Source organism: Mesorhizobium sp. M0140, assembly GCF_040322475.1.
In the GTDB taxonomy this organism is placed as follows: Bacteria; Pseudomonadota; Alphaproteobacteria; order Rhizobiales; family Rhizobiaceae; genus Mesorhizobium.
In genome coordinates this window covers 53,011-108,877 of the sequence record NZ_JAMYTM010000015.1, presented here as the reverse complement: position 1 = coordinate 108,877, position 55,867 = coordinate 53,011, and the positions used below count along the sequence as shown (strand labels likewise).

The window sequence follows — 55,867 nt, the reverse complement described above, 5'->3', positions numbered from 1 at the left end:
GCCGTCATCGACCAGGATCTTGTGCACGGTCATGCCGAAGCGCTGTGCCACGGCCGCTTCGAGCTCGCCTAGCAGGCGCGCGAAGGCCGATGCCGATGCCGCCTCGTTGAAGAATGGCGCAACGATATCGAGGCTCTGTCGCAACTCAGCCATTCGCGACTCCCGCATTCACCACCTTTTCCCGTGCCTTGGCCCAGAACCACCAGATCAGCGAACCGGCGATGAAAGTGACGGCGACCGGCCGGAACCAGGGGAAGAGGAAATCGTGCACATGGCGCTCGACGCCGCTCAGCCCGGTCACGAACAGCGTCATCGACAGCACCGAGGCGAGGACGCCGCCCCGTTCTTCGCGCCACAACAGGGCGATGGCAAGACCGGCTGGTACCGCGATCATGGCAAAGGTGTTGGGTTCGACGCGCGGGTTGAAGACGCACATGTAGAAGGTGGCCGTCAGGAAGATCGCCAGCGCCGCCTTTCCCTGTTCGAGCCTGCGGTCGAACCAGATGACGGCTGAAAGCGTAAGCAGGGCCATGACCATGCGCACGATCGTTGCGCCGAATTCCGGTATCGGCAGCCCTATCGTGGTGAACGGTGCCGTGAAATCGGTGGACACGAAATGGCTGGTGTTCTCGACGGCCATGGAGGTCAGCATCTGGGCGAAGACACGATACTGATCGTTGAGATAGCCGGCGGGAGCAAAAGCGTAAGGCAGTGCGAGCACGAACAGCACCGCCAGCACCAGCACCGGTATCAACCGGAGCCGAAGGGCTCCTACCAACAACAGCATTATGATCGCGGTCGGCTTGGCGATGATGGCGAGCGAAGCCCAGAAGAACGTCTCCGCCCGTCGTCCTTCCAGCGCCGACAATGTGAGAAGCCAGCAAGCGCCGGTCAAAAGGATCGTCGCCTGGCCGTTGCGGATCGCGCCGAGCGCCATCGGCACAGCGAGGAAGAGGCCGAAAGAAAGCAGCCACATCAACTCGTCACCACCGAGCTTGCGCACCTGCCGCATCGCGGCATAGGTCAGCACCGCAAACCCGAGGGAGTGCCACATCACGCCGCCCAGATGCGGACCGAGCTTGACTATTGGAGTGTAGAGCGCGGCGAAGGCCGGCGCGTAGAGATACCCCATCTCGGATTGGGTATCGTAGAGTGGCAGACCGGCCAGAAGCGCCTCGCTGCCATCTATATAGGCCTTCCATACCGTCCGCGTGTACGGCGACCACAGGACCATGGCAAGAACGACCAGGAACGCTCCGATCCACAGGCCAAACCCTAAACGGTCGAAAACCGGCTTGGAAATCGTCATCAAGGCACCCCACACAATCCCGGAACAGGCTCAGTCCAGCCTGTCCCGGCATTCGATGGCGGCGGCATATCACGGACGCAGCGGCGTGGCATAGGGGGCTTGATGGACGCGGATATCGGCCTGACGGTCCCGCGTCGGCGGATAACCGGCAATCTCTGCCCGCAAAGCCCTCCGAGGCCCCTCGCGTCCAAGCTGCTCGAATCTTTCGAATTGGCCTAAGGCCGGATGAACACCTTGCCGTTCGGCTTGGCCAGTTCCGCTGGCACCCGCGCCATCGCCTCGGCAAGCGGCACCACCGCCGTCACGTCGGTCGACCAGCGCCCATCGGAAAAACGCTTCTGCGCTTCCAGGATCGCCGGGCCGCGGCGATCGCGGAACTGGCGCATCCACTCGCTCAGCCAAAACCCTCCGATATGCTTGTGCTGGAAGATCAGTTGGCCGGGCTCGCGGATAACAGTGGCTTCGGGATCGAGCCGCCCATAGATGATCCAGCGCGAACGCTTCGGCATGACGTCGAAGATGGCGGAAGCCAGCGGCCCGGTCACCGCGTCAAGGAAGATGCGCGGCTGTTCGGCCTTCATCACCTCGCGCAGCGCTGCCTTGAAATCCGGCGCCTTTTCGTTGAGGACGTGCGCCGCGCCGAGCGCTTTCAGCGCCGCGATCTGGTCGTCGCGGCGCACGGTGACGATCGGCCGGAAGCCCTCTCCGCTGGCCAGGCCAATGATCAGCTTGCAGAGCTGGCTGGCGCCGGCGGTCATGACGAAGGCCTTCTCGCCTTCCTCCTTGACGACGTCGAACATGGCGAGCGCGGTGAGCGGGTTGACGATCATCGCCGCCCCATCCTCGTCGCGGACCGTGTCGAGCAGCGGAATGCATGCAGCAGCTTCAGCGACGGCATAGTCGGCCCACGAGCCCCAGTTGGTGGCGCCGGTGGCAAAGGCGACGCGCTTGCCGATCAGGCTTTGGGGATAGGTCTCGTCGCCGCTGGCGACGACGATGCCGACGCCCTCGAAGCCGGCCGGCTGTCCCTTGGCGCGCGGCTGGCCGTACTGGCCCTTGACGAAGGCGATGTCGGAGGGGTTGATCGAGGCGAGGCTGACCTTGATCAGCACCTGCGTCGGTCCGGGTGTCGGCACCGCGATGTTGCCCAGCTCGACATACGGCTCCATCGCCTCCAGCACACTGCCGCTCGGCGTCCTGGTGTAGCCGTCGCCGACCAGCAGCAGCGCCTTCATTTCGGAGGAGACGGCCATTGGAACACTCCGTGCTTGGGTTGTCGGCATCGCCGGATGACGATGCCGACGCTCAGACCTTTTCCTGCGTGTATTTCTTCAGCTCGGTGCGCGCCACCTGCCGGCGATGCACGGCGTCCGGCCCGTCGGCAAGGCGCAAGGTCCGCAGATGCGTCCACGACCGCGCCAGCGGCGTGTCCTGGCTGATGCCTTGCGCGCCGAACATCTGCACCGCCTCGTCGGTGACCTTGAGCGCGACGCGGGGTGCCACCACCTTGATCTGGCTGATCCAGGGGGCTGCGGCGCGGGCGTCGCCCTGGTCGATCATCCACGCCGCCTTGAGGCAGAGCAGCCGGGCCATCTCGATCTCCATGCGGCATTCGGCGATGATGTCGAAATTGGCGCCGAGCTTTGCCAGCTTCTGGCCGAAGGCCTCGCGGCGCAAGGAACGCTGGCACAGCATCTCGAGCGCCATCTCGGCCTGGCCGATGGCGCGCATGCAATGGTGGATGCGGCCGGGACCGAGCCGCCCTTGCGCGATCTCGAACCCCCTGCCCTCGCCGAGGATCAGGTTCGATGTCGGTACCCGCACATTGTCGAAGCGAAGGTGCATGTGGCCGTGCGGCGCGTCGTCATCGCCATAAACCTGCATGGCCCGGACCTTGGTCACACCCCTTGTGCCTGATGGCACCAGGATCATCGAATGACGGCGGTGCTGCGGCTCGTCATCGCCGCCGGTCCTGACCATGACGATGTAGATGGCGCAGCGCGGATCGCCGGCGCCCGAAGCCCACCATTTCTCGCCGTTGAGCACGTAGTCGTCGCCCTGGCGTTCGCAGCGCATGGCAATGTTGGTGGCATCGGACGACGCGACATCCGGCTCGGTCATCAGATAGGCCGAGCGGATCTTGCCCTCGATCAGCGGTTCCAGCCATTCTTTCTTGTGGTCGGCCGAGCCGTACCGTTCCAGCACCTCCATATTGCCGGTGTCGGGCGCCGAACAGTTGAAGGTCTCGGCGCCGAGATGCGCCTTGCCCATCTCCTCGGCCAGATAGGCATATTCGACGGTGGAAAGGCCGTAGCCGCGTTCCGAGCCGGTCAGCCAGAAATTCCACAGGCCGCGCTCCCTTGCGGTTTTCTTCAGCCCTTCGAGGATCTCGCTCTGGCGCGCACTGTAGACCCAGCGGTTGCCTGCCTTGCCCACCTCGCTCAGAAATTCCCTGTCGAGCGGCATGATCTCGTCGCGCACCATGGCCGCGACGCGCGTGTGGATCGGCTTCAGCCGCTCGGTCATGCCGAGATTCATCTCCGTCATCGGTCGCTAACCCTTCATGCATGCCAGGCATTTTGTCAGTGGCAAGGATGACCGTACTTCGGATAGCCTTGTCAACGCGAACTGTTTGCCCGCATGCCGAGCGCGGAGGATTGTGATGAGCTATCTGGACGAGCTGTTTTCGGTGGCCGGCAAGACCGCGCTGGTGACGGGTGCCGCGACCGGCATAGGCCGCATGGCGGCGACCGGGCTGGTCAGGGCCGGCGCCAGCGTGATGATCGCGTCGCGCAAGGGCGAGGATTGCATCCAGGTCGCCGAAGAGTTGAACGAGCTTGGTGCACCGGGCCGGGCCGAGGGCTTCGCCGGGGACGTTTCTAGCGAAGCCGGCATCGCTGCACTCGTCGCCGCGGTCAAGGCGCGGACCGGGAAACTGCATATTCTGGTCAACAATGCCGGCGTCTCCTGGGGCGCGCCGCTGGAAAGCTTCCCCTATTCGGCTTGGGCCAAGGTGTTTGGCGTCAATGTCACCGCGGTCTTCCATCTGACCCGCGAATTGCTGCCACTGCTCGACGCCGCCGCCAGCGACGCCGATCCGGCCAGGGTGATCAATCTCGGTTCGGTGATGGGCACGCAGCCGCTGGCCGACGACGCCTATTCCTACACGGCGTCCAAGGCAGCCGTGCATCATCTGACCCGCACCCTTGCGCTCGAGTTCGCCGGCCGCCGCATCACCGTCAATGCCTTCGCTCCCGGCCCCTTCCAGAGCCGGATGACGGCATTCGCCACGGGCACGGATGAGCAGGCCAGGCACGTCGGCAGCCATGTTCCGATCGGCCGTATCGGCGCACCGGATGACATTGCCGGCGCAACGCTCTATTTGTGCAGCCGTGCAGGCAGCTACATCACCGGCGCCATTCTGCCGATCGACGGCGGACAGTCGGTGCAGCATGGGCTGACCTTGTTCAAGGAATGACATTTTCCGGCCACAGAAGCCGGAGGTGAACTGGAGGACATGAGCGTGGAACCGATCAGTCTCGATGTGCTTCTGGCCAGTGTCGGCAAGGAGGTTGGCGTGTCGCCGTGGCGGGCGGTCACGCAACGCATGATCGATCAGTTCGCCGACGCCACCGACGACCACCAGTTCATCCACTGCGATCCGGAGCGGGCCATGCGCGAAACGCCGTTCGGCGGCACCATCGCGCACGGCTTCCTGTCGCTGTCGCTGTTGTCGGCGATGACCTTCGAGACCATGCCGCCGCTGGAAAACGGCAAGATGGGCGTCAATCACGGCTTCGATTCGCTGCGCTTCCTGGCGCCGGTGAAAACCGGCGCGCGCATCCGCACGCGTTTCGTGCTGGCCGACGTCAAGGTCAGGCCGTCGGGCTGGGTGCAGACCGCGCATGACGTGACGATCGAGATCGAGGGTTCGAAGAAGCCGGCACTGACCGCGCGCTGGTTGACGCTGACCTTGATCGAACGCCAGCCCGAGACGGCATGAGTGATCCCGTTCTCGACCAGGCAGCGCTTGCGCCTTACCTCGAGGCGAACATACCTGGCTTTTCCGGGCTTGCTGCAGTCGAGAAGTTCAAATCCGGCCAATCGAACCCGACCTACCTTTTGACGGCGGCAAGCGGCCGTTACGTGCTGCGCGCCAAGCCGCCGGGACAATTGCTGAAATCGGCGCACCAGGTCGACCGAGAATTCAGGGTGATGAGCGCGCTTGCCGGCACCGCCGTGCCTGTGCCTGCCATGCTGCATCTGTCGGCGGAAGACTCGCCCATCGGCCGCATGTTCTATGTGATGGATTTCCTCGACGGCCGCATCTTCTGGGATCCGGCCCTGCCGGAGGCTCGCGACAACGAAGAACGCGCCGCCATATACGATGCCATGAACGCCACTCTTGCCGCGCTGCACGAGGTCGATGTCGAAACAGTGGGACTCGGCGATTTCGGCCGGCCGGGCAGTTATTTCGAGCGCCAGCTGGCGCGCTGGACGAGCCAGTACCGCGCTTCGGAAACCGGCACCGTCGCCGATATGGATCGGCTGATTGCCTGGTTGGAGACGCATATGCCCGCCGATGACGGCCGCGTCTCGCTGGTGCATGGCGATTACCGGTTGGACAATCTGATCTTCGCGCCGGACCGGCCAAAGGTTCTGGCGGTGCTCGACTGGGAACTGTCGACATCGGGCCACCCCTTCGCCGATATCGCCTATCAGTGCATGCAATGGCGGCTGCCGCATAGCTCGGGCTTTCGCGGCCTGGGCGGTGTCGACCGGTCCGCGATCGGCCTGCCTTCCGAAGAAGACTATGTCGCCAGCTACTGCCGGCGGCGCGGACTCACCAGTATCGGCAACTGGACGTTCTTCCTCGCCTTTTCCTTCTTCCGGCTGGCTGCGATCTGCCAAGGCGTCTTCAAGCGGGCGCTGGACGGCAATGCCTCCAATCCGGAAAAAGCCCGGACCTATGGCGAGGCGGTGAAGCTGCTTTCGCGTCTTGCCGCGAAGCTGATCGACAAGGAGGCGTGATGGCCGCTTTGACGGAGCAACGGTGTTGATCATGGGTGCCGCCAACTTCGACGAGCGTGGGCACGATCCGAAGCATACCGCTTGGGAACTTCCCATGCCCTTGTCCGTTTCCGTACAGCGTATATAATTTAGCCAGCCACCAACCAACCAAAGGCACCAGATCTTGCCGCAGAGCGTCCAGACACGCCGCGAGAAACAAAAGGCCGAACTGCGCTCCGAACTGGTCGAGGCCGCGCACAAGCTCGTCCAGGAAGAAGGCTATGAAGGCCTGACCATCCGCAAGCTGGCCAAGCGGGTCGGCTATGCCCCGATGTCGGTCTACTCCTACTTCGCCGACAAGCAGGACATCCTGTTCGCTCTGGCCGAGGATGCATTCGAGACACTCGCCCGCCGCATCGAGGGGCATCCATCCGATGATCCGATCGAGGCCTTGCAGGCGGTGATGACCGAATATGCCGCTTTCGGACTCGGCAATCCCAACGAATACCGCACCGTGTTCATGACCGAAAAGACCAAGCTGCCGGAAGGCTACAACGAAATGGAAGAGAGCAACCCTGCTATGAAGGTGCTGATCAGCAGGGTCGAGGCCTGCGTCACCGCCGGCAAATTGCAGGGCGATCCGCGCGCCATCGCCACCATGCTGTGGGCGGTCGGACACGGCACGATCTCGCTGCTCATCACCTTTCCTTTTTACCCCTTCGGCGATCCGCAGGCCTTCGTGAAGCGGATGTGCGATTTCACGCTTGCGACGCTCAGCACGCAAAACGTGCCGCCACTGACCGAGACACCGGTCACCTGCTGAACGCCGTTTCCTTTGGTTTGTGTATTCCCCTCCAGACCTGGGGGTTTCTTGGTTAACAAAAAATTTATTGTACGCGTACGGTTTTCCTTGAACTTCGCGATCGACGGGCGTATATGTACAGTGCATCGTACATGTACGAGAGAAATTCACCCGTCGAAAACGGAGACTGACAATGAAAAAGATACTCCTCACCCTCGCCGCCGTGCTGGCACTTTCGGGCTCGGCCTTCGCCGCCAACACCACCCACCCCGTCAAGCATGCGCCGGTGGCGGCCTGCGTTGACACCAAGACCAACGTGAAGCTCGATTGCGCTTCGACCGGTTCGGTCGAGAAGAAGGGCGCCACGGAAAATACCGCTGAAGGCAAAGGTCCGCGCCTCGGCATCGACATCAATCCTTGGATCGTGCCGAGCTCGTTCTGATATTTGCAGGACATCACTTCTGGCCGGCACAAGCCGGTCAGGTGGAAACTTCAGCTGACCGAAACCGGCAGCTTCGCCGCTGAACTCTCGAAGGCCGCGTCAATCAGCTTCTGCATGTCGGCGGCACGCCGGAACGACGGATCGCCATTCCGGCCTGTATCCAGCGCATCGGCAAAGCGTCGCGCATTGCGCTTGACACTGGGCAGCGCCAGCGTTCGCCATTGCTGAAGATCGACATCGCCGCCGAGACAGGCCGACAGGTTAGATGCCTTGCCGTCGGTCTCGACCCTGATGGCGCCCTTGGTGCCGTGCAGGGCCAGCGACAAATCGTTGGCGTGGCCGGTCATGTAGCGGCTCGCCGCGATCGTGGCGAGCGCGCCGGAACTGAGCCGGGCCGTCATCGCCACGCTGTCATTGGCATCCAGCAGATAGTCGCCGATGCGCTCGCCCTCGGCCTTCGGAAACGTCACCAGATCGGCGTGGAGGCTGACGATGTCCTGATCGGCGCCATAGGTGGCGAAGTCCAGGATGTGGATGCCGACGTCGCCCAGCACGCCGGTTGAACCGTGCCGGCTGGACAAGCGCCACAGCCATTTGTCCTCGACCCGCCAGTCGCCCCATGACTGGCTGACCAGCCAGCTTTGCCGGTAGCTCGCCTCGACATGGCGCAGCTCGCCGATCTCGCCGGCCAGCACCATGCGCCGCGCTTCATGAATCGCCGGTGAGTTGCGATAGGTCAGGTTGACCATGTTGACCACCCCTGCAGCCTCGGCCGCTTCGGTCATATCAAGCGCGTCGGCGTGGTTCGGCGCCAGCGGCTTTTCGCAAAACACATGCTTTCCCTGGGCAAGCAGCGCCAGCGTCGTCGCCATATGCGCACCATCCGGCGTCGCGTTGATGGCGGCATCGAACTGACCCCAGGCGATCGCCGCCTCCAGGCTCTCGAAAGATTCGCCGATCTTGCTGACGGCGGCAAACGCTGCGGCGCGGCCGGGCACCTGGTCGACACAGGCGACGATGCTGCAGCCCGGGATCTCGGCAAACTCCTCGACATGATGCCCGGCGATACCGCCGGTGCCGAGCAGAAGAATTCGGTGCATTAGCCCCAAGCCCCAATCAACTCACGCCTTAAGCAATTCAGGCCCCGATCAGCTCAGGCCCGAATCAACTCAGGCCCTTGTCGCCGTCGGCATGCAGGCGCAGCCCCTTCTGCACGATCTTCTCCTTGGCCGCATCCGTCGGCACGTTCGGCGCGTTGGTGATGCCGGACCAGGCCGGCGCCGGGTTGTGCGCCCAATGGACGGCGTTGCGCAGCACCTGCTGCACGCCCTCATTGTGATAGATCGGATAGGTCTCGTGGCCGGGCGAGAAGTAGAAGATCCGTCCTGCACCGCGCTGGTAGGTCAGCCCGGATCGGAACACCTCACCACCCTCGTACCAGGAGACGAACACCGTCTCGAGCGGCTCCGGCACGGCGAACGGCTCGCCATACATTTCCGTCTCGCCGATCTCCAGGCACTCGCCGATGCCTTGCGCGATCGGGTGGCCGCGGTTGATCGCCCAGACGCGCTCGCGCTCGCCCGCCTCGCGCCATTTCAGCGAACAGGGCGTGCCCATCAGCCGCTTGAATATCTTCGAGTAGTGGCCGGAATGGAGCACGATCAGGCCCATCCCTTCCCAGACCCGCTTCTGCACCCGCTCGACGATATCGTCCTTGACCTCGCCATGCGCCGCGTGGCCCCACCACAAAAGCACGTCGGTGGCCGCCAGGCGCTTCTCGCTCAGGCCATGTTCGGGTTCCTGCAAGGTGGCGGTGGTCGCCTCGATGCCCTTGTCCTGGTTGAGGGCGGCGGCAATGGTGCCGTGCATCCCCAAGGGATAGAGGTCGCGCACGGCTTCATTGGTCTGCTCGTGGACGTTCTCGCCCCATACGATCGCTTTTGTCGGCATTTTCATCTCCCAAAGCGCTTTAAATAGCATGTCCAAGGGGATTGAGAAGGCCCGATGAGATCTTGCCCGATGGAAACTACGGCTTGCGCCTCTTGCGCCCGGGCACGGTCTTGGCCTTGCCTGGTTTTGCCGGAGCTCCAGGAATGGCCGTTCCAGTGATGGATATCGGATCGCTGGCCGGGAACGTGTCTTCGAGGCCTTCCTCGAGTTCGTCTTCGGCGCTCGGCGCTTCGTGCCGCTCGTGTTCGAGCGAGCGGACAGCCGATGTCTTTATGACCGGCGACTTCGGCGCGGAATTCGACGGCATCGGCATTCTCCCTCGGCGTGCGGATGCAGAACGAGCGTGCCCTGCAAAACGTTCCGAGTTCAGACCGCCGCGTCGCGCGATCCCTCGGACAGCAAAGTAAAGACATAGTCCGAGAAGGAACGCCAGCATTCGACCCGGAAGGCGTCGTTACCCGTGCGCAGCAGCACGATCTCGGTCTTGCCCAGGATGGTGCGCGACGCTGCTCCCACCGGGAAGGCGTCGAGCGACAGGTCCTGCGGGCAGCCCGCATTGATCGCCGCCGCCGCTCCGGCACCCGTCACTGATATCGCGATGTTGCGATGCGAGACGCCGACCGCCGAATGCAGCGCGGATACTTTGGCGCAATCGGCGAGCGGATCGTTGTCGGCCTCATCGATGACCAGCCATTCGTCGGGGCCGAGCCACAGAGCGGTGCGCCCGCCGTTCGCGGCAGCGGTTTTCGGCTTGTTCGGCAAGGTCACGCCGAGCGCCTTTGAAAGCGCTGCGACCGAAGCCTCCGGCGCCCGTAATGAAACGCGCTCGGCCGGCGGCAGCACCTCGACCTTGACGCTGGCGGCAGTGGTGCTGCGCCCAGCCAGCGCCGGACGGCGTTCGACCGAAGGCGATGCGGCCGGAGCCGTCTTTCTTGCAGCGGCCTTAGCCATTGAGGCGCCCTCCCGTCTCGTCGAAGAACACCATGCCGGTAACCTCCACTTCGATCACCCCGTTCGGCATCGGCACATAGAGGGTCTCGCCCATCCGGTCGCGGCCGCCGGCGACCAGCGCCAGAGCGATCGAGCGGCCGCAATTTTCCGACCAGTAGCTCGAGGTGACATGGCCGATCATCTTCATCGGGATCGCCTGCTTCGGGTCCTCGACGATCTGCGCGCCCTCTTCCAGCACCACCTTGGGATCCCTGGTCTTCAGGCCGACCAATTGCTTGCGGCCCTTGGCGACCAGATCTGGCCGCGTCAGGCCGCGGATGCCGACGAAGTCCGGCTTCTTCTTGCCGACCGCCCAATCGAGGCCGGCGTCGTTCGGCGTTACCGTGCCGTCGGTGTCCTGGCCGACGATGATGTAGCCCTTTTCGGCGCGCAGCACGTGCATCGCCTCGGTGCCATAAGCAGCCGCACCATGCTTCTGGCCTTCGGCCCACAGCGCTTCCCAGACCGCCTGGCCATAGTCGGCCGGCACGTTCACCTCGAAGCCGCGCTCGCCGGTGAACGACATGCGGAACAGCCGCGTCGGCACGCCGCAGATCTTGCCTTCGCGCACCGACATGTGCGGCAGCGCCTCGTCCGACATGTCGATGCCTTCGAGCAGCGGCGCGATGATGTCGCGCGACTTGGGTCCCTGCACCGCGATAACAGCCCATTGCTCGGTGATCGAGGTCAGCCAGACATTGAGATGCGGGAACTCGGTCTGGAGATAGTCCTCCATATGGTTCATGACGCGCGGCGCGCCGCCGGTCGTCGTCGTCACGTGGAAACGGTCGGGGGCCAGCCTGCCGACGACGCCGTCATCATAGATGAACCCGTCCTCGCGCAGCATGATGCCGTAGCGGCAGCGGCCGGGCTGCAGCTTCTCCCATGGGTTGGTGTAGAGCAGTTCCATGAATTTGGCCGCGTCCGGCCCGACCACTTCGATCTTGCCCAGCGTCGAGGCATCGAACAGGCCAGCCGTCTTGCGCACGGCGACGCATTCGCGGTCGACCGCCGCGTGCATGTCCTCGCCCGCCTTGGGGAAATACCAGGCGCGCTTCCACTGGCCGACATCCTCGAACATGGCACCTTGCGCCTCGGCCCAGGGATGGATCGCGGTTCTGCGTGTCGGGTCGAACAGCGGACCTCGCGCATGGCTGACGATCGCGCCGAAGGTGACCGGCGTATAGGGCGCCCGGAACGTGGTCAGGCCGACTTCCGGGATCGGCTTGCCCAGCGTCTCGGCGGCAATCGCCAAGCCGTGCATGTTGGAGGTTTTGCCCTGGTCGGTCGCCATGCCGTTGGTGGTGAAGCGCTTGACGTGCTCGATCGAGCGCATGCCTTCGTGCACCGCCTGGCGGATGTCCTTGGCGGTGACGTCGTTCTGGAAATCGACGAAGGCCTTCACCGTCGTATCCGACCCGGCGCCGGGCGCTGCACCCAGCATGCCGCGCGACCAGCTCTCCGAGGCGTCTACCTTCGGCTTGCTGCCCTTGGCGGTTTTGGCACCCGCATCCCTGGCCGCCTTGGCGCCTGCCGCATAGGCCTCATCGACCGTCGCAGACAGCCCGTCGGTGCCGTTGCAGGCGCCGACCGAGACGCAGTCCTGCGCATAGATGCCCGGCACGAAGCGCTTGGTCTCGTCGTTGAAGGCGACCTTTCCGCGCGACTGCGAGAACAGATGCACCGACGGCGTCCAGCCGGCCGACATCAGTATCGCATCGACCGCGATGGTGCGTTCGCCGCCGCCATTCTTCGGCTGCACGGTCATCGACGAGACCCTGAGCTTGCCGCCGGCGCGGATCACCGCGCGGCCGAAATTGACCTCGATGCCGAGCGCCCTCGCCTCGTCGATCACCGGTCCGGTCGGATTGTCGCGCAGATCGACGATCGCCGCCACGTTGACGCCGGCTTTCTTCAGGTCGATCGCCGCTGCATAGGCGGAATCATTGGCGGTGTAGACGCCGACATTCCTGCCGACGGCGACGCCATAGTGGTTGAGATAGGTGCGCGCGGCACCCGCCAGCATGATGCCGGGCCGGTCATTGTCGGCAAACACCATGTGGCGCTCGATCGCACCGGAGGCCAGCACCACGCGCTTGGCCCGGACCTGCCAAAGCCGCTCGCGCGCCAGATCGTGGCCGGGGGTCCTCAGATGTTCGCTGACACGCTCGACCAGCCCGATAAAATTCTGCGCATAGTAGCCGAACGCCGTCGTGCGCGACAGCACGCGGACATTGTCCATCGCGGCGAGCTTCGCCACGGCAGCTTGCGCCCAGGCAAAACCGTCCTGGCCGTCGATCTTCGCGCCGCTCTCGAAACGCAGGCTGCCGCCGAACTCGGCCTGCTCGTCGGCGAGGATGACGCGCACGCCGGTCTCGGCCGCCGCAAGCGCTGCCGCGATGCCTGCCGCACCGCCGCCCAGCACCAGCACGTCGCAATGCGCATAGCGCGATGAATAATGGTCGGGATCCGGCTGGTCCGGGGAAACGCCAAGACCGGCCGCGGCGCGGATCTTTGGCTCATAGAGCGTCTTCCACGCCGCTTTCGGCCACATGAAGGTCTTGTAGTAGAAGCCGGCCGAAAGCAGCGGCGAGGCGATATCGCTGACCGCACCGAGGTCGAAGGACAGTGACGGCCAGCGGTTCTGCGACTGCGCATCAAGCCCATCATAGAGCTCCTGCACGGTCGCCCGCACGTTCGGCGTCTTGCGTGCCGCGTCGCGCCTGATTTCGACCAGGGCGTTCGGCTCCTCGGCGCCCGCCGACAGGATGCCGCGCGGACGGTGGTACTTGAACGAACGGCCGACGAGATGGACGCCATTGGCGAGCAGCGCCGAGGCCAGCGTGTCGCCCTCGATGCCGGCATAGGACTGGCCATCGAAGCTGAACCGCGCGGTCTTGGCTTGGCTGAAGCGGCCAGCGCAGGGAATGCGGAACGCGCCGCTCATTTGGCAACCACTTCGTTGGAGTTTTTCGGCAGCTTGGTGGGTTTGGGCTCGCCGGCCTTGTAGGTCATGACGAATTTGTCGGTGACGGTGTCGCGTACGGCATTGAAGAAGCGCGCACAGCCATGCATGTGCCGCCAGCGCTCATAAATGATGCCCTTGGGGTTGGAGCGGATGAAGAAGAACTTTTCAAAATCGTCGTCGCTCTCGCCGGCCATATTGGCCGAGCGCGCGATGTGCGCCTCGCCAGCGTTGCGGAACTCGAGTTCCGGACGCTCTTCCTCGCAATAGGGGCAGCGGATGAGAAGCATTGTCCTGGTTCCTACAATTCGCCGTGGCCGACGTGGGCGCCCGCCGGTTGATCGCAAAGCTTCTGTCCCAAGGTCGCGAACGGTGCGACGAGCCGGATGCGCTCTTCCACGCTTGCAGCGGGACGAAACAGATCGCGGGACGCCATGTTGCCGAGGGTGAGCTGCATCGGATCGGTGGTGACGATGACTTGACGCGGCTGGAATGTCTCGGCCTCGTCGAGTCCTTCGGGTCGTCCCTCGAAGAACATCACCACTCTCTGGCCGCCACTCCAGACGCAGGCCAGCGTGCCGTCATCGACCGAAAACGGCCAGACGGTTTCGTTGCCGGTGCGGCTGATCGGCTGCGTGCGCACTTCGTCCGGCGAGGGAAAATGGAACATGCCCCGTTCCCCCGCCAGCACTTGTTCCCCCGCCAGCATCAGCGGCATCGCGACAGCCATCTGCGCCATCATCAGTGCGCCACCGCCGCCGCCGCCGCCTCGTCGATGAGCCGTCCGGTGCGGAAGCGCTCGATGGTGAAGGGCGCGTTGATCGGATGCGGATCGTCCCTGGCGATCGTATGGGCAAAGACATGGCCCGATCCCGGCGTCGCCTTGAAGCCGCCCGTGCCCCAGCCGCAATTGACATAGAGGCCGGGCACCGGCGTCTTGGCCAGGATCGGCGAGCGGTCGGGCGTGACGTCGACGATGCCGCCCCACGAGCGCAGCATCTTCATGCGCGTGAAGATCGGGAACATCTCGCAGATGGCGTCGAGCGTATGCTGCAATATGTGCAAGCCGCCGGTCTGCGAGTAGGAGACATACTGGTCGGTGCCGGCGCCGATCACCAGCTCGCCCTTGTCGGACTGCGAGATATAGGCGTGCACCGTGTTCGACATCACCACGCAGGGAACCACCGGCTTGACCGGTTCCGACACCAGCGCTTGCAGCGGATAGCTTTCCAGCGGCATGCGCACGCCGGCCATGTTCATGATGACGGAGGAATGGCCGGCGGCAACGACGCCCACCTTCTTGGCGCCGATGAAGCCGCGCGTCGTGTCGACGCCCATCACCGCGCCATTGGCCGCCCGCTTGACCCCGGTAACCTCGCAATTCTGGATAATGTGGACGCCGCGCGCCGAGGCGCCGCGCGCATAGCCCCAGGCAACGGCGTCATGACGGGCCGTGCCGCCGCGCCGCTGCAGCGACGCACCGACCACCGGATAGCGCGCCTCCTTGGAGGTGTTGAGCGGTGGGCAGAATTCCTTCGCCTGCTCCGGCGTCAGCCACTCATTGTCGATGCCGTTCAGCCGGTTGGCGTGAACGTGACGCTTCAGCACCTGCACGTCGTGCACATTGTGCGCGAGCATCATGACGCCCCGCGCCGAATACATGACGTTGTAATTGAGCTCCTGGCTGAGCCCGTCCCACAGCTTCAGCGCGTGGTCGTAGATGCCGGCGCTCTCGTCATAGAGATAGTTGGAGCGGATGATGGTGGTGTTGCGGCCGGTGTTGCCGCCGCCGAGCCAGCCCTTTTCCAGCACCGCGACATTGGTGATGCCGTGCACCGTGGCGAGGTAATAGGCGGTGGCCAGGCCATGGCCGCCGGCGCCGACGATGATGACGTCGTATTCTTTCCTGGGCTCAGGCGAGGACCACTGTTCCTCCCAGCCCTTGTGGCCGCGCATGGCTTCCCGGGCGATGGCGAATACCGAATATTTCTTCAACGTCCCAACCTCGCCCCAAAAAGGCTTCGCGAATGGCGGCCGGCGTTCGTTCGGTCCCGGCGCGCGAGGTGTATCACTAGCGAAACAGCGCTTCCACCCTTGCGCTGTTTGCGACGGCGCTTGCCGTTTTGCGCCGTGGTGAAAAAGACGCATCTGGTGCGTCGGCGCTTTCCAGCATCTTGGCACGTATCGGGTGGCTCGCCTTGCCTCGATCTGCGACCAAGCACCCCAACTGCCGGTCAGGCCGGCGCGAAGAAAAGGATGCAGAAATGTTCGCACTCGCAAACAAGATCGCCATCGTCACCGGCGCCAGTTCCGGCATCGGCCGGGCCTCGGCAAAACTCTTTGCCGAGGAAGGCGCCAAGGTCATCGTCGCCGCCCGCCGTCAGGCCGAGCTCGATACGCTCGTCGCCGAGATAGAAGACAATGATGGCGCGGCCATCGCGCTTGCCGGCGATGTCAGGGACGAAGCCTATGCAAAGGCCCTTGTCGATCTGGCGGTCGAAAAGTTCGGCGGGCTCGACATCGCCTTCAACAATGCCGGCGCCGTTGGCCGGATGGGGCCGATTTCGGACCTGCCGCTGGAGGGATGGCGCGAGACGCTCGACACCAACCTCACCAGCGCGTTTCTCGGCGCCAAATACCAGGTGCCGGCAATGATCGAGCGCGGCGGCGGTTCGCTGATCTTCACCTCCACCTTCGTTGGTCACACAGTCGGCATGCCCGGCATGACTAGTTATGCCGCGAGCAAGGCCGGCCTGATCGGACTGACACAGGTGCTGGCCGCCGAATACGGCCCGAAAGGCGTGCGGGTCAACGCGCTGCTGCCCGGCGGCACCGACACACCGGCGGCAACCTTCAAGACCCCGGAATCACGGGTTTTCGTCGAAGGCCTGCATGCTTTGAAGCGTATCGCGATGCCGGAGGAGATCGCCCGCTCGGCACTCTATCTCGCCTCCGACGCCTCGAGCTTCACCACCGGAGCGGCTCTGTTTGCCGATGGCGGCGTGTCGATCAACCGGACGTGAAGATTCCAGCGGCGGGACGCATGTTCATAGCCGCCAGGCAAACGGCCGCTCTTGATTTTTCGCCGCGATTTGGCGATTCCGTTTATGTCCAAAAGCGGGGTCTGGAACCATGATGCTGATCAGAACCTATGTGACTGCGAGTGCGATCGAAGGTGTCGGCGTGTTCGCCGCGGAGCCGATCAGGAAAGGCGCTTCGATCTGGCGGCTCGATCCGGATTTCGACCGGCTGATCCCCATGGACAAATACGAGACGGCACCCCCGCATCTCAGGGAGCTGCTCGACCGCTATGCCTATCCGAGCCCGGACCGGCCAGGTTTCCTGGTCTATGAAGTCGACAATGGCCGCTTCATGAACCATTCCAGCAATCCGAATACGGATTTTTCGCAATATGGCGGGGCCACCGCGACCCGCGACATCGGCGTCGGCGAGGAGATCACCTGCGACTACGGCGAGTTCTTCGAAAATTTCGAGTTGCTGCACCTCGCGACGGCCTAGTCGGCTCCTTATATCAAGGCAAACAGACGGCGGCTGGCCCCGCAAATTCATTTCCGCTGTGGACAGCGCGGCATGATTCTGCTATCAGCCGCCACAATTCGTGGTGTAAACCGCCGCGGAGGCTAGTGGCTATGGCCGCTTGCCTGTTGATATCAAACCCGAAAGACAGGATTGCCCGTGCAGGTACTCGTCCGCGACAATAACGTTGATCAGGCGCTTCGCGCTCTCAAGAAGAAGATGCAGCGCGAAGGCATTTTCCGTGAAATGAAGATGCGCGGTCACTACGAGAAGCCGTCCGAGAAGCGCGCCCGCGAAAAGGCTGAAGCCGTTCGCCGCGCCCGCAAGCTGGCCCGCAAGCGCGCCCAGCGCGAAGGCCTGCTGCCGATGACGCCGCGCCCGGTCGCTGCTGGCGCCGCCGGCGGTGCAGGTGGCGCTCCGCGTCCGCCGCGGTTCTAACGCCAATTTTTCGTCCTTTTCGAAGGATATCAGAGGTGGCGCGATGTGGAATCGCCGCCACCTTTTTGTTTGATGTGACCGGTCCGGAGGGGGAGCCGGACCTGAACGACGCGGCTTGAAGTGAGGACAGGGCAGACATGAACGCAACAAGCGTGGAGCGCGGGACCGCATTGCGTGGTTTCGCCCTGACAGCAGCCCTGCTCTCCGGACTGGCGCTTGCCGGCTGCCAAACGGCAGGCCCGACCGGTGAATTCAACAACATCGACAAGGCGCAAGGGTCGAGCGAGAACATTTCCTCGCTGTCGGGGGTCATCCAGCGCAATCCCCAGGATCCCGAAGGCTACAATGTGCGCGGCTCGGCCTATGGCCGTGGCGGTCAGTACCAGGCGGCGCTCAAGGATTTCAATCAAGCCATCCAGCTCAATCCGAATTTCTTCCAGGCCTATTCGAATCGCGCGCTCATCCAGCGCTTCCTCGGCAACCAGGAAGCCGCGCTGGCGGACTACAACCGTTCGATCCAGATCAACTCGAACTATGACGCCGCCTATATCGGCCGCGGCAATCTCTACCGCAAGGCGGGTCGCACCCAGGACGCCTTCAACGACTTTCAGAAGGCGATCCAGCTCGATACGACCGACGCGCGCGCCTACCACAATCGAGGCCTGATCTATCAGAGCCAGGGCCAGCACAAATTCGCCATCGAGGACTTCTCGACCGCCATCTCGCTGGCGCCGGACGCCGCCGAACCCTACAATGGCCGCGGCCTCTCCTATCTGGCGACCAACGACGAAGACAATGCCTTCTCCGATTTCAACATGGCGATCAAGCTCGACGGCAGGAATGCCGAGGCCTGGTCCAACCAGGCGCTGATCTATGAGCGGCGCGGCGACAAGGCGAAGGCCGCGAAATCCTATAAGGAAGCCGTTCGCCTCGACCCTACCTACCAGCCGGCCAAGGATGGCCTCGCCCGCGTCAGCTGATCTCGGTTTCGGCTTCCCATACAAATCCGCATGACATCCAAGTGCCGCGGGATTCTTTGCGTGTCCGAAAGGACGCACTTCGCAACCGCGCATTAACCCCGGCAGGAGGCTTTCGGCCCCTGCCTTGATCGCGCCAAGTTTTCGGCGGAACGGTCTACCCACCCAAGCCGTTGTTGAAAGTATTTTGCGAAAGGACCCTCCCATGATCAAGAAACTCGCCTGCGCCGCTGCCCTCGCCACGACGATGTTCGCGGTGGCTCCGGCCAGCGCCGGCAAGCTGCAACTCGGCACGCTCGATTGCACCATCGACGGCGGCACCGCTTATATCGTCGCTTCCAACAAGGGCGTGTCCTGTGTCTTCCGGCCTCATCATCACGGGCCGTCCGAGGTTTACACAGGCGTCATTTCCAAGATCGGCCTCGATGTCGGCCAGACGCATCAGGGCCAGCTCGTCTGGGCCGTGCTGGCTGCGACCCGGGACAGTGACGGAGGCGATCTCGCCGGCAGCTACTACGGTGTCAACGCCGAAGCGAGCGTGGTGACCGGCGGCGGCGCCAATCTGCTGGTTGGCGGCCTGGACAGCGCCTTCATGCTGGAGCCGCTCAGCGTCCAGGCGCAGACCGGCGTCAACCTTGCCGTGGCCGTGACCTCGCTCCAGTTGATCCATTCATTCAAGTGATTGCATGGAGCCGTGCGCTCCATGCCCCTCACTCCGCGGCGCGGAACCAGATAGGATGGTTCCGCGCCGTTTGATTTTGGAGGGGAACCATCATGCTGAAGACAGCCATAGCTGCCGCCGTGTTCACCACGCTATCCGGAGCGGTGCAGGCGCAGGACCGAGGCATGGAAGTCGGTACGCTTGACTGCGCCATAGGCGGCGGCACCGGCTTCATCTTCGGCTCGAGCAAGGATCTGAGCTGCACCTTTAACCCCGCCGACAAAAGCTTCGCGCCGGAAGCCTATTTCGGCGCTGTCAACAAATACGGCCTCGACATCGGCACGACGAAGCAGACGGTCATGCAGTGGATCGTGCTGACGCCGCTGAAGAACATCTATGCGCCGGGTGCGCTGGCCGGCGACTACATCGGCGCCAGCGCGGAGGTGACGGCCGCCGTCGGCGCCGGCGCCAATCTGCTGGTCGGCGGCTCCTCTCAGGCCTTCACCTTGCAGCCGCTCAGCTTGCAGACGCAGACCGGCATGAACCTCGCGATCGGCGTCAGCCAATTCCAGCTGCGCAGCACCGAGAACTGATCGCGCAACGAACCCGCAACCGGAAAGGCTGCCGCGCGAACGATCTTCAAAAAAACCGCTTGAGCTCAACCCCGGTTGAGGTTTTACAAGCCTGCCCCGAACGCCACAACGCCTCGATCCGGCGCTGTCGATTCGCATGGTCCTGCCGGAAACCCGTACTGGCTTCTGGCGTGCTGCGCTGGCGTCGAGATATGCAAGACAGGGGTGGAAATGACCGAGATCAGCACGAACAGGGTCGACTGGCGCTTATTGTGGGCAAGCGGCGACCTGGCGCGCTTCTGCTTCATCAGCCTCGGCATCCTGCTGCACGCCACCAACGAGACGATGGTGGCAACGGTGATGCCGGCCATGGTCGGCGAACTGGCGGGCGTACAGCTCGTCGGCTGGTCGCTGGCGATCTACGAACTCGGCGCCATCGTTGCCGGCGCAGCCGCCGGACGACTGGTGAGTTATGTCCCCTTGCGCACCAACATGGTGGTCGCCGCGCTGCTCTACGCAGCAGGCGCGCTGATATGCGCCACCTCGCCTTCCATGCCACTGTTCCTCGCCGGCCGCCTGATCGAAGGACTTGGCGGCGGTGCGCTGGTGTCGCTGGCCTTCGTCTCGGTCGAACGACTGTTCTCGCGCGCCATCTGGCCGCAGCTTTTCGGCATCATGTCGGCGATCTGGGGCGTCGCCGCCTTCAGCGGACCATTGCTCGGCGCGATCATGACCGAGCTGTTGTCATGGCGCTGGGCCTTCGGCATCTTTACTCTCGGCGGCACTGCCATGGCGCTGGCAAGCTTCATCGTGCTCGACACGCCGCAGGCGACGAAACCCAAGACGAGCACGGGCAAGGCGCCGCCCTTCCCGTTCGCGGCCCTTGGCTGCCTTGCCGTCGCCGTGGTGTTGATTGCCTCGGCCGGCGTCGACATCGCCTTGCTGCGCTCTTCGCTGCTGATGGCCTTCGGCCTGATAGGCCTGGTGCTGTTCTTCACCATCGACGCGCTGAAGCCGCGTTCGCGGCTGTTTCCGGCGCGGCTGTTCTCGTGGCGCACGCCGGTCGGCGCCGGCATGACCATGGCTGCCGCCTTTTCGGTGGCGACCTGTTCCTTCGGCGTCTACGGGCCGCTGTTGCTGACCAGTCTTCACGACATTCCGCTGCTGACCACCGGCTACATCATCGCCGCCGAATCGATCGCCTGGTCGATCCTGTCGATCCTGGTCGCCAACGCGCCGCCGCAGCGCGAGCGGCTGATCATCGTCGGCGGCGCGGTGATGATCGCGGCCGGCATCGCAGGCTTTGCGTATGCGATACCGCTGGGCTCCATTCCGCTGATCCTGATCTGCGCCCTGCTGCAAGGCGGCGGCTTCGGCGTGGCCTGGCCCTTCCTCACGCGCGTCATCGTGGCCTCCGCGCCGGAGGGCGAGCAGACCATCGCCTCGGCGGCGGTGCCGACCATGCAGCGCATCGGCTATGCCGTGGGCGCCGCACTCGCCGGCATCGTCGCCAACGCCAGCGGCTTTTCGCAAGGTCTGAACCACGACGCGGCGGCGAATGTCGCGTCGTGGTTGTTTCTTGCCTTCGTGCCGCTCGGCATTGTCGGCTGCCTCGCGGCCTTGCGGGTTTCCAGACCGCTTGGCCAGCCACGGGAAGCTATCGGCTAAAACCTGGCCTGCTCACTCGACCTCGCGCAGGCGGTAGCCGACGCCGGTCTCGGTGGTGATGTAGCGCGGCTGGTCGGGGCTCTTCTCGATCTTCTGCCTGAGCTGCCGCACATAGACCCTGAGATACTGCACGTCGGTCGAGTCGCCCCAGACCTGCTTCAACAGGAAATGATGGGTCAGCACCTTGCCGGCGTGCTGCACCAGCATGCGCAGGATGTCGTATTCCTTCGGCGAGAGCTTTACCTCCTTGCCCTCGACCTTGACGATGCGCCTGACCAGGTCGACGCTGAGATCGCCGGTCTGGAAAATCGGCTTCTCGCCCTGCTGCTGGAACTTGTGGCGAAGCGCCACCCGAATGCGGGCGACCAGCTCGTTCATGCCGAAGGGTTTGGTGACATAGTCGTCGGCGCCGAGTTCCAGGGCCTGGACGATACCGGCCTCGTCGGTCCGGCTGGACAGGATGACCACTGGAATGTCGAGACCATCGTCGCGCCATTTGCGCAGCAGCTCATGGCCGCTCATGCCGGGCAGCCCAAGGTCGAGCAGGACGAGGTCCGGCTTCTCCGCCTCCATCAGCTCGATCGCCACCTTCGCGTTCGGCGCCTCGCTGACCGCATAACCTTGGCTGCCGAGCCCGACGCGCAGCAGCTTGCGGATCGGCGGCTCGTCATCGACGACCAATATTCTGACGTTCGAGTTTGTCATGCCAGGTCACCCACATCGTGGTCGTCGGTATTCGAAGCGTCGAAATTGGGCGGATTTGCCGGCCTGGGCATTTTGATGGTGAACACCGCGCCCGAACCGTCGGTCCGGTTTGCCGCCATGATCGTGCCACCCATCGCTTCGACGAAGCCGCGGCAGATCGACAGGCCGAGCCCCGTACCGGCGCGGATCTGGTCGCCCTTGCGCACTCGATAGAACGTGTCGAAAATCCGTTCCAGATCGCCGGGAGGAATGCCTGGCCCTTCATCCATGATTTGCAGCAGGACGGAGCCATTGTCGGTCCAACCCTGCATGCGAATCGTCGAGCCTGCCGGGGCATATTTCGCCGCATTGTCGAGAAGATTGAACAACGCTTGCTCGAACAGCACCGGGTCGACCTTCAACATCGGCAAATCCTTGGGGATGTCGGTCTCGATCTTGTGCTCGCCAATGATTTTCCTGGCCCTTTGCAAGGCGGAGCCGACGATGTCGCCGACATAGTGAAAGGCGTAGTTCGGCTCCATCGCGCCGGACTCGATCTTGGTCATGTCGAGCAGATTGGCGATGAAGCGGTTCAACCGCTCGGATTCGTCCAGCACCGTCGACAGCAGTTCGGCCCGGTCCGGTTCGGGAAGCGCGACTGAAAAATCCCGCAGCGTGCCAGCCGCGCCCATGATGGCAGCGAGCGGCGTTTTCAGATCATGGGAAATGGAGGTGAGCAGCGCCGAGCGCAGCCTGTCCGCCTCGGCCGCGAGCTTGGCACGGTCGACGTCGGCAACCAATTGAATACGTTCGATGGCGACCGCCGCCTGGTCGGCCAGTGCGTCAAGCAGCCGCTGCTGCTCGGGCGTCAGCAGCGGACCCTGCTTGTCGTTGTCCAGGCCGACGACCCCGATGGCCGTGCGCCCCGTCCGCAAGGGCAAATAGAGGCGCTTGGCGCCTGGAAGCGTGTCGGCGCCGCGACCCGCGGCACGATTGTGCTCCCAGGCCCAGCGGGCGGCGGCGATGTCGGCTTCGGCCAGCGTGTCGTCGGGCGGATAGCCGGCCTTGACGGTGATGGTCCCGTCTTCCGGCAAAAGCAGCACCACCCGCAGCTTCAGCATCGAGGCGATCTGGAAGGCCGTGGCCCAAAGGACGTCGTCGAGCGTGCCGGCGCCGGCGAGCTTCTTTGAAAAGAGGTAGATGTCTTCCGTGGCCCGCGCCCGCGAGCGGGCGGCGACCGCCTGGCGCTGCACGCGCGCCGTCAGATTGCTGGCGATGACCGCAACGACGAGAAAGACGCCAAGCGCGACGATGCTCTCCGGATCCCGGATCGTCAGCGTATAACGAGGCTCCAGGAAGAAATAATTGAAAGCAAGGGCGCTGGCGAAACAAGCGTACAGAGCCGGCCACAGACCGCCGGTTACCGCCGATGCCAGTACGCCGATGAGAAGAATGATCGCCAGGTTGCGAACGTCGAGAAACTGGTCGAGAACGACGGCGAAGGCGAGCGAACCGATGACAAAGGCCGTGGCCTTGAGATAGGGCCAGATCTCGAACTGCCACTGCTCGTCCGCCGCCTTGACACTCCTCGACGTCACCTCGGCGTTGCGTTCGGTTCCTGAAATGACATGGACGCTGATGTCACCGGCGTTGCGGATGAGATCGTAGGTGAGCGAGCCTTCGATCAATTCCCGCCAGCGCGACCGGGTCGGCCTGCCGACCACGATATGGGTGAAATTGTTCGCCGTCGCATGGCGAACAATGTCCTGCGCGATGTTCTGACCGGGAATGGTGGTCACCTCGGCGCCGAGCTGTTCGGCAAGCCGCAGGTTCGTAGCGAGCCGATCCTTGTCCGCTTCGGGCATGCTGGCCGAGCGAGGGCTGTCGACATGCAGCGCCGTCCACGGGGCACGGAGCCGGTCGGCCAACCTGCGCGCGTAGCGAATACGCGCCGCCCCGCCCGGACGCGCGTCGACGCAGACGAGTACCCTTTCCCCCGCAGCCCACGGTCCAGGAATGGCGTGGGCCTGCATATGGATCAGCAACTGGTCGTCGACGCGCTGCGCGGTGCGGCGCAGCGCCAGCTCCCTGAGCGCCGTCAGATTGCCCGGCGAGAAATAGTTCTCGATCGCGCGCTGCGCGGTGTTGGGGAAATAGACCTTGCCTTCCTCGAGCCGCTTGATCAGGTCGTCGGGAGTGAGATCGATGATCTCGACATCGTCGGCCTGGTCGATGATGGAATCGGGAACCGTCTCGCGAACCCTGACCTTGGTGATCTGGGCGACAACGTCGTTCAGGCTTTCGACATGCTGGATGTTGAGCGTCGTGTAGACGTCGATGCCGTGCGTCAGGATTTCCTGGACGTCGAGATAGCGCTTGGGATGGCGGCTGCCGGGCGCATTGGTGTGGGCGAGTTCGTCGACAAGAACCAGCGCCGGGCGCCGGGCGAGGATGGCGTCGATGTCCATCTCGTCGAGGATGCGCCCCTTGTAGTCGACCTTGCGGCGGGCAATGACCTCATAACCCTCGACCAGGGCCAGTGTCTCCTTGCGCCCATGCGTCTCGACGACACCGATCACCACATCCACGCCGTCGGTCAGCCTGGCGCGGCCCGACATCAGCATCTCATAGGTCTTGCCTACGCCGGGAGCGGCACCCAGGAATATCCGCAGCCGGCCGCGACCTTCCCGCTCGGCATGGTCAAGCAGTGCGTCGGGAGAAGGTCTGGCGTCGTTGTTTCTGTCGTCCGGCATCGGGACCGATCATGGATGGCGCCGGAGATACTGTCGATCCCCAGCCCGCACCATTCACTGTTTCGCGGCGTCCAGCGCAAGGTTGAGACCGAGCACATTGACCACCGGTTCGCCCATGAAGCCGAGTTCCCTGCCCTCGACCTGACTGTCGACAAGCGCCTTGACCTTGGCTTCATCGATCCCCCTGGCCTTGGCCACCCTGGCGACCTGGAAGTAGGCTGCTTTGGGACTGATATCGGGATCGAGGCCACTGCCGGACGTCGTCACCAGGTCCATCGGGACGGGCTGGTTCGGATTCTCCGCCTTCAGTCTTTCCGCATCGCCCTTGATGCGGTCGATCAGCTTGGGATTGGTCGGGCCGAGATTGCTGCCGCTCGAAGCGGCGGCGTTGTAGCCGTCGCCGGCGGCCGAGGGGCGGCCATGGAAATACTTGTCGCTGGCAAAGCCCTGGCCGATCAGTTCGGAGCCGATAACCTTGCCATCCTTCTCGATCAGGCTGCCATTGGCCTGGCGCGGGAAGATCGCCTGGGCGATGCCGGTCATGCCGATCGGATAGATCAGGCCGGTCAGGACCGTGAAGAAGACGATCATGATGATCGCGGGTCTTAGCTGGGTGAGCATGGAGATGTTCCTCAAAGCAATTCCAGGAAAAGTGTGAAGCGGTTTTCCGTCCGGAATTGCGTTAAAACAAAGAGTTAAGCGAGGCCAAGCGCGGTGACGATCATGTCGATCGCCTTGATGCCGACGAACGGCACGATGAGGCCGCCGAGGCCGTAGACGAGAAGATTGCGGCTGAGCAGCGCGCCGGCGCCAATGGCGCGGTATTTGACGCCCTTCAGCGACAGCGGGATCAGCGCGATGATGATCAGCGCGTTGAAGATGATGGCCGACAGGATGGCGCTTTGCGGCGTCGCCAGATGCATGACGTTGAGTGCCTGCAGCGGGCCGGTCGTCTGTCCCGGTGCGACGTAGAAGACGGCGAACATCGCCGGAATGATGGCGAAATACTTGGCCACATCGTTGGCGATCGAGAAGGTTGTCAGCGAACCCCGCGTCATCAAGAGCGCCTTGCCGATCTCGACGATCTCGATGAGCTTGGTCGGATCGCTGTCGAGATCGATCATGTTGCCGGCCTCGCGGGCGGCAACCGTGCCGGTGTTCATGGCGACGCCGACATCGGCTTGTGCAAGGGCGGGTGCATCGTTGGTGCCGTCGCCGCACATGGCCACCAGCTTGCCCTTGGCCTGTTCGTCGCGGATCAGCTTCAGCTTGTCCTCCGGTGTGGCCTGAGCGAGGAAGTCGTCGACGCCGGCTTCCGCGGCGATCGCCGCCGCCGTCATCGGATTGTCACCGGTGATCATCACCGTGCGGATGCCCATGCGGCGCAGTTCGGTGAAACGCTCCCTGATGCCGCCCTTGACGATGTCCTTGAGGTGGACGACGCCGAGCAGGCGCCCGTCGCGTTCGACCGCCAGCGGCGTGCCGCCGGACTTGGCGATCTCGTCGGCGATGGACTGGAGATCGCGGATGGATTCGCTGCTTGGGCGCGTGCCATGGGCGGCGGCTGCCGACTGGTTGACATGGGCAAGCACGGAATCGACGGCGCCCTTGCGCACCGATGAACCATCGATGTCGACGCCGCTCATACGGGTCTGCGCTGTGAAGGGCACGAAAGTGGCGTGCAGCGTTGCCATGTCGCGGGCGCGGATGGCGTATTTCTCCTTGGCCAGCACGACGATGGAGCGGCCTTCCGGCGTCTCGTCGGCGAGCGAGGCAAGCTGGGCCGCGTCGGCCAGTTCCTGTTCGGTGACGCCCTTGACCGGGCGAAACTGCGTCGCCTGGCGGTTGCCTAGTGTGATCGTGCCGGTCTTGTCGAGCAGCAGCGTGTCGACGTCGCCTGCGGCTTCCACGGCGCGGCCCGACATGGCCAGCACGTTGAATCGCACCAGACGGTCCATACCGGCGATGCCGATGGCCGAAAGCAGCGCGCCGATCGTGGTCGGGATCAAGGTGACGAACAGCGCCACCAGAACGGTCACCGAGATATAGCCGCCCGAGTAGGAGGCAAAACTCGGGATCGTCGCGGTGGCCAGCACGAAGATCAGCGTCATGCCGACGAGCAGGATGTTGAGCGCGATCTCGTTCGGCGTCTTCTGGCGCTCGGCACCTTCGACCAGTGAGATCATGCGGTCGAGGAAGGTATGGCCGGAGGCGGCGGTGATGCGGACGCGGACCCAGTCGGACAGCACCTGGGTGCCACCGGTGACCGCCGAACGGTCGCCACCGGATTCGCGAATGACCGGCGCGGATTCGCCCGTGATCGCAGCCTCGTTGACCGAAGCAACGCCTTCGATCACTTCGCCGTCGGACGGGATGATGTCGCCGGCCTCGACCAGCACGGCATCGCCGACCTTGAGGCTGGTGCCGGGCACGAGTTTGTATTTGGTGCGGTCTTCACCGGTCAAAAGCTTGGCCTGGGTCTCGGTGCGTGCCTTGCGCAGCGAATCCGCCTGCGCCTTGCCGCGGCCTTCTGCGACCGCTTCGGCGAAGTTGGCGAACAGCACGGTAAACCAAAGCCAGATGATGATCTGCAGCGTGAAGCCGAGATTGCCGCCTCCGGTGACCAGGTCCTTGACGAACAGCACCGTGGTGAGCGCCGAGACGACGGCAACGACGAACATCACCGGGTTCCTGGCCAGCGTGCGCGGATCGAGCTTGCGGAAGGCGCCGCCAATGGCGGGAACCAAGATGCGGGCATCCATGATGCTGGCTGATTTCGAGTTGCTCATTTTGAAGCTCCGGCTTCGGTGTTGTTGGACGGCACCCGATGATTGGATGCCGAAAGGAAATGCGGCGGCCTGTAGGCCAGCAGCCAGAGGACGAGCATGACTGCCGCAAGGCCGAGAAACGTCGACAGGGTCGGGAAAGGAGGAGGTCTCTCCTCCTTTCCGTGATCGTCCCTGTGGCCGACCTTGCGGCGCATGGCATTGAACCAGGACATGACGGTCTCAGAAGGTCTGCCCGTGAGCCATCGCCAGGTGCTCGATGATCGGCCCGACGGCGAGCGCCGGGAAGAAGGTGAGGCCACCGACGATCAGGATGACGCCGACCAGCAGCCCGACGAACAGCGGGCCATCGGTCGGGAAGGTGCCGGCGGAAGCCGGAACCGTTTTCTTCGCCACCAGCGAGCCGGCAATGGCCAGCGCCGGAATGATGACCAGGAAGCGGCCCATCAGCATGCCGATGCCGATCGTGATGTTGTACCAGGGCGTGTTGCCGCTGAGGCCGCCAAAGGCCGAACCGTTGTTGGCCGCCGCCGAAGTGTAGGCATACAGAACCTCGGAGAAGCCGTGCGGGCCGGCATTGCCCATCGACGCCACGCCGGTCGGCAGCACGACGGCGATGGCCGTGAAGATCAGCATCGCCAGCGGCAGGCATAGTATGGCCAACATAGCCATCTTGACCTCCTTGGCCTCGATCTTCTTGCCGAGATATTCGGGCGTGCGGCCGACCATCAGGCCGGCAATGAAGACGGCAACGACGATGTACATCAGGATGCCGTAGAGACCCGCGCCGACACCGCCGACGATGACTTCGCCAAGCTGCATGTTGATGATCGGGATCATGCCGCCGAGCGCGGTGAACGAGCCGTGCATGGCGTTCACCGCGCCGCAGGAAGCGGCCGTGGTGATGACGGCAAACAGCGCCGACAGGGCGGTGCCGAAACGCGTCTCCTTGCCCTCCATGTTGCCGCCGTCGATGCCCAGCGCATGCACCAGCGGGTTGCCGGCGGCTTCCGCCCAATAGCAGATGGCGACACCGGCGATGAACATGACGCCCATGGCCGAGAGGATCGCCCAGCCCTGGCGCTGGTTGCCGATCATGCGGCCGAAGACATTGGTCAAGGCGGCGCCGATGGCGAAGATCGACACCATCTGGATCAGGTTGGAGATCGCGTCGGGGTTCTCGAACGGGTGCGCGGCATTGGCGTTGAAGAAACCACCGCCATTGGTGCCGAGCATCTTGATGGCCACCTGCGAAGCGACCGGGCCGACGGCGATGGTCTGTTGCGCGCCTTCCAGCGTCGTGGCGTTGACGTAGGCGCCGAGCGTCTGCGGCATGCCGAGCCAGACATAGACCAGCGTCAGCACGATGCAGAACGGCAGAAGCAGATAGAGTGTGGAGCGGGTCATATCGACCCAGAAATTGCCGATCGACTTGCCGGAGGCCCGTGCAAAGCCGCGGATCAGCGCGATGGCGATGGCAATGCCGGTGGCCGCCGAAACGAAGTTCTGCACCGTCAGCCCGGCCATCTGCACGAGATAGGACATCGTGCTCTCGCCACCATAGTTCTGCCAGTTGGTGTTGGTCATGAAGCTGGCGGCGGTGTCGAAGGCCAGCCCTGGTTCAACCGCTGTCATGCCGGCAGGATTGTAAGGCAGGCTGCCCTGCAGACGCTGCAGGGCATAAAGCGCCAGGAAGCCGGCGAGGTTGAAGAGCAGCAGGGCGACCGCGTAGGTGGTCCAGTGCTGTTCCTCGCGTTCGCTGGTTCCGCAGATACGATAAAGCCCGCGCTCAAGCGGGCGAAGGACCGGCGAAAGCAGCGTGCGGTCGCCGTTGAAGACGCGGTGCATGTAGCCGCCGAGCGGCTTCACCAGCAATATGACGATCCCGCAATAGACCAGGATCTGTATCCAACCGTTCAGTGTCATGGCTGTGGGCTTTCCGTGCCTTCAGAAGCGTTCTGGACGAACGAGGGCGTATGTCAGGTAGGCGAGCAGGAACAGCGTAACGCCGCCACCGAGAATATAGTCGATGATCATTTTTTCAGCCTCGCTCTAGAGCGCGTCACAAGCTTTGATGTAGGCGAAACAAAAGGCGAAAAACAAAATTCCGATCCCGATAACGGCTATATCCATTGTGTTTATTCCTTTTGTTCTTTTGCACTTTGCGAATTTGACAGGAGAGTTCGCAATATATCGGAAGTGGCCCGTCGCATCTTTGGCGACGGAACCGGTTGTGTTTTCTGAAAGGAATATGGACCCGATCGCCATAAAGGTTCGAGACAGGGCGCAGTGGAAAGAAATAGGAATGTCATAAAGATTTTTGCGCGGGCTCTTCCCAACACTCCACCCAGGCATTGTCGCCCAAGGCACACGGCCAACCACAGGATTGCGATTTCCTTGCGAGCTGCCGGAAACGGGAAAGCCCGGCTGGGGGCCAGCCGGGCTTTCTATGGTGGTATGGCTTCAGCCGCCACGGGGAACATCAATCTTCAGGCGGCGTAGCCGCCATAACCACGCGCAACGGCGTGCACGCCCGCCACCGGCTCGAGGTCCGGCCACAGGATGCCCGCGGCTTGCGCGAATTCGAGCAACGCCCGGCGCGCCTGCTCGACGCTCACATAACCTGGAACGGCCAGATCACATGCCTTCACCGCATTTCGGTAGAGCGGGCCGCGGCGGGAGGTGGTCCAATTGGTGAGGAAATCGTGCATTTCGGCCAGCGAGGCAATCTCGCGCTTGAAGCCGAGGCCGACCGACAGTGCGACCGGTGAATGAAACAGCTTGTCGTGCATGAAGCGGGCTCCTGGTTTTTTCGCGCGCTTGGAGAGATATCCGGGCGGGTCCGCGAACGGGACGCCGTGAAACGCGCGGAGCGGCAGGAGGTTCCAGACTTAGGTCTTGGCGGTTTTTTGTGCCTGGTCGGCGAAATCATCAATTTTACAGCGCAACTGTCGGGTGCCGGACGCTCAATGGCTCCGCGACCCACTTGGCGACGGCAGGCTTTCCGGAATCCCGAAGGAGCCATCGAGATCGCTTGCCGCCTTGAGGCTTACGCCTTCTTCACGAACTCCGTCTTGAGCACCAGGCCTTTCACTTGCTTGGTGTTGCATTCGATCTCGCCGGGATTGCCGTTCAGCCGGATGGCCTTCACCAACGTGCCGCGCTTGATCGTCTCCGAAGTGCCTTTGACTTTGAGGTCTTTGATCAGCGTGACGGAATCGCCGTCATTCAATTGAGCGCCATTGCTGTCGCGCACGAGTACATCGTTCGGCATGCCATCTCCTGTGATTTGGATCCCACTACCAGATCAGGTGAGAATCCCAAAACCGATGACGACCGCCGACAACCTGCTCGATCTCCGCCACCATGCGTGAATCCATCGCCTGCCGCATCTCGGCTTCCGGTCTGCGCCATCTAGCGGATTGGTATTTCGATAGCTACGCCGGCTCGTCGTCCGGATGGCCAAGCTCGCAGAACCACCCGCCCAGATACTTCACCGATGGCGCCTTGGGATCCGGAATCTGCGTCTTCGCCTCGACCGCTGCGCGGAACGGCTCGGCACTATCCTGCGGAGAAAACCCCAGATGGTTGGCGCCGCTGTTGTCGACCGTTTTCACCTTGTTGTCGGAAAGGCCGAAGGAGATCGTATGGCCGACGCGCGGCGCGGTGAGAGCTGCCTCGACCAGACGCACACAGTCGGCGAAGGAGAGGTATGACCATAGCATGCGACGGTCCGCCGGTTCGGGGAAGGATGAAAAGATGCGCAGGCACGCCGTCTCGATGCCGAACTTGTCCCAGTAAAGCCGGCTCAGGCTCTCGACGAAGTTCTTCGACACGCCATAGAGGCTGTCGGGACGGACCGGCACGTCGACGCCGATATGCGCCTCGACCTCGTGATAGCCGACGGCATGTACGGAGGAGGCATAGATGACTCGTTTCACGCCGTGTTTCCGGGCGCCCTCGTAGATGTGATAGGAGCCGCGGATGCTGGAGTCCAGGATGGTTTGCCATTCGCATTCGAGTGGTGCGCCGCCGAAATGCACGATCGCGTCGCAATCCTTGGTGGCGGCAATCGTCGCCTCCATATCGGCGAGGTCGAAGACCGCTTCTTCCTCGTGTGGAGCAAGATCGCCGAACGGTTCGCGGCCTGCCAGGCGGATCGTTTTTGCCAGCGGCACCAGCCCCTTTCGCAGTTCCGAACCGAGGCGGCCGGCCGCGCCGGTGATCAGGATGCGTTCGTAATGCGGCATGATCTACTCCACTTGCGCGACGGCGGCGTTGATGCGCGCGATCGCTTCGGTCAGCACCTCTTCGCCGGTCGCGGTCGAGATGCGGAAATAGGGTGAAAGTCCATAGGCGGCGCCCGGCACCGAGGCCACGCGCCCTTCGTTCAGGAGATAATTCGCCACTGCCGTGTCGTCCTCGAGCACGACGCCTTTTGGGGTCCTGCGGCCGATCAGGCTGGCGCAGCCAATATAGGCATAGAAGGCGCCTTCCGGTGGCGAAAGCGTAAGACCGTTGATTCGCCTGATGCCGTCGACGACAAGGTCGCGGCGCGCCTCGAACGCCTGCCGAAAGCGTGCCACCTCGTCCTGAGGGCCGTTGAGCGCGGCCACCGTCGCCGCTTGCGCGATCGAGCAGACGGACGTGCAGGACTGGCTCTGGATGGTCGCCATCGCCCTGGTGAGCGGCGCCGGCCCGGCGGCATAGCCGACACGCCACCCGGTCATCGCATAGGATTTGGAGACGCCGTTGACGATCAGGGTGCGGTCCCTGAGTTCCGGGCAAGCCTTGCCGAAGGAGACGAAGTCGCGTCTGTCGAACAGGATGTGCTCGTAAATCTCGTCGGAAAGCACCAGCACCTGCGGATGCCTTGCCAAAACCGCTCCGAGTGCCCGCAGGTCCAATTGCGAATATATGGCGCCGGAGGGGTTGCCGGGCATGTTGAGGAACAGCCATTTCGTCCTTGGCGTGATGGCTTTTTCGAGCAACTCCGGCGTCAGCCGGAAGCCCGAAGTTTCCGGGCACTCGATAACGACAGGCGTGCCGCCGAGCAGCTTCACCATCTCGGGATAGGAAACGAAGTAGGGCGCCGGCAGGATCGCTTCGTCACCAGACTCCAGCGTCGCCATCAGCGCGTTGAAGATGATCTGCTTGGCGCCATTGGCCACGACGACGTCGTCCGCCGTGTAGTCCAGTCCGTTTTCGCGGCGGAACTTGCCGGCCACGGCTTCGCGCACCTCGGCCGTGCCGGCGGCACCCGTGTATAGCGTCTGGCCGGCCTTCGCGGCAAAATGCGCCGCTTCGATGATGTGGCTCGGTGTCGGGAAATCCGGCTCGCCCGAGCCAAGATCGATCACGTCGACGCCCTTGGCGCGCAGGGCCTTGGCTGCTTGCGAAGCAGCCATGGACGCCGAAGGCTTCACCGCAGACAGGCGCGAGGCAATGTAGCTCATTTGCCGTTCTCCGAAATGTATTCCTTGGAGCGGTCGTTCGCCCGCGCCTCGGTGCTGCGCTTGGACGGATCGCCATAGCCGCCACCGCCCGGCAATTGGAGGATCAGCCGACGGCCGGCCGGAACATGCTGCCAGCCTTTGGGCCGCATCTGCGTGCCATCGTCCAGCCTGACCACGCCGGCCACTCCAGGCCCGCCGCCGTTGCGCCCGTGGGCGGGATGATTGACGCGGTCGAACATGGCCGAAAAGTCGAATTCATGGCCCTCGATCGCCTCGATTTCGATAACCTGCCCGAGCCCGCCGCGGAACTCGCCGTCGCCGCCGGAATCGGGCCGCAGCTCCTTGCGCCAGATGACGATCGGGCCGGTGTGCTCCGTTGCCTCGATCGGCATCGTATGGACGCCGGAGGGGAAGGCCGTCGCCGACAATCCGTCGAGACCGGGGCGCGCGCCCATGCCGCCGGAATTGAACATCAGCACCTCGGCGCGGCGGCCCGAACCGCCGGAGACCGGCCGAACCGAGATATGGATGTTCCACAGTGCGCCGGCGCCCTCGGCAAGGATCTTGCCGGGCATCGCCTTGGCAATCGCGCCGAGCACCAGATCGGGAACCATGTGGCCGAAGATGTGCCTGAGCGCCACCGGCGCCGGCCGCACGGCGTTCAGGATGTTGACCGGAGACGACACGGTGAAGAAGGCGAGCGACGCGGCATTGTTAGGAATATCGGGCGCCACCACGCATTTCAACGCGTAGCAGGCATAGGCCTTGCTGTAGATGATCGGGCAGTTGATGCCCCATCGGCTCATCGGGTCGGTACCGGTGAAATCGACCTCGATGCCGGCGTCCCGAACCGTGACGGTCGCCGCGAGCTTCACCGGCTTGTCGTAGCCGTCGGTCACCAGCGCGTTCGACCAGCTGCCTTTGGGCATCGCCTTGATGCGTTCGACCATGGCGTCGCGGGTGCGCGAGAAGATGAACTCGCCAAGCCCGTCCAGCGATGCCAGGCCGATCTCCTTCATCATGTCGATGAGGCGTCGGTGGCCGACTTCGTTGCAGGCGGCGAGTGAATAGAAATCGCCGACGACCTGGTTCGGCTCGCGGACGTTGGCGCGCAGGATCCTGACGAGATCGAAATTGACCTTGCCCTTCTCCGCGAACTTCATGATCGGGATCTGGATGCCTTCCTCGTAGACCGACTTGCCGTCAGCGCCGAAGCCGCGCCCACCGACATCGACCACATGCGCCGTGCAGGCGAAGAACGCAACCAATTCGCCGTTCAGGAACGACGGCGACACCATGGTGATGTCGTGCAGGTGGCCCGTGCCCAACCAGGGGTCATTGGTGACGTAGGTGTCGCCCTCGAACATGGTTTCGCGCGGGATTTCATTCATGAAATGCAGCACCGCCTCGGCCATGGTGTTGACATGGCCGGGCGTTCCCGTCACCGCCTGTGCCAGCATCTGGCCGCGGGGATCGAACACGCCCGCCGACAGGTCGCCGGATTCGCGCACCGATGTCGAGAAAGCCGTGCGCAGCAAGGTGAGGGCCTGCTCCTCGACCACCGAGATCAACCGGTTCCACATAACCTGCATGCGGATTTCACTGATGTCGCTCATGCCTGGCTGCCTTTGCGGATCAGAAGGATTGCGCCGTCGCTCTGGATGACGGCGTCGAAGCTCGTGGTGACGACGGTGGACGTCTCGCGTTCGACGATGATGACCGGGCCCGCCACCCGATCGCCGGTGCACAGCCCCTCCCGTTCGACGATGCCATAGGTCCGTGGCGCACCGCTGGCCGGATCGAACACCGCGCGGCTTGTTGCCGGCTGAGTGGTCCGCTTGCCGGTGATCAGCTCGTGCCTGGCGACAGCAGGCCGGACATCCGTCGCCTTCACGGACCAGGTGACGATCTCGATTTCCAGGCCGGCAAGTCCTTCGATGGCGCGGCCGAAGAAGCGTTGGTAATTCGCCTGGAACAAATCCTCGAGCGTGGTTGCGGCATCGTTGCCGAACGGCACGTCCGGCAGCGGCACGGGGATTTCCCAGCCCTGGCCGGCGTAGCGCATGAAGGCGGTGATTTCGCATGTGATCGTACCGTTGGCCCCTGCCCGCACGAAGCTTTCGGCTGACACTTTGAGGTCGTCGAGCAAAGCATTGGCCTCGGCCGGCTTGAACTGCGACAGCCGCGTCAGCCGGGATGCCAGGGCTTCGTAGCCGAACGGAGCCTTGAGGAAGCCGATCGCCGATCCGACGCCCGCGCCCTTGGGGACGATGCACTGGTCGATGCCGAGTTTCTCGCAAAGCCTTGCGGCGTGAAGCGGGGCCGCGCCACCGAAGGCGATCATCACGTTGTCGGAAATGTTTTTGCCGTTTTCGACGGCATGGACGCGGGCGGCATTGGCCATGTTTTCGTCCACCACCTCGCAGATGCCGAAGGCCGTCGCCATGGCATCGAGCGACAGGCGTTCGCCGACATCGCGCAGGATCGCCTGTTCGGATGCGGACGTGTCCAGCCTGATGGCGCCGCCGGCGAAATTGTCGGGATCGAGCTTGCCGAGCACCAGGTCGGCATCTGTGATGGCCGGGCGCCTGCCGCCGCGGCCGTAGCAGGCCGGGCCAGGTTCCGATCCGGCACTTTCGGGACCGGTCTGGATGCGGCCCATGGCGTCGACCCAGGCGATCGAGCCGCCGCCGGCGCCGATCTCGATCATCTCGATCACGGGAATGGAGATCGGCATGCCGGAACCTTTGCAGAAGCGATAGGTACGCGCCACTTCGAAGGTTCTGGCGGTGCGTGGCGCATAATCCTCGATCAGGCAGATCTTTGCAGTGGTGCCGCCCATGTCATAGGAGACGACCTTTTCCAGGCCGAATCGCCTGGCGATGTCGGCGGCGAAGATGGCGCCGCCGGCCGGGCCGGACTCGACGAGGCGCACGGGAAATTCCGAGGCCGTCTCCACCGAGATCAGACCGCCGCCCGAATGGATCATGAAGACCGGGCACTCGGCGCCCATCTCCTTCAAGCGGGTCTGGAAACGCGCGAGATAGTCCGCCATCTGCGGCCGCACATAGGCGTTGGCGCAGACCGTGTTGAAGCGTTCGAACTCGCGCATCTGCGGCGAGACTTCGGCGCTGATCGAAATCGGGATGGTAAGCTTGCGGGACAGGATAGCGCGTGCCCGGCGCTCATGATCAGGGTTGGTGTAGGCGTGGATGAAGCCGATCGCCACGGAGCCGAAGCCGCCGGCCGCGATCCGGTCGGCAATGCCTTCCAGGGCGGCTTCGTCGAGCGGCTGAAGCTCCTGGCCTTCCGCGCCGATCCGGCCCTTTACCGTGAAACGGTGCTCGCGCGGGATTAGCGGCGCCGGCAGCTGCAGGTCGAGGTCATACTGCTCGAAGCGGTTTTCCGTGCGCATCTCGATGACATCGCGGAACCCTTCGGTGGTGACCAGCGCGGTCTTGGCGCCACGGCGTTCGATGAGCGCATTCGTCGCCAGTGTCGTGCCGTGGATGATGATGCCGATCTCGGCAAGCGCGATACCGGCATCGCGCGTGACGACGGCAATGCCGTCCAGGATCGCCTGCTCGGGCGCCGCATAATTGGTCAACACCTTGGTGGAGAAGATCGTTCCCCTGAGGTCGAGCGCGACGTCGGTGAACGTGCCGCCTATGTCCGCGCCGAGACGGATGTCGTCTTTGGAGGTCATGCCTTGGCCTTCTGGGAAGCGAGCGCGGCGTCACGCATCTGGGAAAGGGTCTGTCGGGGCGTCAGCGCTTCAGGAGATATGGCGATGTCGAGGACCGCTCCCGTCACGGATCCGAGCGCCCGATCGAACGCCGCCGCGAAATCGCGCGTCGCCTCGATCCGCTCGGCATGGAAGCCATAGGCCTTTGCCAGTGTCACGAAATCAGGGTTTTCGAGCGACGTGCCCGAAACGCGCGCCGGATAGTGGCGCTCCTGATGGGCGCGGATCGTGCCGTAGATGCCGTTGTTGAGGATCAGCACGATCGGCTGCGCGCCAGCCTGCATGGCGGTTCCGAGTTCCTGGCAATTCATCTGGAAGTCGCCGTCGCCGGCAAAGCAGACGACCGTGCGTTCTGGAAACGCAACCTTGGCGGCAATTGCCGCCGGCAGGCCGTAGCCCATGGCGCCAGACTGCGGGGCGAGCAGCCGTGCGTCCGGCCCGAACTTGAAGAACTTGTTCGGCCAGACGGTGAAATTGCCGGCGCCGTTGGTGAGAATGACGTCGGCAGGCAGGTTTTCGCGCAGCCAGGCGCTGACCTCCACCATGTCCACCGGGCCGGGCTGGACGGGCGCGCCGAATGTCCCTTCATAGGCTTTGCGGGCCGTCGCGCGCCAGTCCGCCCAGCCGCCTTTGACGGGCGTCAACGCCCGGGCAAAAGCGTTCGGCCCGGCATGGATACCGATGGCCGGCACATAGATCTTGCCGATCTCGCGATCGGAGCCATGGACATGGATCAGTTTCTGGCGCGGCAACGGCACGGACAGCAGCGTATAGCCGTCCGTGGTCATCTCGCCGAAACGCACATTGACGGCCAGGATCACGTCGGCGTCGCGGAGCAGGGCTTTGACATGCGCCACCATGCCGACGCCGGCCTCGCCGACAAAGACCGGCGAATGGTTGTCGAACTGGTCCTGATAGCGAAAGGCCGCCACGACAGGGATGTCGGAAACCTCTGCGAAAGCCTGTAGCGCCGCGCGTCCGTCCACGGTCCAGTTGGCGCCGCCCATGAGCAGGACCGGCCTCTCGGCCTTGGCCAGCAGCCTGAAGGCCGAAGCGATCGCTTCCGGCGCCGGCGCCGGCTCGAAAATGGCCACCGGTGCGCTGAGCGGAGCCGCTTCGGTCATGGTGGTCAGCATGTCCTCGGGCAGCGCGACCACGACGGGACCAGGTCGTCCGGTCAATGCGGTCGTCCATGCCCGCGCCACAATCTCGGGCAGGCGCGCGACATCGTCGATCTCGACCGCCCATTTGGCGACCGTGCCGAACACCGCCCGGTAGTCGATTTCCTGAAACGCTTCGCGGCCCTTCATGTCGGTGCCGACCTGGCCGACGAACAGGATCATCGGCGAACTGTCCTGCATGGCCGTGTGAACGCCGATGCTGGCGTTGGTGGCGCCTGGGCCGCGCGTCACGAAACAGATGCCTGGCGAGCCGGTAAGCTTGCCGTAGGCCGAGGCCATGAACGCCGCGCCGCCTTCATTGCGGCAAAGCGTGTAGTCCAGCTTTCCCTGCGTGTCGTGCAGCGCGTCCAGGACGGCCAGATAACTTTCTCCGGGCACGCCGAAGCTCCTGGTCGCGCCAAGCCCGATCAGGCACTCGACGAGAAGGCGGCCGCCATTGCGGATCATGCTTCGACATCCTCACTTTGGCGGCAGGTCGATCGAGCCTGCCTTCGGTTCATAGGTGCACGCAGGCGGTTCGGGGCGAAATCAAGAAATGCCGTCTATTCGAAAGTTTTTCTTTGCCGAGCAGCGTGCACCAGCACGCCCGGATTCATCGTTCCCCGTGGATCGAATGCATCCTTGAGCCGCGCCATGAGTTCGCGCTCCAACGGACTGCGGTTTCGGTCGGCCGTGGCGACCTTGGCGCGGCCAAGTCCATGCTCGGCCGCGAAACTGCCGCCCATTTCCGTGGCAAGCGACGATAGCGCCTCGGCGAACCGCTCGGCCTTGCCGTCAAAGCCGGCGCGGCCTTCCGGCGGCGACAGATTGTAGTGGATGTTGCCGTCGCCGAGATGCCCGAATGGGTTTATCCGCACGCCGGGAAGAATGTCGTCGCAGATCTCTGCGCCGGCCTCGACGAAACGGGCGATAGCGCCCGGAGGCACCGAGATGTCGTGCTTCAGCTGCTCGCCTTCCAGCCTCTGTCCTTCCGGTTGCTCCTCTCGCAGCCGCCAGAATTGTGCGCGATGCGCGCCCGTCGCCGCCAATGCTCCGTCCAGCACCAGGCCTTGCTCCATCCCCCACTCCAGCGCCGAAGCCAGTATCTCGTCGAGCGGAACACGGGGGGCGCCCGATGCCAGTTCGACCAGCACATAGACCTCGCCGCGTGCCTCCAACTGGTAGGCTAGGTCGGGCAGGTGTTTGAGGGCCAGTCCCAGCCCGATGTCGGAGAAGAACTCGAGGCCGGTCAGGAATTCCCCCGCCTCGCCCCGCAGAAAGGTGCCGAACGAAACCGCCGCGGCGAAATCGGGCATGACGACAAGCGCGCTCGCCTGCCGCCGCGGCATCGGGTAGAGCCGCAGGATCGCGCGCGTCACGATGCCAAGCGTTCCTTCCGCGCCGCAATAGAGCTTGCGCAACTGGTAGCCGGCATTGTCCTTCTGCACCGCGCGCAGCCCGTTCCATATCGCCCCGTCAGGGGTCACGACCTCCAGGCCAAGCACGAGGTCTTGCATCATGCCATACCGGAATGCCTGGCTGCCGCCGGCATTGGTGCCGACCAGGCCGCCGATCCTGGCGCTGCCTTCCGCGCCGAGATGCATCGGAAACATCAGGCCGTGCGGTTCCAGCGCCTCGTGCAGCGCGGCAAGCACGGCCCCCGCCTCGATGAGGATCGAGCCGCTGTCCAAGTCCGGTTTGCCGATCGCCGTCATGCGCGAAAGCGAAACGATCACTGCATCCGGCCGATCGGCGACGGCGCCGCCGCAAAGCCCGGTGTTGCCGCCTTGCGGCACGACCGCCAGTCCGGCCGTGTGGCATGCCTTTACGACACTGGCCACTTCGGAGGTGTCCGCAGGCCTGGCCACGCCCAGAGCCGCGACGCCGTAGCGATCGAGCCAATCGCGCTGATAGGGCCTGGCATCGCTGCCCGAAAGCCAGCCTTTCGGTCCGAGCATCTCGCGCAAGGCGGTGACGGGATCAGTCACGGACATGGCTGCGGCCTGACGCGGGATCGTTGCATCGATCAGTGACCAAGCACTTGCGACAGGAACTGCCGCGTGCGCTCGTTGCGGGAAGAGGTGAAGAATTCATCGGGAGGCGCCTGTTCGACGATCTCGCCTCCATCCATGAAAATCACCCGGTCGGCAACCCGGCGCGCAAAACCCATCTCATGCGTGACGCAGATCATTGTCATGCCTTCGGAGGCGAGCGTGACTATGACGTCGAGCACTTCCGCGATCATTTCCGGGTCGAGCGCAGAGGTCGGCTCATCGAACAGCATGATCTCGGGCTGCATGCAAAGGGCACGCGCTATCGCGACCCGCTGTTGCTGGCCACCGGACAACTGACCGGGATACTTCATCGCCTGTTCGGGAATGCGTACCTTCTCCAGATAGCGCCGGGCGGTCGCCTCGGCATCCGCGCGCGGCACCTTGCGCACGATCATGGGCGCGAGCATGCAGTTCTCCAGCACCGTCATGTGTGGAAACAGGTTGAAGTGCTGGAACACCATGCCGACTTCCCGCCTGATCCCGTCGATGTTGCCGACATCGTCGTTGAGCTCGGTGCCGAGCACGGTGATCCGGCCGCCATTGTGCTGCTCCAGACGGTTGATGCAGCGGATCATGGTGGACTTGCCGGAGCCGGACGGGCCGCAGACGACGATCCTCTCGCCGCGATCCACGGACAAGCTCACCTTTCGCAGCGCCTGGAATGTCCCGTAATATTTGTCGAGATTTTCGATCAGCACCGCGGGGCCGCTGGATCGGGGCGAGCTTCCTGAAATCACGTAAACGCCCCCTATCGTTCGCCGACCGACATACGGCGCTCGAGAAAAGCGCCATAGCGGGACAGGCTGAACACGAAGATGAAGTAGATGAAGGCGATGAAGGCATAGACCTCGACGTAGGCGAAGCGCCACTCGCCAGTGCCGTAGGCGGCATTGCCGGAGGCCAGGATCTCGAAGAAGCCGACGATGATCACCAGCGAGGTTTCCTTGAACGAGATCACGAACTGGTTGATCGTCGCCGGCAGCGCATTGCGCATGGCCTGCGGTAGAAGAATGCGGCCGACGCGCTGCCAATAGCGCATGCCAAGCGCCATGGCTGCCTCTTCTTGCCCACTGGGAACGCCCTGCATCCCACCTCTGACGATCTCCGCCTGGTAGGCGGAAAAAAACAGGGCCGAGCCCAGGATCACCCGGTACAGCTTGTCGCCCACCAGCCATTGCGGCAGTGCGAACGGCAGCACGATGGCGAAGGTGAACAGGATCGAGATCAGAGGCAATGAACGCACCCCGTCGATGATGAGGCCGGTGGTGCGGGAAATCCATGGCAGGCCGGAGCGGCGCAGCAGCGCCAGGCAGATTGCCAGCGGGAAGCCGATCAGGCAGGTGGTCACGAAGATGAACAGGGTCAGCGCCAGTCCGCCCCAGGCCTCCTCGCCGACATAGGGCAGACCAAGCACGCCGCCCTTCATCAGTACGTAGAAAAGCGCCGTTCCGGCTCCCCATACGAGTGCGATGCGGCGACCCGTCCAGAAGGCCGGAATGCAACTTAGCACCGTCATGACCACGACGGTCAGGCAAGCCAGGGCCGACCGCCACTGCTCGTCATAGGGATAGAGGCCGAACAGGATGATGCGCCATCGCGCGGCAATGACCGACCAGCAGGCTCCCGCCGCTGCCTGACAGGCTTCGGGTCCGCCGCTCGTCGTGAAGACGGCCGAGAAAACCGCCCAATTCAGGAGCTTCCAGACCAGGAAGACCATGATCGCCAGGGAAGCCAGCGACAGCAATGCCTGCAGGGGTGTCGCAAAGAAGCGCCGCCTCAGATCCTCGATCTTTCCAAGGGCAGGAGGGGCGACAACGACCATTTCCATCCCTCACCCCCTCAACTGGTTGCCCTTGAGGGCGATTGCTTTGTTGATGCGGTTGAAGATGGCGGCGAGGCTGAGGTTGATGGCGAGGAAGCCAGCCATCAGGATGCCGATCGCTTCGATTGTCTGGCCGGAATGGTTGATCGTCAGCGCCACGATCATGAAGAAATCCGTGAAGCCCACCGCGATCCCCATTGTGGTCGCCTTCATCAGCCAGACATACTGGTTGGCGAGGATTGGCAGCATGGCGCGTAGTGCCAGCGGCAGCCGTACCAGCATGAAGACCCGCCACGGGCCGAGGCCCAGGGAAAGAGCCGCCTCGACCTGGCCCTTGCCGACAGCCTTGAACCCGCCGCGCACGATCTCGGCGATGTAGGAGCCGCCATAGATGGCGATCGCGATGGCCAGTGTCGCAAATTCCGGCGGAATGCGCAGGCCGCCTCTCAGATTGAGACCTTGCAGCGCCGGGAAATCGAGCAGCGGCAAGTCGGCCAGGCGGCCGGCCACCAGAACGACGGCCGCGCAGGCAAGTGCCGCCGCCGCGCCGGCAAGCTGGATGCCGCCACGCTGGCCGACCGGCAGGCTGAGGCGCGATGTCCTGCCCAGCCAGATCGGCAGCGCGATGGCGGCAATCACAGCCAATGTCGCCGCAGCGAGCGCGGCGCTGCTGACATTGGGGAACGGAATGTAAAGCCCCCGGCTGGTGAGGAGAAAGCCCCATCCCTCATGCGCGGCGCGCGGCGTCGGCAGATGGGTGATGACGGCATACCAGAAAAAAGCCTGGAGGATCAGCGGGATGTTTCGGAAGATGTCCACATAGGTGCGGCCGAGCAGCCGGGCCAATTCGTTCGAGGATGTCCGCGCCAGGCCGACGATCGTTCCCACGATCGTCGCCAGCGTCAGGCCGACGGTTCCCAGAAACAGCGTATTGATGATCCCGATGAGGAAGTACCACCAATAAGGATCGTTCGCCGTGGCGGGCAGCAGCGAGAAGTTCAGGTCCCAGCCCGTCGACTTGAACAGGAAGTCGAATCCGGAGGTGATCCCCTGCGCCGCCAGGTTCTGTCTGGCGATCGCAATGCCGGCAAGCACCATCGCGGCGATCGAGCCGACATACAGGACCTGCAACAGTGCGTTGCGGACTTTTTGATTTCTCAGCAGGCTGACCATTCAGAAATCCTTCCCGAATTGCCGCGCGGTCCCGCCCGGTGGGAGCCGGGCGGGACCTGGAGTGGGATGCGTTCAGAACGGATCAATCGACAACCAGCGGGAACAGGACACCGCCATTGTTCCACAAATTGGTCAGTTCGCGATCCATCTTGTAGGGCGAGTCCTTGCCGAGATCGCGATCGAAGATTTCGCCGTAGTTGCCGACGTTCTTGATCACCTTGTAGGCCCAGTCGTCGGAGAGCCCGAGACCTTTGCCCATGCCTGGCGTGACGCCGAGGAATTTGGCGACCTGCGGTGAGGTCGGCTTGGCCTTTATCTCGTCGACGTTCTTCGAGGTGATACCTTCCTGCTCGGCAAAGATCAGCGTGCTCAGCGTCCAGTTGGCGATGTCGACCCAGTTGTCGTCGCCTTGCCGCATGATCATGACTTCAGGCTCGACGGCGAGCACGTCGGGCAGGATGACGTGGTCGTCGACCTTGCTCTTGGCGATGCGCGCAATGGCCAGTGTCGGACCCCACTGCGCATAAAGATCGCAGCGTCCCGAGAAATAGGCCTGCTCGAGCTCCTCGGTCTTCTCGATGAGCACCGGTTCGAGCTTGATGCCGAGCTTGGCCGTATAGGCAGCGACCTGCTGTTCCTGCGAGGTGCCGGCGGGAATGCAGATCGTGCCGCCTGCGGCATCCTTGAGCGACTTGAGGTTCAGCTCCTTGTGCGCCATCACCTTGGTGGTCCCGAGATAGTAGGACATGGAGAACTGCAGCCCAAGTTCGGTGTCGCGGCTGAGCGTGCCGCCCGAGGCCTTGATGATGATGTCGACATCGCCGGACTGCAAGGCCGGCCAGCGCTGGGCCCAGCTGATCGGAACGACCTTCAGCTTCGCCGGGTCGCCGAACACGGCCGCGGCTACCGCCTTGCAGAGATCGATGTCCATGCCTTTCCAGTTGCCCTTGTCGTCCACCTCGGCGAAGCCGAGATAGGAGCCGTCATGGCCGGTGCAGTTCAGCATGCCGCGTGCCTTGACGGTTTCGAGCGTCTTGCCGCCGGCGGCTTCCGCCGGCGCCGCAAAATGCACGAGGCCAAGGGCCAGGGCCGAAGCCCCCCATCTCATCATTTTCATGTTCCGTCTCCACTGTTGAGGTTGTTTGGTTTCTTGTTGTTGGAGGCCTAAAAAGCGTCTTTCAGGCCTCGGTCTCGAAGCCGCTTCTAGTCGGAAAGCGGGGCCGGTTTCGGTAACGAGGAAATCGTGAGGTCGCCGCGCCAGTCCTGCTGAGCCAGCCATCGGTGAAGTGCGGCGACCGCCTTCACGCGCAGATGTCCGCGCGGGACGACAAGATAGAAACCCGGGACTTCCTCTGGCTTCATATCGGCAATGGCGTCGCGGCCGATCGGCGCGACCAGCGTGCCCGCCCGGAAATCTTCCTCGGCGTCGATGACGGAAACCAAGCCCACACCTATGCCTTGCAAGGTCGCCCGGCGCATGGTCGCGGCGTCGTCGAAGCTGATGCTGCGGTCGCCATCCGTCAGCTCCACGCCAAGGTGGCGCAATATGTCCGGCCACAGACGTTTCGACTTGACGGTGTCGAGCAACGTGAACTGTGTCAGATCATGCGCCGACTTGATCCTTTCGCCGATCGCCGGCGTGCAGCAGATGATCTTCGGGTCCGGCACCAGCAACGTGGTTTCATAGTCGGACCAGTTGCCGTAGCCCCACTGGACCGTCATATCGATATCGTCGCGCCCGAAATCGGGCAGGTCGACCATCGTCGTCAGGCGCAGATCCGCGCCCGGCAAGATTTCCCGGAACAACGAAAGCCGCGGCAGGAGATAGTGCGTGGCGAAGTATGGGCTCGCATTCAGGTTGATGCGGTCCCGATAGTTCGACTTGGTGACGCGGCGAACGCCTTCGGCAAACTCGTTGAAGCCGGCTTTGACATAGTGCGACAGAAGAATGGCCGACTCGGTCAGTTCGATCGACCGGCCCTTGCGCTCGAACAGCGTTACCTGGAGCGTATCCTCCAGAAGCTTGATCTGCTGTCCAACGGCCTGCGGCGTGACCAGTAATTCATCCGCCGCCTGCCGAAAGCTCTTGTGCTGCGCGACCGCGTGGAACACGCGCAGAGCATTCAGCGAGGGAAGGCGCAGCTTGCCGGTCATCGAAAATTCCGTTCCTTTCCCTGCTTGTGGCCCGGTCGGTCATGCACTGCCTCGGTCATGCACTGCCAGAGTTCAGTCGCCGCGGCGAAAGAGGCTTAGGCGTATATGTAACCACCTGAAACAATTACGTTTTCACCGGTCATGTAAGTGTTCTTGGGGCTGCCCGTCATCAGCACCCATTCGGCAATTTCCTTTGGCTCGGCACCGCGGCCGAGCGGGCTCGCCTTGGCCAGTTCCTCCAGGAAGCCGAGCGCTTTTGCCTTCTCCGTCGCCATGCCGGCCGGCGCCACCGAATTCACCAGAATGCCGTCCTTCGCCACGTGATGGGCAAAGGATCGGGTAAGGCTGACGACGGCGGCCTTGGTCGCCGCATAATGAGCGTTCTGCGGATGCGCCTTGAAGGCGTCGACCGAGGTCAGGTTCACGATCCGCCCGCGGACGTGGCTCTTCGGCTCCTGCGATTGCATGTGGCGAACCGCCGCCACCATCATGTGGTAGGTGCCCTTGATGTTGATGCCGTTGGAGGCATCCCAGTCGGCGTCGGTGATTTCGAGGAGCGGGCGGCGAGGGTAGATCGCGGCGCAATTGATCAGCGTGTCGACGCGCCCGAGTTTCGAAACGATCGCCTCGAATGCGGCGTGGCACTGTGGGCCTACCTGGATGTCGCAAAGGGCGGTCGCGGTAGGCAGTCCGCTGGCCTTCGCGGTCGCCAGCGCGGACTCGGCGGCTTCCTGGTTGATGTCGATGATGCCGATCTTTGCCGCCCCGGCCTCGACAGCCATCTCGGCTAAGAGGGCACCGAGGCCGGCACCACCGCCAACGATCAGAACGGAAAGATCTTTCATCCCAGTTTTCCTTACTTGGTACCGCTTGGCGAGGTTGGCCAAGTCGGCATGATGTCGAAACGGGTAACGTCGGCCCATGCGGGAAGCCCAAGCACAGCGACGACCATCCTGGCCACGTCATCCGGTTGCACCACTTTGCTGGCGTACATGGCTGCGCGCGCGTTGGCGTCGAGGATGTCCTGGTAGAGCTGCGTCTCGACACGGCCGGCAACGATCTCGGTGACGCGTACGCCTGATGGGGAGAGGTCGGCGCGCAGCGCTGCTGCAAAGCCTGATATCGCCGCCTTGGTCGCTGAATAGACGGCAATGTTGGAGTATGCCGCGTGGCCCGCTGTGGAGCCGGTGAACAATACATGCCCGGACTGCCGCTCGCGCATTTGCGGGACGACGAGGCGCGTGAGCAGGATTGCCGCGCTGAGGTTCACCTCGAGCGTGGTGTCGATGTCAGCGATCTTCATATCGGCGAAGTTGCCGAGCGGCGGCATGACCCCGGCATTGTTGATCAGCACGTCGATGGTGAGATCCGCCAGGGCCGCTTCCAGGGCCTCGCGGTCGGTGACGTCGACGGCAATCGGCACGATGCCGGACCGCTGTGCCTGCAGCTCCTTGAGCGCGGCCTGGCTGCGTCCAACCGCATAGACGTCGTAGCCGGCGTCGCTCAGCGCGATCGCTATGGCCCGCCCTATGCCGCTCGTCGCACCGGTGATGAAGGCTGTCGTCACGTGGACTTTCCTGATTGTCTGTTTTCAGTTTGCGGCCCGGGCCGATGCCGCGAAACCAAGAAAACCAGCAAAAAGGAAAGATAAACTTTCGAAAATTTCGAACGCCTCCAAACCTCCTTGGGGTGCTCGTATAACCGCAGCAGCCGAAAACCTAGGGAAACGCTGGCAAGCTGGCGCCTTCAGCCCTTGGGAAACCCGCGCAGCCGGTGACGGAACAAAAAACACGGCTTTCGCAACGGATGTCTAATTTTCGGCCCAGGCGCGCCGATGCGATCGAATTCGCGAGGCCTCACCCGCCTGTCGAGACAGGCCTTTTCATGTCGGTGAAAAGTGAGGCCGCCGCCGCCTTCTGCTCGGCTTCGATTGCCTCCACGCCAGAGGCTCGGGCCAGGGCGCGCACCCGCCCGAGGCTGTTGTGCAGGTGCTTGCGCATGGCCCGGCGGGCGGCGCGGCCATCCTGCCTTTCGATGGCGTCGACGATCGTCTTATGTTCGCTGTGTATGCGCGCGTAGTAGCTGTCCTTGAGTTCGGGCGTGACCAGATAGCCGAGCTGGAAGCGCGGCACGATCATCGGCCCGAGATAGCTTAGGAAACCGTGGATGAATTCATTTCGTGCCGCCTTGGCGATCGCCAGGTGGAAATCATAGTCGTAGTGGATCTGGACGACGGCGGGATCGGCCTGCTGGGCGTCGACCTGTTCCATCAAGGTGCGGATCGCGCTGGCTTCCGCATCGGTGCGCCGTTCCGCGCACAATCCCGCCGACTCCACCTCGACGCTCAACCTCAGCTCGAGCAGCGCAATGGTTTCCGGCAAGGTCCTGAGCGCTTCGTCCGGTATCGAGAAGTTGCGCGGCGCCGGCGTCTCGCTGACGAACATACCGCGCCCCTGCTGCGGCACCACCAGGCCTTCGGAACGTAGTCGCGCCACAGCTTCCCGCACCACGGTGCGGCTGACATCGTACTCGGCGCAAAGCTCCGCCTCTGTCGGCAATTGCGCGCCGGGCAGCAGCTGTCCGGAACGGATCTTCTCGGACAGGCTCTCCGCCACGACGGTGGAAAGCGGCTTGCGCTTCGTCATCAGTCTCCCTCTCGCCAGATTCGGGATGATGCCCGAACCGGCAGGACCATTCAAACCGCCGCGGTGACGATCAGTTCGACCAGCATTCCGGGCTTCGCCATCCGTCCTTCGCCCGATGAGCGCGCCGGTGCGTGCTCCCCGGGCATCCAGGCGTCCCACACCGCGTTGACTTCGTCGAAATCCCTGATGTCGTCCAGCCACATCTGCACATGAAGGATGCGGGTCTTGTCCGTGCCCGCCTTGCCAAGCAGCGCATCGATCTTGCCGAGCACCTCGCGCATCTGGTCGGCCGCGGACTGGCCGGGCCTCGCGACCTGGCCGGTGAGGTAGAGCGTGCCGTTATGGATGACGCCGTGGTGGATGCGGGTATCGAAGTCGAAGCGCTGGATGTCGCTCACTGGCCGGATATTGCTCACTGGATTATCCTTGTCAGATAGCCGGCGTTTGCCGGATGGGATTTCCCTGCAGATATTGTGCGTAAGGCGCCTGAACCAGCCAGCCGGCGTCGACCGGCAAGGTGACGCCGGTAATCGAAGCGGCGCGCTCCGAGCAGAGGAACAATGCCGCCTCGGCGACATCGCGCGGCTCGACGAAGCGTCGCAGTGCCGTGGTGGCCTGTATGGCTTCGGGGTTGCGTTCACCCTTGGCGATCTTGGTCTTCAAACCATCGGAAAGTGTATAGCCGGGCGCGACCGCATTGACGCGAACGCCATGCGGGCCGAGTTCGGCGGCGAGGATCTGGGTCAGGGCCAGGACCGCATGCTTTCCCGGCGTGTAGGCCGGCAGCGACAGCGGCGCGAAAGAGGCGAGCGAGCCGACATTCAGGATCGCGCCTCGCCGGGCGGCCGACATCAGCCGGCCAAACACCTGGCACCCCAACAGCGTGCCGCGATAATTCACCCGCCACATCTTCTCGTCCTCGTCCAGATCCTGATCAAGGACGTACTTGCCGCTCTGCAAGATGCCGGCGCAGTTGACGACGACGTGAGGCGTGCCGAACCCGTCGCTGACAATCCGTGCCAGAGCCTCGACTGAGCCGCTATCTGCGACATCTGTCTGGACAAACAGCGCACGCGGCGCGCCTGCCGCCTGGCAGGAGCCGGCCGCCTCATTGCCCCTCGTCGCATCCCGGCCGGAGACGACCACATGATAACCGTCTTCGGCGAAGCGCTGCGCGATAGCGCGTCCGATGCCGGACGTGCCGCCGATGACGACGGCAGTCGGTGTCTCAGCCATGGCCGCGGTCCTTGCCTTCGATGTCGAAGAATTCGGACATCGCCCGGACCTGGAAATCCATCATCGGGCGTCCCGGTTGAACGCGGCAGCCGACCCCCTTGGCCGCCCGCAGCAGAGCGGTTTCCGCAGGCTCCATGATAATGTCCACGACCGTCATATCCGGGGTCAGCCGGCTGACGTCAAGCGGCAGCGGATCGCCGGCATGCATGCCGACAGGTGTGGCGTTGATCGCCATATGCATGCCGGAAGGCTCGGCCTCTCCAACCTGGATGCGGCATTTCGGGAACGCGCGGCCAACCAGCGCCGCCAGTTTCTCGGCACGCGCCGTATCGATGTCGGTAAGGCGGATTTCGTCGGCGCCGGCTTCCGCGAGACAATAGGCTAGCGAGGCACCGGCGCCACCGGCACCGACTTGAAGAATGCGGCGGCCGGCGATCTGATGTCCGTTTGCCTTGAGCGCATCGATGAAGCCGACGCCGTCGAAATTGTCGGCATACCAGCTGCCATCCGGCAGCCGTCGCACCGAGTTGGCGCTTTCCACCCGCGCGGCGCGGTCATGCGCGGCGGAGCATTTGTGGTAGACGGCAACCTTGTACGGCACCGAAATGATCACGCCCCTGATATTCTCGGCTGCCGTGATGCCGGCCCAGAAGGTCTCGAAATCCTCCGGGCGGCAGCTCAAGGGCACCATGAGGCTGTCGAGGCCCTTCTGCTCGAAGATCTCGTTGAATATGCCGGGGCTCTTGGCATGGGCCACGGGATGGGCCAGCATCACGAAGATCTCGGCCTTGCCGGTTCCGCGCATCGGTTACTCCTTTTCTTTTGACAGTTCGTGGCCGCTCAGGATCTCCAGCGCCCGGACGAGAGACGAGTGATCGGCCTCGGCGCCGCCTGGATGGCCTGAACAGGCATTCATCAGTTGCTGCGCCATGGCGGTGGTCGGCAACGCCACGCCAAGGACGCGGGCACTGTCAAGCGCCAGGTTGAGATCCTTCTGGTGGAGCTTGATGCGGAAGCCTGGGGCGAAGGTCCGGTCGATCATGCGCTGGCCATGCACTTCCAGGACGCGGGAAGCGGCGAAGCCACCCATCAGGGCGCCGCGTACCTTCGCCGGGTCGCACCCGGCCTTGCTGGCGAAGACAAGCGCTTCGGCCACGGCCTCGATGTTGAGCGCGACGATGATCTGGTTGGCGATCTTGCAGGTCTGCCCGGCGCCATTCTGCTCGCCGATCAAAGTGACGTTCTTGCCGAGTGTCTCAAAGATCGGCAGCGCCCGCTCGAACTCGGCGGCCGGGCCGCCGACCATGATGGTGAGGCTTGCCGCTTTGGCGCCGACCTCGCCGCCCGAGACCGGGGCGTCGAGGTAGCCGGCTCCCTTCTCTCGCAGTTTCGCCGCGAACGCCGCCGTGGCGATGGGGCTGATCGAGCTCATGTCGACGACCAGCTTGCCGGCTGACAGTCCTTCCAGGACGCCGTCCTCGCCCAACAGGACGCGTTCGACGTCAGGCGTGTCGGGCAGCATGGTGATGATGATCTCGGACCGCCGTGCCACTTCGGCGGCGGACGCGACGACCGATGCGGTCAGGCCCTGCGGTAGAGGGGAGCGATTGAGAACGGTGACGATCTCATGCCCGGCATCGGCCAGGTGGCGCGCCATCGGTGCTCCCATGACGCCAAGCCCGATGAACCCGATCCTCATTCTCCAGCTCCCATTCAAAAGTCCGTACATCGCATCTTGCAGCGTTTTGTAGCCATATGATATAGGACATCATACAAATCCAGATGATTGGAGATGATGGCAAGATGCAAGAACGCCTCAACACGCTGAAAGCTGCCACAGCGGCTGGCCAGGCTCACATCGGCATCTGGTGCTCGCTGGCTTCGGCGCTCACCACGGAGATCGTCGCCGGCTCCGGAGCCGATTGGGTGCTGATCGACGGCGAGCACAGCCCCAACCATCTGCGCAGCATCATGGCGCAGCTTCAGGTGATGGGCGGCTTCGACAGCGAGGCTGTCGTCAGGCTGCCCTCCGACGATCCCAATCTGATCAAGCAGGCGCTGGATATCGGCGCACGCAGCCTGATGATCCCCAATGTACGGACCGCCGATCAGGCCCGCGCCATCGTCGCGGCAATGACCTATGCGCCCGGCGGATTTCGCGGCTTCTCGGTCGGTCACCGCGCCAACGCCTTCGGCCGCATCGCCGGCTACCACGCCAAGGCGCGTGAGCAGCAGCTTCTCGCCGTGCAGATTGAGGATGAATTGGGCGTGGCGAATGCCGCCGAGATCGCGGCGGTCGACGGCGTCGACGTTCTCTTCGTCGGTCCCGGCGATCTTTCCACCAATATGGGCGCGATGGGCAATCCCGGCGCGGCACATGTCCAGGAGGCAATCTCGTCCGTGCGTCAGGCCGCAACGGCGGCAGGCAAGGCAAGCGGCATCCTGGCGCCGGCGAGGGCCGATGCCGACCGCTACCTTGCCGAAGGCTTCACCATGGTTGCCGTCGGTTCGGACCTTGGCCTTCTTGCGCGGGGCTCGGATGCCCTGATCGCATTGTTCAACCAGTAGCTTGGAGTCGGAGCCATGGCGATCCCGCCTTACAAAGCGCCATCGCGCAACGCCTACGACATCGTCATCGTCGGCGGAGCGGTTGTCGGCTCGTCCACGGCCTACTGGCTGAGCCAGGCGCTGGGCAGCGGTGCCTCGATCCTCGTGGTCGAGCGCGATAGCAGTTACGAGTTTTCATCGACAGCGCTGTCCACCAGCGCGATCCGGCAGCAATATTCCAATCCGATCAATGTGAAGATCAGCCAGTTCGGCATCGAGGTCATCCGCACCTTCCAGGAGCGCATGGCACCCTTCTACAAGGACGAGCCGGCGCCCGATCTCGGCTTTCGTGAGCACGGCTATCTCTACTGCTGCTCCCCGGACGGCATCGAAGCGGCCCGCGAGCGCGTCGACCTGCAGCGAAGTCTCGGGGCTCACACTGTCTTCCTCGAGCCGGGCCCGCTGAAGGATCGCTTTCCCTGGCTCAACGTGGATGATCTCGGCGGCGGTTCCTGGGGGGCCCGGGAAGAGGGCTGGTTCGATTCCATGGGGCTGATGAACGGTTTTCGCCGAGCCGCCCGCGCCAGCGGTGTCGAGTATATCGATAATGCCGTGACGGAGCTTGGCATCGCCAACGGGCGGGTCGTCTCAGTGCGCCTCGCGACCGGCCAGACGATCGCCTGCGGAACATTGGTCAACGCCGCGGGTCCGCGCGCGCAACAGGTGGCAGCCATGGCCGGCCTGTCGATCCCGGTCGCGCCGTACAAGCGCTATAGCTTCGTCTTCGCCAGTGCCAATCCGATCCCTGGCCGGATGCCCAACGTCATCGACCTTTCCGGAACATTCGTGCGCCCGGAAGGCGAGCTTTTTCTCACCGGCAACACCCCGCAGGGCGACGGGCCGGCCGGCTACGACGACTTCGAAATGCAGTATGAAGAGTTCGACGAATATATCTGGCCGGCGCTCTGGCATCGCGTCCCGGCCTTCGATGCCCTCAAGGTCCAGACCAGTTGGACCGGCCACTACGAGTACAACATGCTCGACCACAATGGCATCGTCGGCTTCCACCCGCAGGTGACCAATTTCATGTTTGCCAACGGCTTCTCGGGGCACGGGCTGCAACAGTCGCCAGCCGTGGGCCGGGGAGTTTCAGAACTCATCGTTCACGGGGCTTTCCAGACACTCGATCTGTCGCCGTTCTGTTACGAGCGCATAGAGCGCAACGAGCCGTTCCTCGAGGAAGCGGTGATCTAGGGCGAGATGATCGACCGTTTTGCTGCCATTCTCCGGTATTCGGCCCGGCATTTGTCGAATGAAATTGCATCTCAGTGGAGACGGTAGTGAAAACTGCTCGCCAAGTTCAGAATATGACAGCACCGGGGCAACACTATCACACCTTCAGCACAAGCGCCCCGGTTGTCCTCCTGGCCTCGAGATCGCGATGAGCGTCGGCAGCCTGCGCCAGTAGGCGCCGACCGGCGGGCATGCATAGGCAATGCGGTCGCCGACTGAAAAGCCTGAAACCTCCGGGCCGACCGCTGCGATGAGACCGGCGGCTTCCATGCCCGGAACGCCCGGCGGCTACAGGAGGTCGAAATCCGGTCCTGCAATAGACGTCGATGAAATTGACCCCAATGATTGTGTGACGGATCTGGACCTCGCCACGCGATGGCGGCGCCAAGCCGATCTCCGCAAGCTGCAGAACGTCGGGTCCTCCGTGGCGCTCGACGAGGATTGCCTTGGTCCGTGTGCCCTGGGCGCCGGCTCCAGGCAACTCCGGCTGGGGTGCAAATTGGCGGAGAGAGCGGGATTCGAACCCGCGTTACGGTCTCCCGTAAACACACTTTCCAGGCGTGCGCCTTCAACCACTCGGCCACCTCTCCGTCCATGCATGTCGCGTCGGCCGGTTTCGCCGTGCGGGTTGGGGAGATGCACCTCCCTTGGGGCTGAGGCGTGGAAATCCGCGCCGGCGCCGCCAACCAGCGAACGCCCTTCCCCGCACCTGAGCCGAAGCAACAGGCGCGGGGCTCATCTAGTCGATCCGGCGCCGAATGCCAAGCCATAACGGCAGTCTATTCGCTTTGCCGGCCACACAGTGTTTCACAAGGCGGCCGGCATGCCCGTTTTTACAGGCGCCGCCGCTGCAATGGTGTGCACAGGCAGGACCGCGGGGCCGGCCGCCCTTGACTTCCCCCGGAGTTGCCTGTCGGGTGCCGAGGCTTTGCGGGGGCATTGTGCGGACATGACATCGAGCAATGGACAGACGCCAGTCAGGCGGCCGGACAGCGGGCTGTCCTTCGTGCCGGTGGGCTGGCTTGTCTTCGTCATGGCGTGGTCGGTCTACGGCCTGATCTCCGTCTGGCCCGCGGTCGGCGCCACCGGCCTGCCAGACAGCGTGTTTTACCTTATCTATGGCGGGCTCGTCATCGATATCGTCACCATCCTGTGGGGGCTTTACCTGCTCGGCCTCGCCTTCGGCCGCTCGGCCCGCTTCCCGCGACGGTTCATCATCTGGCAGGTCGCCACAATCGTCTGGCTGGTGACCTGGCAGGCCTGTGCACTGACGATTTCGGATTTCGTCTTTTCGGGCCAGGCGCTTGCCATCATGGCTGCTCAAATCGCCATCGGCGTTCTCTGCATCTATCTGCTGCGCCGTGGATCCGAAGCCGATGCCGTTTATGTCAATCCGGAAACCGAAAGCCCGCCTGTCTTCGTCTCGGTCGTCGCCGCGCTGCTCGGCATCGTCCTGGGCGCGGTCATCGGCGCCGTGGGCGGATTCGCCATCGGCTCGGTGATCGCTGATGCCACCGAGATGAGCTGTTTCGAGGGCGCCTGCGGCTATTTTGCCGTGTTCACCGGCCTGGCCGGCCTCGTGATCGGCGCCATTGGCGGCGGCATTTTCGCCGTCTGGCTTGTCCATCGGCGCAAAAGGAAGCCGGCCGTATAGTTCGCGCAGGGCAACGAATCCGGGTTCACCCGGGCTTTAGAGACTTCGCCGGCACGTCGGTTTGCAAGGCACCAAACGCAAAAACCCGCCTGTGCGGCGGGTCGTCGGCGCAAGTCAGCACCATACCGAAATTGTTAGCATAGCTGCCCTCACATGTCAATGAAAAGCCACCCGGCCGACGGTTGTGTGGGCTTCTGTTGACCTGAGTTTGGAGTCTGCAAATTCGCGTATGGCGATTGCGATCCAGCCATGCGCATTCTATCTCTGAAAGGCCCCTCGGGAGGGGGACCAGCCCGGAGGAGGGTTCTGATGTTTCGCTTCGTCTTTCGTCTTGCCGCAATGATCGCGCTGTCGATTTCCGTCATCATGGCGGTGCTCGACGCGACACGCACCGTGGCGGCCTCCGTTCTGGTGCTGACCCCGCTCAACACCAGTTGGCTGGCGGTCTCCCCTGACACGCGGGCCGCCTTCGAAACCTTCATCCGAACCAAGGCCAGCCCGCTGCTGTGGGACGGCGCCATCGCCTGGGTGCTGAACCAGCCGGGCTTCGCCGTATTCGCGGTGCTGGCTTTCCTGCTCTATGCGATAGGCTACAGGCGGCCACCGCGTGCTGGGCAGTTCGCCGCCACCTAGAGCATCGGACCCAAAAGCGGTTGCCGGTTTTGGGAAATCCGATGCTCAAACAAAGCCGCCGTCATGCGGCTTCTTGCGTTTCACCCGGAGAGGAGCCGCGCATGTTCTTTCTCAGCGACATGCTGAACAAGAAGCTCAATATGCCGAAGCCCTCCGAGGCCCTGCCGGGCCGCGCCAGGGCGATCCCGACCGCATCCAGACACAAGGTCTTGAAAAGACCGCTCAAGGGTCCTTATCCCGAGAGGCTGGAGACGGCGATGTTCGGACTGGGCTGCTTCTGGGGTGCGGAGCGGCTGTTCTGGCAGATCGAAGGCGTCTGGGTCACCGCGGCTGGCTATGCCGGCGGCTTCACCCCCAATCCGACCTATCAGGAGACCTGCACCGGGCTTACCGGTCATGCCGAAGTGGTGCTGGTGGTCCATGACCCCGAGATCGTCTCCTATGCTGGGCTTCTGAAGCTGTTCTGGGAAAGCCACGACCCCACGCAAGGCATGCGCCAGGGCAATGATGTCGGCACCGCCTATCGCTCCGCGATCTACACGAGCGACGAGGCGCAATTGTCGGCGGCGAGCGCCTCGCGCGATGCGTATGAGACCTCGCTGCGCGGTGCCGGCCACGGCAGGATCACCACCGAGATCGCGCCGGCGGCCGAATTCTACTTCGCAGAATCCGATCACCAGCAATATCTGGCGAAGAATCCTTACGGCACGTGCAACCTCAAAGGCACTGGCGTCGCTTGCGCCATCCCTGC

At 63.6% G+C, this 55,867-nt stretch carries 57 protein-coding genes and 1 tRNA gene (2 of these 58 running past the window's edge); 17 read left to right on the top strand and 41 right to left on the bottom strand.

What is annotated here, in order from left to right:
• The 4 genes from NKJ37_RS17175 to NKJ37_RS17160 form a co-directional block, all read right to left on the bottom strand.
• Positions 1-153 carry the 5' portion of a glycosyltransferase gene (locus NKJ37_RS17175; RefSeq protein WP_023810110.1) on the bottom strand. 837 nt of this gene lie to the left of the window's left edge, so only the first 153 of its 990 coding nucleotides appear in the window; it begins with the start codon at positions 151-153; the stop codon falls past the left edge of the window.
• Positions 146-1,309: a glycosyltransferase 87 family protein gene (locus NKJ37_RS17170; protein WP_023810111.1), complete on the bottom strand. Its 1,164-nt coding sequence runs from the start codon at positions 1,307-1,309 to the stop codon at positions 146-148. The genes NKJ37_RS17175 and NKJ37_RS17170 overlap by 8 nt, the downstream gene beginning before the upstream one ends.
• Before the next feature lie 215 nt (positions 1,310-1,524).
• Entirely contained in the window at positions 1,525-2,562 is a 1,038-nt protein-coding gene (locus tag NKJ37_RS17165) for a zinc-binding dehydrogenase (RefSeq protein ID WP_352774443.1), read from the bottom strand.
• Between the two features lie 52 nt (positions 2,563-2,614).
• Complete coding sequence (locus NKJ37_RS17160) at positions 2,615-3,856, bottom strand: acyl-CoA dehydrogenase family protein (protein WP_352629500.1); 1,242 nt, start codon at positions 3,854-3,856, stop codon at positions 2,615-2,617.
• 115 nt (positions 3,857-3,971) lie between these two features.
• On the opposite strand from NKJ37_RS17160, the gene NKJ37_RS17155 reads away from it, so the two are divergent.
• From NKJ37_RS17155 to NKJ37_RS17135, 5 genes are all read left to right on the top strand, one after another.
• Positions 3,972-4,787 (top strand): SDR family oxidoreductase, encoded by an 816-nt coding sequence (locus tag NKJ37_RS17155; protein ID WP_023810114.1) that lies wholly within the window; start codon positions 3,972-3,974, stop codon positions 4,785-4,787.
• A gap of 39 nt (positions 4,788-4,826) precedes the next feature.
• Positions 4,827-5,312, top strand: a complete 486-nt coding sequence (locus NKJ37_RS17150; protein WP_023810115.1) for a MaoC family dehydratase — start codon at positions 4,827-4,829, stop codon at positions 5,310-5,312.
• Positions 5,309-6,340, top strand: a complete 1,032-nt coding sequence (locus NKJ37_RS17145) for a phosphotransferase family protein (protein WP_352774441.1) — start codon at positions 5,309-5,311, stop codon at positions 6,338-6,340. The genes NKJ37_RS17150 and NKJ37_RS17145 overlap by 4 nt, the downstream gene beginning before the upstream one ends.
• Before the next feature lie 163 nt (positions 6,341-6,503).
• Positions 6,504-7,142, top strand: a complete 639-nt coding sequence (locus tag NKJ37_RS17140) for a TetR/AcrR family transcriptional regulator (RefSeq protein ID WP_352774439.1) — start codon at positions 6,504-6,506, stop codon at positions 7,140-7,142.
• Between the two features lie 172 nt (positions 7,143-7,314).
• Positions 7,315-7,563 (top strand): DUF680 domain-containing protein, encoded by a 249-nt coding sequence (locus NKJ37_RS17135; protein WP_023810118.1) that lies wholly within the window; start codon positions 7,315-7,317, stop codon positions 7,561-7,563.
• A gap of 50 nt (positions 7,564-7,613) precedes the next feature.
• On the opposite strand, the gene NKJ37_RS17130 is transcribed toward NKJ37_RS17135, so the two are convergent.
• The 8 genes from NKJ37_RS17130 to NKJ37_RS17095 all read right to left on the bottom strand — a co-directional run bounded on the left by NKJ37_RS17130 (position 7,614) and on the right by NKJ37_RS17095 (position 15,463).
• Positions 7,614-8,663, bottom strand: a complete 1,050-nt coding sequence (locus NKJ37_RS17130; protein WP_023810119.1) for a Gfo/Idh/MocA family protein — start codon at positions 8,661-8,663, stop codon at positions 7,614-7,616.
• Positions 8,664-8,727: 64 nt separating this feature from the next.
• Complete coding sequence (locus NKJ37_RS17125; RefSeq protein ID WP_023810120.1) at positions 8,728-9,513, bottom strand: ThuA domain-containing protein; 786 nt, start codon at positions 9,511-9,513, stop codon at positions 8,728-8,730.
• Between the two features lie 76 nt (positions 9,514-9,589).
• Positions 9,590-9,820, bottom strand: coding sequence for a hypothetical protein (locus tag NKJ37_RS17120; protein ID WP_023810121.1), 231 nt, complete (start codon positions 9,818-9,820; stop codon positions 9,590-9,592).
• Positions 9,821-9,879: 59 nt separating this feature from the next.
• The gene (locus tag NKJ37_RS17115) at positions 9,880-10,464 is read right to left on the bottom strand and encodes a sarcosine oxidase subunit gamma (protein ID WP_023810122.1); all 585 of its coding nucleotides are present in this window, start codon (positions 10,462-10,464) and stop codon (positions 9,880-9,882) included.
• Positions 10,457-13,450, bottom strand: a complete 2,994-nt coding sequence (locus NKJ37_RS17110) for a sarcosine oxidase subunit alpha (protein WP_352774436.1) — start codon at positions 13,448-13,450, stop codon at positions 10,457-10,459. The genes NKJ37_RS17115 and NKJ37_RS17110 overlap by 8 nt, the downstream gene beginning before the upstream one ends.
• Positions 13,447-13,758 carry a sarcosine oxidase subunit delta gene (locus tag NKJ37_RS17105; RefSeq protein ID WP_023810124.1) on the bottom strand — a complete coding sequence of 104 codons (312 nt, stop codon included), beginning with the start codon at positions 13,756-13,758 and terminating at the stop codon, positions 13,447-13,449. The genes NKJ37_RS17110 and NKJ37_RS17105 overlap by 4 nt, the downstream gene beginning before the upstream one ends.
• 11 nt (positions 13,759-13,769) lie before the next feature.
• Positions 13,770-14,210 carry a hypothetical protein gene (locus tag NKJ37_RS17100; RefSeq protein ID WP_023810125.1) on the bottom strand — a complete coding sequence of 147 codons (441 nt, stop codon included), beginning with the start codon at positions 14,208-14,210 and terminating at the stop codon, positions 13,770-13,772.
• Positions 14,210-15,463, bottom strand: a complete 1,254-nt coding sequence (locus tag NKJ37_RS17095) for a sarcosine oxidase subunit beta (protein ID WP_023810126.1) — start codon at positions 15,461-15,463, stop codon at positions 14,210-14,212. Before NKJ37_RS17095 ends, NKJ37_RS17100 begins: the two co-directional genes overlap by 1 nt.
• A gap of 269 nt (positions 15,464-15,732) precedes the next feature.
• Here NKJ37_RS17095 and NKJ37_RS17090 point away from each other — a divergent pair, with 269 nt between their 5' ends.
• The 7 genes from NKJ37_RS17090 to NKJ37_RS17060 all read left to right on the top strand — a co-directional run bounded on the left by NKJ37_RS17090 (position 15,733) and on the right by NKJ37_RS17060 (position 21,321).
• Complete coding sequence (locus NKJ37_RS17090) at positions 15,733-16,491, top strand: SDR family oxidoreductase (RefSeq protein ID WP_352440902.1); 759 nt, start codon at positions 15,733-15,735, stop codon at positions 16,489-16,491.
• Positions 16,492-16,600: 109 nt separating this feature from the next.
• On the top strand, positions 16,601-16,987 hold the full coding sequence (locus NKJ37_RS17085) for an SET domain-containing protein (protein ID WP_023810128.1): 387 nt from the start codon (positions 16,601-16,603) through the stop codon (positions 16,985-16,987).
• Between the two features lie 177 nt (positions 16,988-17,164).
• Positions 17,165-17,443, top strand: coding sequence for a 30S ribosomal protein S21 (rpsU, locus tag NKJ37_RS17080; protein ID WP_023810129.1), 279 nt, complete (start codon positions 17,165-17,167; stop codon positions 17,441-17,443).
• A gap of 137 nt (positions 17,444-17,580) precedes the next feature.
• Positions 17,581-18,423 carry a tetratricopeptide repeat protein gene (locus tag NKJ37_RS17075; RefSeq protein WP_027037653.1) on the top strand — a complete coding sequence of 281 codons (843 nt, stop codon included), beginning with the start codon at positions 17,581-17,583 and terminating at the stop codon, positions 18,421-18,423.
• Positions 18,424-18,625: 202 nt separating this feature from the next.
• Positions 18,626-19,102, top strand: a complete 477-nt coding sequence (locus NKJ37_RS17070; RefSeq protein ID WP_027037654.1) for a DUF992 domain-containing protein — start codon at positions 18,626-18,628, stop codon at positions 19,100-19,102.
• A 92-nt stretch (positions 19,103-19,194) separates the two neighbouring features.
• Positions 19,195-19,674: a DUF992 domain-containing protein gene (locus tag NKJ37_RS17065; protein ID WP_352774434.1), complete on the top strand. Its 480-nt coding sequence runs from the start codon at positions 19,195-19,197 to the stop codon at positions 19,672-19,674.
• Positions 19,675-19,884: 210 nt separating this feature from the next.
• Entirely contained in the window at positions 19,885-21,321 is a 1,437-nt protein-coding gene (locus tag NKJ37_RS17060; RefSeq protein WP_352774433.1) for an MFS transporter, read from the top strand.
• Between the two features lie 12 nt (positions 21,322-21,333).
• On the opposite strand, the gene NKJ37_RS17055 is transcribed toward NKJ37_RS17060, so the two are convergent.
• The 27 genes from NKJ37_RS17055 to NKJ37_RS16925 all read right to left on the bottom strand — a co-directional run bounded on the left by NKJ37_RS17055 (position 21,334) and on the right by NKJ37_RS16925 (position 50,688).
• Positions 21,334-22,026, bottom strand: coding sequence for a response regulator transcription factor (locus NKJ37_RS17055; protein WP_352629525.1), 693 nt, complete (start codon positions 22,024-22,026; stop codon positions 21,334-21,336).
• The gene (locus NKJ37_RS17050) at positions 22,023-24,758 is read right to left on the bottom strand and encodes a DUF4118 domain-containing protein (RefSeq protein WP_352629527.1); all 2,736 of its coding nucleotides are present in this window, start codon (positions 24,756-24,758) and stop codon (positions 22,023-22,025) included. The genes NKJ37_RS17055 and NKJ37_RS17050 overlap by 4 nt, the downstream gene beginning before the upstream one ends.
• Before the next feature lie 54 nt (positions 24,759-24,812).
• Positions 24,813-25,379: a potassium-transporting ATPase subunit KdpC gene (gene kdpC, locus NKJ37_RS17045; RefSeq protein WP_023810136.1), complete on the bottom strand. Its 567-nt coding sequence runs from the start codon at positions 25,377-25,379 to the stop codon at positions 24,813-24,815.
• 74 nt (positions 25,380-25,453) lie between these two features.
• Entirely contained in the window at positions 25,454-27,547 is a 2,094-nt protein-coding gene (gene kdpB / locus NKJ37_RS17040; RefSeq protein ID WP_128303165.1) for a potassium-transporting ATPase subunit KdpB, read from the bottom strand.
• Positions 27,544-27,741: a hypothetical protein gene (locus NKJ37_RS17035; RefSeq protein WP_352722284.1), complete on the bottom strand. Its 198-nt coding sequence runs from the start codon at positions 27,739-27,741 to the stop codon at positions 27,544-27,546. The genes kdpB and NKJ37_RS17035 overlap by 4 nt, the downstream gene beginning before the upstream one ends.
• 25 nt (positions 27,742-27,766) lie before the next feature.
• A complete protein-coding gene (gene kdpA / locus NKJ37_RS17030) occupies positions 27,767-29,470 on the bottom strand; it encodes a potassium-transporting ATPase subunit KdpA (protein WP_023810139.1) in 1,704 nt (567 codons plus the stop codon).
• 21 nt (positions 29,471-29,491) lie between these two features.
• Positions 29,492-29,581 (bottom strand): K(+)-transporting ATPase subunit F, encoded by a 90-nt coding sequence (locus NKJ37_RS17025; protein ID WP_023810140.1) that lies wholly within the window; start codon positions 29,579-29,581, stop codon positions 29,492-29,494.
• A gap of 452 nt (positions 29,582-30,033) precedes the next feature.
• Entirely contained in the window at positions 30,034-30,336 is a 303-nt protein-coding gene (locus NKJ37_RS17020; protein WP_023810142.1) for a DUF982 domain-containing protein, read from the bottom strand.
• Between the two features lie 257 nt (positions 30,337-30,593).
• Positions 30,594-30,818: an alkylphosphonate utilization protein gene (locus NKJ37_RS17015; protein WP_023810143.1), complete on the bottom strand. Its 225-nt coding sequence runs from the start codon at positions 30,816-30,818 to the stop codon at positions 30,594-30,596.
• Positions 30,819-30,981: 163 nt separating this feature from the next.
• Positions 30,982-31,794 (bottom strand): NAD-dependent epimerase/dehydratase family protein, encoded by an 813-nt coding sequence (locus NKJ37_RS17010; protein WP_023810144.1) that lies wholly within the window; start codon positions 31,792-31,794, stop codon positions 30,982-30,984.
• Between the two features lie 3 nt (positions 31,795-31,797).
• Positions 31,798-33,000, bottom strand: a complete 1,203-nt coding sequence (locus NKJ37_RS17005) for a pyridoxal phosphate-dependent aminotransferase (protein WP_352774430.1) — start codon at positions 32,998-33,000, stop codon at positions 31,798-31,800.
• Positions 32,997-34,616 carry a hydantoinase B/oxoprolinase family protein gene (locus NKJ37_RS17000; RefSeq protein ID WP_023810146.1) on the bottom strand — a complete coding sequence of 540 codons (1,620 nt, stop codon included), beginning with the start codon at positions 34,614-34,616 and terminating at the stop codon, positions 32,997-32,999. The genes NKJ37_RS17005 and NKJ37_RS17000 overlap by 4 nt, the downstream gene beginning before the upstream one ends.
• Positions 34,613-36,706, bottom strand: coding sequence for a hydantoinase/oxoprolinase family protein (locus tag NKJ37_RS16995; protein ID WP_352774428.1), 2,094 nt, complete (start codon positions 36,704-36,706; stop codon positions 34,613-34,615). The genes NKJ37_RS17000 and NKJ37_RS16995 overlap by 4 nt, the downstream gene beginning before the upstream one ends.
• Positions 36,703-38,373 carry a thiamine pyrophosphate-binding protein gene (locus tag NKJ37_RS16990; RefSeq protein WP_352554210.1) on the bottom strand — a complete coding sequence of 557 codons (1,671 nt, stop codon included), beginning with the start codon at positions 38,371-38,373 and terminating at the stop codon, positions 36,703-36,705. Before NKJ37_RS16990 ends, NKJ37_RS16995 begins: the two co-directional genes overlap by 4 nt.
• Before the next feature lie 95 nt (positions 38,374-38,468).
• Positions 38,469-39,899 (bottom strand): FAD-binding oxidoreductase, encoded by a 1,431-nt coding sequence (locus tag NKJ37_RS16985; RefSeq protein ID WP_352554209.1) that lies wholly within the window; start codon positions 39,897-39,899, stop codon positions 38,469-38,471.
• Positions 39,900-39,931: 32 nt separating this feature from the next.
• Positions 39,932-40,696 (bottom strand): amino acid ABC transporter ATP-binding protein, encoded by a 765-nt coding sequence (locus NKJ37_RS16980; RefSeq protein ID WP_128303174.1) that lies wholly within the window; start codon positions 40,694-40,696, stop codon positions 39,932-39,934.
• A gap of 11 nt (positions 40,697-40,707) precedes the next feature.
• A complete protein-coding gene (locus NKJ37_RS16975; protein WP_128303175.1) occupies positions 40,708-41,787 on the bottom strand; it encodes an amino acid ABC transporter permease in 1,080 nt (359 codons plus the stop codon).
• Between the two features lie 3 nt (positions 41,788-41,790).
• Positions 41,791-42,954: an ABC transporter permease subunit gene (locus tag NKJ37_RS16970; RefSeq protein ID WP_352774425.1), complete on the bottom strand. Its 1,164-nt coding sequence runs from the start codon at positions 42,952-42,954 to the stop codon at positions 41,791-41,793.
• A gap of 82 nt (positions 42,955-43,036) precedes the next feature.
• A complete protein-coding gene (locus NKJ37_RS16965; RefSeq protein WP_352774423.1) occupies positions 43,037-44,071 on the bottom strand; it encodes an amino acid ABC transporter substrate-binding protein in 1,035 nt (344 codons plus the stop codon).
• A gap of 86 nt (positions 44,072-44,157) precedes the next feature.
• Complete coding sequence (locus tag NKJ37_RS16960) at positions 44,158-45,108, bottom strand: LysR substrate-binding domain-containing protein (RefSeq protein WP_023810154.1); 951 nt, start codon at positions 45,106-45,108, stop codon at positions 44,158-44,160.
• 95 nt (positions 45,109-45,203) lie between these two features.
• Positions 45,204-45,953: an SDR family NAD(P)-dependent oxidoreductase gene (locus NKJ37_RS16955; RefSeq protein ID WP_127271850.1), complete on the bottom strand. Its 750-nt coding sequence runs from the start codon at positions 45,951-45,953 to the stop codon at positions 45,204-45,206.
• 11 nt (positions 45,954-45,964) lie between these two features.
• Positions 45,965-46,675 carry an SDR family oxidoreductase gene (locus NKJ37_RS16950; protein ID WP_127290674.1) on the bottom strand — a complete coding sequence of 237 codons (711 nt, stop codon included), beginning with the start codon at positions 46,673-46,675 and terminating at the stop codon, positions 45,965-45,967.
• Positions 46,676-46,964: 289 nt separating this feature from the next.
• A complete protein-coding gene (locus NKJ37_RS16945) occupies positions 46,965-47,753 on the bottom strand; it encodes a FadR/GntR family transcriptional regulator (RefSeq protein WP_352610248.1) in 789 nt (262 codons plus the stop codon).
• 50 nt (positions 47,754-47,803) lie between these two features.
• Positions 47,804-48,151 (bottom strand): RidA family protein, encoded by a 348-nt coding sequence (locus NKJ37_RS16940; RefSeq protein ID WP_023810158.1) that lies wholly within the window; start codon positions 48,149-48,151, stop codon positions 47,804-47,806.
• 31 nt (positions 48,152-48,182) lie between these two features.
• A complete protein-coding gene (locus NKJ37_RS16935) occupies positions 48,183-48,989 on the bottom strand; it encodes an SDR family NAD(P)-dependent oxidoreductase (protein ID WP_128303177.1) in 807 nt (268 codons plus the stop codon).
• Complete coding sequence (locus NKJ37_RS16930; RefSeq protein ID WP_256745438.1) at positions 48,982-49,794, bottom strand: shikimate dehydrogenase family protein; 813 nt, start codon at positions 49,792-49,794, stop codon at positions 48,982-48,984. Before NKJ37_RS16930 ends, NKJ37_RS16935 begins: the two co-directional genes overlap by 8 nt.
• A 3-nt stretch (positions 49,795-49,797) precedes the next feature.
• Complete coding sequence (locus tag NKJ37_RS16925; protein ID WP_352774421.1) at positions 49,798-50,688, bottom strand: 2-hydroxy-3-oxopropionate reductase; 891 nt, start codon at positions 50,686-50,688, stop codon at positions 49,798-49,800.
• 104 nt (positions 50,689-50,792) lie between these two features.
• Here NKJ37_RS16925 and NKJ37_RS16920 point away from each other — a divergent pair, with 104 nt between their 5' ends.
• Together NKJ37_RS16920 and NKJ37_RS16915 are read left to right on the top strand one after the other, a co-directional pair.
• Complete coding sequence (locus NKJ37_RS16920) at positions 50,793-51,557, top strand: HpcH/HpaI aldolase family protein (protein ID WP_128303178.1); 765 nt, start codon at positions 50,793-50,795, stop codon at positions 51,555-51,557.
• Positions 51,558-51,572: 15 nt separating this feature from the next.
• On the top strand, positions 51,573-52,790 hold the full coding sequence (locus NKJ37_RS16915) for an NAD(P)/FAD-dependent oxidoreductase (protein WP_023810163.1): 1,218 nt from the start codon (positions 51,573-51,575) through the stop codon (positions 52,788-52,790).
• 144 nt (positions 52,791-52,934) lie between these two features.
• On the opposite strand, the gene NKJ37_RS16910 is transcribed toward NKJ37_RS16915, so the two are convergent.
• Positions 52,935-53,099, bottom strand: coding sequence for a hypothetical protein (locus NKJ37_RS16910; RefSeq protein WP_023810164.1), 165 nt, complete (start codon positions 53,097-53,099; stop codon positions 52,935-52,937).
• A gap of 230 nt (positions 53,100-53,329) precedes the next feature.
• A tRNA-Ser gene (locus NKJ37_RS16905) sits at positions 53,330-53,419 on the bottom strand.
• Between the two features lie 359 nt (positions 53,420-53,778).
• Between NKJ37_RS16905 and NKJ37_RS16900 the strand changes: the two genes are divergently transcribed.
• The 3 genes from NKJ37_RS16900 to msrA form a co-directional block, all read left to right on the top strand.
• Positions 53,779-54,483, top strand: coding sequence for a hypothetical protein (locus NKJ37_RS16900; RefSeq protein ID WP_352774418.1), 705 nt, complete (start codon positions 53,779-53,781; stop codon positions 54,481-54,483).
• Positions 54,484-54,792: 309 nt separating this feature from the next.
• Entirely contained in the window at positions 54,793-55,116 is a 324-nt protein-coding gene (locus NKJ37_RS16895; RefSeq protein ID WP_127290698.1) for a hypothetical protein, read from the top strand.
• Between the two features lie 101 nt (positions 55,117-55,217).
• On the top strand, positions 55,218-55,867 hold the 5' portion of the coding sequence (gene msrA / locus NKJ37_RS16890; protein ID WP_352722317.1) for a peptide-methionine (S)-S-oxide reductase MsrA. 16 nt of this gene lie beyond the right edge of the window; the window shows 650 of its 666 coding nt (coding positions 1-650); the start codon lies at positions 55,218-55,220; the stop codon falls past the right edge of the window.

Bases quoted from the DNA above. Each gene is read 5' to 3' on its own strand.
- NKJ37_RS17170 (WP_023810111.1), bottom strand. From the start codon at position 1,309: ATGACGATTTCCAAGCCGGTTTTCGACCGTTTAGGGTTTGGCCTGTGG.
- NKJ37_RS17165 (WP_352774443.1), bottom strand. From the start codon at position 2,562: ATGGCCGTCTCCTCCGAAATGAAGGCGCTGCTGCTGGTCGGCGACGGC.
- NKJ37_RS17160 (WP_352629500.1), bottom strand. From the start codon at position 3,856: ATGACGGAGATGAATCTCGGCATGACCGAGCGGCTGAAGCCGATCCAC.
- NKJ37_RS17155 (WP_023810114.1), top strand. From the start codon at position 3,972: ATGAGCTATCTGGACGAGCTGTTTTCGGTGGCCGGCAAGACCGCGCTG.
- NKJ37_RS17150 (WP_023810115.1), top strand. From the start codon at position 4,827: ATGAGCGTGGAACCGATCAGTCTCGATGTGCTTCTGGCCAGTGTCGGC.
- NKJ37_RS17145 (WP_352774441.1), top strand. From the start codon at position 5,309: ATGAGTGATCCCGTTCTCGACCAGGCAGCGCTTGCGCCTTACCTCGAG.
- NKJ37_RS17135 (WP_023810118.1), top strand. From the start codon at position 7,315: ATGAAAAAGATACTCCTCACCCTCGCCGCCGTGCTGGCACTTTCGGGC.
- NKJ37_RS17130 (WP_023810119.1), bottom strand. From the start codon at position 8,663: ATGCACCGAATTCTTCTGCTCGGCACCGGCGGTATCGCCGGGCATCAT.
- NKJ37_RS17125 (WP_023810120.1), bottom strand. From the start codon at position 9,513: ATGCCGACAAAAGCGATCGTATGGGGCGAGAACGTCCACGAGCAGACC.
- NKJ37_RS17120 (WP_023810121.1), bottom strand. From the start codon at position 9,820: ATGCCGTCGAATTCCGCGCCGAAGTCGCCGGTCATAAAGACATCGGCT.
- NKJ37_RS17115 (WP_023810122.1), bottom strand. From the start codon at position 10,464: ATGGCTAAGGCCGCTGCAAGAAAGACGGCTCCGGCCGCATCGCCTTCG.
- NKJ37_RS17110 (WP_352774436.1), bottom strand. From the start codon at position 13,450: ATGAGCGGCGCGTTCCGCATTCCCTGCGCTGGCCGCTTCAGCCAAGCC.
- NKJ37_RS17105 (WP_023810124.1), bottom strand. From the start codon at position 13,758: ATGCTTCTCATCCGCTGCCCCTATTGCGAGGAAGAGCGTCCGGAACTC.
- NKJ37_RS17100 (WP_023810125.1), bottom strand. From the start codon at position 14,210: ATGATGGCGCAGATGGCTGTCGCGATGCCGCTGATGCTGGCGGGGGAA.
- NKJ37_RS17090 (WP_352440902.1), top strand. From the start codon at position 15,733: ATGTTCGCACTCGCAAACAAGATCGCCATCGTCACCGGCGCCAGTTCC.
- NKJ37_RS17085 (WP_023810128.1), top strand. From the start codon at position 16,601: ATGATGCTGATCAGAACCTATGTGACTGCGAGTGCGATCGAAGGTGTC.
- NKJ37_RS17075 (WP_027037653.1), top strand. From the start codon at position 17,581: ATGAACGCAACAAGCGTGGAGCGCGGGACCGCATTGCGTGGTTTCGCC.
- NKJ37_RS17070 (WP_027037654.1), top strand. From the start codon at position 18,626: ATGATCAAGAAACTCGCCTGCGCCGCTGCCCTCGCCACGACGATGTTC.
- NKJ37_RS17065 (WP_352774434.1), top strand. From the start codon at position 19,195: ATGCTGAAGACAGCCATAGCTGCCGCCGTGTTCACCACGCTATCCGGA.
- NKJ37_RS17060 (WP_352774433.1), top strand. From the start codon at position 19,885: ATGACCGAGATCAGCACGAACAGGGTCGACTGGCGCTTATTGTGGGCA.
- NKJ37_RS17055 (WP_352629525.1), bottom strand. From the start codon at position 22,026: ATGACAAACTCGAACGTCAGAATATTGGTCGTCGATGACGAGCCGCCG.
- NKJ37_RS17050 (WP_352629527.1), bottom strand. From the start codon at position 24,758: ATGCCGGACGACAGAAACAACGACGCCAGACCTTCTCCCGACGCACTG.
- kdpC (WP_023810136.1), bottom strand. From the start codon at position 25,379: ATGCTCACCCAGCTAAGACCCGCGATCATCATGATCGTCTTCTTCACG.
- kdpB (WP_128303165.1), bottom strand. From the start codon at position 27,547: ATGAGCAACTCGAAATCAGCCAGCATCATGGATGCCCGCATCTTGGTT.
- NKJ37_RS17035 (WP_352722284.1), bottom strand. From the start codon at position 27,741: ATGCGCCGCAAGGTCGGCCACAGGGACGATCACGGAAAGGAGGAGAGA.
- kdpA (WP_023810139.1), bottom strand. From the start codon at position 29,470: ATGACACTGAACGGTTGGATACAGATCCTGGTCTATTGCGGGATCGTC.
- NKJ37_RS17025 (WP_023810140.1), bottom strand. From the start codon at position 29,581: ATGATCATCGACTATATTCTCGGTGGCGGCGTTACGCTGTTCCTGCTC.
- NKJ37_RS17020 (WP_023810142.1), bottom strand. From the start codon at position 30,336: ATGCACGACAAGCTGTTTCATTCACCGGTCGCACTGTCGGTCGGCCTC.
- NKJ37_RS17015 (WP_023810143.1), bottom strand. From the start codon at position 30,818: ATGCCGAACGATGTACTCGTGCGCGACAGCAATGGCGCTCAATTGAAT.
- NKJ37_RS17010 (WP_023810144.1), bottom strand. From the start codon at position 31,794: ATGCCGCATTACGAACGCATCCTGATCACCGGCGCGGCCGGCCGCCTC.
- NKJ37_RS17005 (WP_352774430.1), bottom strand. From the start codon at position 33,000: ATGAGCTACATTGCCTCGCGCCTGTCTGCGGTGAAGCCTTCGGCGTCC.
- NKJ37_RS17000 (WP_023810146.1), bottom strand. From the start codon at position 34,616: ATGAGCGACATCAGTGAAATCCGCATGCAGGTTATGTGGAACCGGTTG.
- NKJ37_RS16995 (WP_352774428.1), bottom strand. From the start codon at position 36,706: ATGACCTCCAAAGACGACATCCGTCTCGGCGCGGACATAGGCGGCACG.
- NKJ37_RS16990 (WP_352554210.1), bottom strand. From the start codon at position 38,373: ATGATCCGCAATGGCGGCCGCCTTCTCGTCGAGTGCCTGATCGGGCTT.
- NKJ37_RS16985 (WP_352554209.1), bottom strand. From the start codon at position 39,899: ATGTCCGTGACTGATCCCGTCACCGCCTTGCGCGAGATGCTCGGACCG.
- NKJ37_RS16975 (WP_128303175.1), bottom strand. From the start codon at position 41,787: ATGGAAATGGTCGTTGTCGCCCCTCCTGCCCTTGGAAAGATCGAGGAT.
- NKJ37_RS16970 (WP_352774425.1), bottom strand. From the start codon at position 42,954: ATGGTCAGCCTGCTGAGAAATCAAAAAGTCCGCAACGCACTGTTGCAG.
- NKJ37_RS16965 (WP_352774423.1), bottom strand. From the start codon at position 44,071: ATGAAAATGATGAGATGGGGGGCTTCGGCCCTGGCCCTTGGCCTCGTG.
- NKJ37_RS16960 (WP_023810154.1), bottom strand. From the start codon at position 45,108: ATGACCGGCAAGCTGCGCCTTCCCTCGCTGAATGCTCTGCGCGTGTTC.
- NKJ37_RS16955 (WP_127271850.1), bottom strand. From the start codon at position 45,953: ATGAAAGATCTTTCCGTTCTGATCGTTGGCGGTGGTGCCGGCCTCGGT.
- NKJ37_RS16945 (WP_352610248.1), bottom strand. From the start codon at position 47,753: ATGACGAAGCGCAAGCCGCTTTCCACCGTCGTGGCGGAGAGCCTGTCC.
- NKJ37_RS16935 (WP_128303177.1), bottom strand. From the start codon at position 48,989: ATGGCTGAGACACCGACTGCCGTCGTCATCGGCGGCACGTCCGGCATC.
- NKJ37_RS16930 (WP_256745438.1), bottom strand. From the start codon at position 49,794: ATGCGCGGAACCGGCAAGGCCGAGATCTTCGTGATGCTGGCCCATCCC.
- NKJ37_RS16925 (WP_352774421.1), bottom strand. From the start codon at position 50,688: ATGAGGATCGGGTTCATCGGGCTTGGCGTCATGGGAGCACCGATGGCG.
- NKJ37_RS16920 (WP_128303178.1), top strand. From the start codon at position 50,793: ATGCAAGAACGCCTCAACACGCTGAAAGCTGCCACAGCGGCTGGCCAG.
- NKJ37_RS16915 (WP_023810163.1), top strand. From the start codon at position 51,573: ATGGCGATCCCGCCTTACAAAGCGCCATCGCGCAACGCCTACGACATC.
- NKJ37_RS16910 (WP_023810164.1), bottom strand. From the start codon at position 53,099: ATGGAAGCCGCCGGTCTCATCGCAGCGGTCGGCCCGGAGGTTTCAGGC.
- NKJ37_RS16900 (WP_352774418.1), top strand. From the start codon at position 53,779: ATGACATCGAGCAATGGACAGACGCCAGTCAGGCGGCCGGACAGCGGG.
- NKJ37_RS16895 (WP_127290698.1), top strand. From the start codon at position 54,793: ATGTTTCGCTTCGTCTTTCGTCTTGCCGCAATGATCGCGCTGTCGATT.